Below are 57,671 nucleotides of genomic sequence, written 5' to 3'. Positions count from 1 at the left end.
CTTTGATCAGACGACGGGCACCGTCCTTCTGGAAAAGAATGCCGACGAGGCCCTGCCTCCGGCCTCCATGTCCAAGCTGATGACGCTTTACATGGCGTTCGAGGCTGTGGCCGATGGCCGGTTGAAGATCGACGAGACTTTGCCTGTGTCGCAACATGCGATGGATTATGGCGGTTCGTCGATGTTCCTGCGCGCGGGCGAACGGGTCAGCGTCGAGGATCTGATCCGTGGCGTGATCGTCCTGTCGGGCAATGACGCGACCACCGTTCTGGCCGAGGCATTGTCCCCGGATGGAACGGAGGCGGGTTTTGCCACGATGATGACGGACCGGGCCCGCGAACTGGGGATGTCCAGCACGGTCCTGACCAATTCGAACGGCTGGCCCGATCCCGATCATCGCATGTCGATGCGCGATCTTGGCATCCTGGCTGACCATCTGATCAATGATTTTCCGACGTTCTACCCGCTTTTTGCAGAGCAGGAATTTGCATTTGACGGTCGGGTGCCCGCCAATTCGCAGAACCGAAATCCGCTGCTGGGTATGGGGATCGGGGCAGATGGCCTCAAGACCGGGCACACGCAGGAGGCGGGCTATGGGCTTGTGGGGTCGGCCAAGCGCGGCGACCGGCGCATCGTCTTCGTGATCACCGGCCTCGATACCCCGGAGGATCGCCGCGACGAGGCCGAGCGCCTCGTGAACTGGGCCTTCCGGCAATTCGCGCAGCGCAGCCTGCCGGCCGCAGGAACCCGGGTCGCCGAGGCCGAGGTCTGGATGGGCGCCGCGCCGACGGTAGGGCTCAGCATCGCGGAGGATGTCTCGCTCCTGATGCCGCTCGAGCAGATCGACCAGATCGAGGCGGAGGCCGTTTTCCTCAGCCCGATCGACGCGCCGGTGACGGCGGGTCAGCGTCTGGGCGAGCTGATCGTGCGGCGCGAGGAAGGTCTGCCGGAAGTGCGTGTTCCGCTGGTGGCCGATGCCGATGTCGCGGCCGGCACCTTCGGGGTCAAGCTGCGCACGGCCGCGCTTGTCCTGCTCGAGAGATTCGCACCGCAGCAGGCCGATCTGATCGAGCCGCTTCTGACGGCGCCGGGCGGGGCATGACCGTTCCCGGACCGGGCGGTATGGCGTCGGGGCAATTCATCAGTTTCGAAGGCATAGACGGCTCGGGCAAGTCGACCCAGGCCCGCGCCTTGGCCCAAAGGCTGGGGGCCATGGGGGCCGAGGTGGTCCTGACGCGCGAACCCGGCGGCAGCCCCGGCGCCGAAGAGATTCGCAGCCTGCTTTTGACGGGGGATCCGGGGCGCTGGTCGGCCGAGACAGAGATCCTGCTGTTCACTGCCGCGCGGCGCGATCACCTCGAACGGGTGATCGAACCGGCGCTGGCCCGGGGGCAGACCGTCATCACCGACCGGTTCGCGGATTCAACCCGCGTCTATCAGGGGGCCACCCGCGGCGATCTGCGCGACGTGGTCGACCGGCTTCACGGGCTGATGATCGGCCGCGAACCGGAACTGACATTCATCATCGACATGGACCCGGCGGTGGCGCTGAACCGGGGTCTCGCGCGCAAGTCGGGCGAAGACCGGTTCGAGGACTTCGGCCTCGGGTTTCAGGAAACGCTTCGGCACGGCTTCCTTGCGCTGGCCCGGTCCCAGTCGGATCGCTGCATCATCATCGACGGCAACCGGCCGGAGGCCGAGGTCGCCGCCGAGATTGCAGCACAGGTCCAGGCCAGGATGAGCCAGGTGGTCTGAGCAATGGCCGAACCCGACAGCCTGCCGGAACCGGACCGGATCGAGGGCGCGCCCCATCCGCGCGAGGCCGTGCGCCTCATCGGGCAGGGGGCCGCCGAAGAGGCGTTCCTGACCGCCTATCGCTCGGGACGGCTGCATTCGGGGTGGCTTCTGACCGGGCCCAAGGGCGTGGGCAAGGCCACGCTGGCCTATCGCATCGCGGCCTTCCTTCTGGCCGAACAGCCAGACGACGGCGACGGGCTTTTCGGTGCGCCGCCACCACCCGAGAGCCTCGATATCCCGCCCGATCACCCCGACGCGGCCCTGATCCGGTCGGGTGCGCATCCGCGGCTGTTCATCGTGCGCCGGGGCGCGAACACCAAGGGCGACAAGCTGGCCGACGTGATCCGCGCCGACGAGGTGCGCAAGCTGAAGTCATTCTTTCACCTTTCGGCCACCGATGGCGGGCGCAGGGTGGTGATCATCGATGCCGCCGATGAGATGAACGTCTCTGCCGCCAATGCCGTCCTGAAGGAGTTGGAGGAACCCCCGGCGCGGTGCACCCTTCTTCTGGTCGCGCACCAGCCGTCGCGCCTGCTGCCCACGATCCGGTCGCGCTGCCGGGAGTTGCGCCTCTCCACGCTTGGCCCGACCGAGCTTGATGAGGTCCTGTCGGGGATCGGGCTCGACACCGATGCCCCAGACGCGCTGGCGGTTCTGGCCGGCGGATCGGCGGGCGCGGCCATCGCGCTTCTGGGTCATGACGGCTTGCCGCTCTATGCCGAACTGGTGGCGCTCTTTTCCGATCTGCCGCGGATGAAACGGCCCGAGGCCCTGCGCATCGCGGATGCCTGCGCCGGGCGCGGCTCGGAGGCGCGCTTTTCCCTGACGCTCGATCTGATCGACATCTTTCTGGCGCGCGCCGCCCGCGCGGGGCTGACCGGCGGGCCTCACCTTCAGGGTGCGCCCGGCGAAGCGCGGCTTCTGGTGCGGCTCTCGCCACACGATCACGCGGCCCGCGCCTGGGCCGACCTCCAGCAGGAGGTGTCGGCCCGCGCCCGCCGGGGACGGGCGGTCAACCTTGACCCTGCCGCACTGATCCTCGATATCCTGTTCCGGATCGAAGAGACGGCCCGCGCGGTCGCCGCATAACAAGGCCTGCCCATGTCCGCCCCGCCGACACTCGTCGACAGCCATTGCCATCTGGATTTTCCCGACTTCGAGGCCGAACGCCCCGAGGTGATCGCCCGCGCGCAGGCCGCCGGGGTCGAACGCATGGTCACGATCTGCACGCGGCTGAGGAACGAACCCGCGGTGCGCGCCATCGCCGAGGCCCATGATCCCGTCTTCTATGCCGCCGGAACCCATCCGATGAGCGCCGCCGAAGAGCCGCTGGCCTCGGTGGACGAGCTGGTCGCACTGGCCCGCCATCCCAAGATGGTCGGCATCGGGGAGACGGGGCTCGATTACCATTACACCGCCGAAAGCGCAGAGGTGCAGCAGACATCGCTGCGCATCCACATCGATGCGGCGCGCGAGACGGGTCTGCCCCTGATCATCCATGCCCGCGACGCCGACGAGGACATGGCCCGCATCCTGCGTGACGGTCTGAAGGACGGCCCCTACAGCTGCGTGATGCATTGCTTCTCATCCGGTGCCGAACTGGCGCGCGAGGCGCTGGACATGGGGTTCTACCTGTCGATGTCGGGCATCGCGGCCTTTCCCCGAAGCCAGGACTTGCGCGATATCTTTGCCACCGCACCCGTCGACCGGATCCTTGTCGAGACCGACAGCCCCTATCTCGCGCCGCCGCCCCATCGCGGCAAGCGCAACGAGCCCGCCTTCGTGGCCCACACCGCCGCCCGCGGCGCCGAGGTCTTCGGGATGAGCCCCGAGGATTTCGCGGCCCAGACGACGCGCAATTTCGACCGGCTCTTTGCCAAGGCCGCCGCATGGGAGGCGCCCGCCGCATGATACTGAGTGCCACGATCCTTGGCTGCGGGTCCTCCGGCGGCGTCCCGCGCCTGTCCGATGACGGGGGCAATTGGGGCGATTGCGACCCGACCGATCCGCGTAACCGGCGCAGACGGTGTTCGCTGTTGCTGCGCCGCACGGGCCCCGAAGGCGAGACGCGGGTCCTGATCGACACGAGCCCCGACCTGCGTGATCAGCTGCTCGATGCCAATGTCGGGCGGCTTGACGCGGTGGTCTTTACCCATGCCCATGCCGATCATGTCCACGGTCTCGATGACCTGCGTCAGATCGTCTTCAACATGAACGCGCGTCTGCCTGTCTGGGCTGATGGCGCGACCTCTGACGCGCTGCTTGGACGGTTCGGCTATGCCTTTGTCCAGCCAGAGGGATCGTCCTACCCGCCGATCCTCGATCTGCACACGATCCGGGGGCCCCTGACGGTGGAGGGCGCGGGCGGTGCGATCACCCTCGATCCGTTCGAGGTGGTCCACGGCGCGATCGACGCGCTTGGCTTCCGGATCGGGGGGCTGGCCTACCTGCCGGACGTGTCGGACATACCCGAGGCCGTCTGGCCGAAACTCGAAGGTCTGGACTGCTGGATTCTCGATGCGCTGCGCCGGACACCGCATCCGACACATGCGCATCTTGATCTGGCGCTGGAATGGATCGCCCGGGCCGCGCCCGCCCGTGCTGTCCTGACCAACATGCATATCGACCTTGATTACCAGACCGTCGCGGACGAAACGCCGCCTCATGTCACGCCGGCCTTCGACGGCATGGAGATCGAGATCACGGACGGGGCAGCGTGACCCTCATTTCCAACCGGAATATTCCATGTCCGAGCTTCTGACGGTCGTCCTTCCGGTCTTCATCATCGTGGCCTTCGGATATGCGGCCGCCTGGCGCGGTCTGTTCTCCGAGACAGCCGTCGACATGCTGATGAAGTTCGCGCAAGGCTTTGCGATCCCGTGCCTTCTGTTCAACGCGATCTCGACCCTCGAACTCAGCACCGGGTTCCGGATGGATTTGCTGGGCAGCTTCTATATCGGGGCCAGTTGCGGCTTTGCCGTGGGAACCTTCGGCGCGCGGTTTCTGTTCCGGCGCAGCTGGGAGGATTCTGTCGCGATCGGGTTTTGCGGCCTGTTCTCCAACTCCGTCATGCTGGGCTTGCCGATCACGGAGCGGGCCTATGGAGCCGATGCGCTGACGTCGAATTTCGCGATCGTCTCGTTTCACGCGCCATTCTGCTATGCCGTGGGCATCACCGCGATGGAATTCGTGCGCGCCCGTGGCGGTCCGCTGAGGGAACTGCCCGGCAAGGTGCTGCGCGCGATGTTCTCGAACGCTCTGATCATCGCGATTGCGCTGGGCTTTGCCGTGAACGTCACCGGCACGCCCGTTCCCGGCGTCCTGAGAGAGGCGCTGACGATGATGGCGGTGGGCGGTATCCCGGCGGCCCTGTTTGGGCTGGGCGGGGTTCTGTTCCGGTATCGGCCTGAGGGCGATCTGCGCGTCATCGCCTTCATCACCTCGGTGTCGCTCTTTCTGCATCCGGCGATCACCTACGGGTTGGCGCAGGTCTTCGATCTGTCGCGGGGTCCGCTGCGGTCCGCCGTGATCACATCGGCGATGGCGCCGGGCATCAACGCCTATCTCTTTGCCTCGATGTATGGCTCGGCCAAGCGGGTCGCGGCCTCCAGCGTGCTGCTCGGAACGGCGCTGACGGTTCTGACCGCGACATTCTGGCTCACCGTTCTGCCCTGAGCCGGGGTCCCGCTGCGCCGATGACGCGGTTCTGAGCGGGCTTTGGACGGCTGCGGGGCGCGCGCCCCCCGGTCACGACGGATCAGGCCCATAGGTTCGCTCGGCGATGCCGATGGTCGAAAGCTCCGCCTCGATGGCCGACAGGAAAGTGGCCTCGGCTTCGGAATACCTTCGGGCAGGGTTGCTGATCAGGTAGATGCTGACCTTGGGCAGGTTGGAATAGGGCGGCAGCTGACGGATATGGCCCGCCTCCACATCGCGCCGGGCCACATGAAGGGGCAGGGCGCCGATCCCGATATCGGCCATGATCAGGCGACGGATCTCGTTCAGGCTCGATGACACGCCGCGCCAGTTGCGCGACAGGTTCAGGCTGGATCGCAGGGTCGAGATCGATTCCAGAGGGCCACCCTCGGCCTCGGTCTGGAAGGCCACGAACGGCTCCCCCTCAAGGTCTTCGATCGCAATCGACTCGGCATTGAACAGCCGGTGCCGCGCACCACAGAACAACCCGAAGTATTCGTTGTAAAGCACCATGGTATCGAGGCTTTTCGGAATGCGCGACAACAGGCAGATCCCGAAACTCGACCGGTTCAGCGTGACCATCTTCTCGACTTCGTCGCTTTCATAGACGGTGAAGGAATAGGTCACCTTGGGATGCGCGATCGAGAACCGGTTCAGGAAATCGTCGAAATGTTCAGAGATCACCGAACTGGTGATCGCGATCGTCAGATGACCATGGAGATCGTCGGCATTGCCCTCATCGAGAATGGCGGGGATCTGCGAGACGGTGCCAAAGATCGTCGCGCATTGGGTGTAGAGGATCTGCCCCGCCCGCGTGATCGAGAATTCGTTCGGTTTGCGGATGATCAGCGTCTTGCCCACCGTCACTTCCAACCGCTTGAGCGCAGCCGATACGGTGGGTTGTTTCAGGCCCAGATGGGTCGCCGCCTTCGAGATGCCGCGCTGTTCGACCACCACCATGAAAGTGCGCAGAAGGTTCCAGTCCAGGTTCCAGGGAAAGCGGTTGCGAAGCGGCAGGCTCATAGTTTTCATCTATATTGATAATGTCTCATATTTATTTGCGCGATGTATCTCCCCATGCAAGTCTTTTGTCGGAGCGGAGGGAATCCGCCACAGCTTGCGGGTGACCGGCCCGGATCGAAAACCAACATGGAGACCAAAATGACTTCACGCCGAATGATCATGACATCTGCCCTTGTCGGAGCGGGCCTCGTCGTCGCCGGACTGAATGCGGCGGTTGCCGAAGAACTCGACACCATACGCGAAGAGGGTGTGATCCGCATCGCGATGTCGGGGGCCTATCCTCCGTTCAACTTCGTCAATGACCAGAACGAAGTCGTGGGCTTCGATCCCGCCATCGGCGCCGAGATCGCAAGCCGCATGGGCCTCGAGGTCGAGATCGTCACCACCGCGTGGGACGGGATCATCGGCGGCCTTCTGGCCAACAAGTACGACGCCATCGTTGGCTCCATGACAATCACCGAAGAGCGGGACGAAGTCGTCGATTTCGTCGGACCCTATTACTCGGACAAGCGCGCGATCTTCACCAATCCGGGCTCGGGCATCAGCAGCCTCGAGGACCTCGAGGATGTGAAGGTCGGCCTGACGCTGGGCGAGACGCATGAGGATTGGGCACGCGAGCGTGGCTATGACATCAGCACTTACAAGGGCCTGCCCGAGCTTCTGCTCGAGCTGGAAAACGGCCGGGTCGACGCCATCGTGAACGACTCGATCGCCGCCATCCTCGCGATGACCGCGAAAGGCCAGGAATTCGAGATGTTCGCCGATCCCACGACCGAACCCTTCGGCGCCGGCATCGCGATCCGCGAAGGCAGCCCCGAACTCGCCGCCGAAATGCAGGCGGCGCTGGAGTCCATGATGGAAGACGGCACCTACCTCGCGATTGCCGAGGAATGGATCGGCGCGGATATCCGCTAAGCCTTTCGGCCCCGCCGCGGTCGCGCGGCGGGGTTTCCCCTCACGCATGATGATCCCCGCAGGCCGTCAAGCCGGCGCCTGAATGGTGGGATCCTTCGTCACCTGACCTCGCGCTCGTCGCCTGGCGCCGCGCAACCCTTCCGGGAGGACAGACATGGATTTTGACCTGATGCTCAGGGTCTATCCGTTCTTCATCGAGGCGGCAGGCACCACGATCCTGTTGTCGGTGCTGACGGCGATTCTTGGTCTGACCTGCGGGGCTTTGGGGGCGGCTGCGCGATTGTCGCGGCTGGTCGTCTTCAGATTCCTCGGCGCGGCCTATGTCAGCGTCTTTCGCGGCACGCCCGCGCTGATCCAGCTGTTCATCCTCTATTTCGGCGGCCCGCAGATCGGCATCCAGCTCGATGCCTTCGAGGCCGGCGTCATCGGCCTTGGCATCAATGCGGGCGCCTATATGACCGAAACGATCCGCGGCGCCATCATCTCGATCGACAAGGGTCAGCGCGAGGCCGCGCGCACCCTTGGCTTGAGCCAGTTTCAGGGCTTCTACAAGGTGATCCTGCCGCAGGCCGCCCGGCTGATGGTGCGCCCGCTGGGCGTGAACCTGAATATGCTGATCAAGGCCACGGCGCTGGTGGCCGCGATTTCGGTGATCGAGCTGACCTATACCGCGCAGCGCTATATCGGCTCGACCTACAAACCCTTCGAGATGTTTCTTCTCGCGGGCATTCTTTACATGATCATCATCTATGCGACCGGCCGGGGCGTTGCCTGGCTGGACCGCAAGGTGCAGATCAACTGACCGGGAAGGGACGGACGGATGGGCCTCGATTTCACGGTCATACCCGGATACCTAGACATTGTCCTTCTGGGGTGCCTCTGGACGATCGGCATCACTGTGGCGGCGGCACTGCTGAGCTTTTTCGGCGGCATCGCATTCGCCGTGGTGGCGCTTTATGCGCCATGGATCATTCGCCAGCCGTTCCGGTTGGTCGAATGGGTGTTCATGGGAACGCCGCTTCTGTTGCAGCTGTTCCTGATCTATTTCGGGCTGGTGCAGATCGGCATCGATCTGCCCGCCTTTGTCGCGGGGATCATCGGGCTGGGCCTGCATTTCGCCGTTTACAATTCCGAACTGATCCAGACCGCGATCCTGTCGGTCGACAAGGGCCAGATGGAGGCCGCGCGCACGGTCGGGCTCAGCCGGGGGCAGGCGCTGCGCAAGGTCGTGATCCCGCAGGCCGTGCGCGATGTGATCCCGCCCATCGGCAACAACATGATCGCGCTTCTCAAGGACAGTGCGCTGGTCTCCGTCATCGGGGTGAGCGAACTGACCCTGTCGGCCCAGCGGGCCATCGGCGCCACCTACCGGCCGTTCGAGTTCTATCTGCTCGCCGCCGCATTTTATTATGTCATCAACCTGTGCATGGAATGGGTGCAGCGCCGGATCGAGCGCCGCATTGCCATTTCGCGCTGATACAGGAGGCCTGTCCATGACCGACCCCAATCACTTTGTTCAAATCCGCCACGCGCAGAAATCCTTCGGGTCTCTCGAGGTTCTCAAGGATATCAGCCTCAATGTCGCGCGGGGCCAGATCGTGGCGATCATCGGCCCGTCGGGCTCGGGGAAATCGACGCTCCTGCGTGCGATCAACGATCTCGATGCGCTGACCGGCGGGGAGGTCTGGCTGGATGGCGTGCAGGTCAACAAATCGCTGCCGCACCGGCAATATGAAAAGCATATCAACGAGATGCGCCAGCAGATCGGCATGGTGTTCCAGCACTTCAACCTGTTTCCGCACATGACCGCCCGCGACAACGTCACGATGGCGCCCAAGCTGCTGAAGGGGCTGACGAACGAGGAGGCGGATGCGCTGGCCAAGGAGCAGCTTGAAAAGGTCGGGATGCTCGACCGGATCGACTATTACCCCTCACAGCTGTCGGGCGGCCAGAAGCAGCGGGTCGCCATCGCCCGCGCGCTGGCAATGAAGCCCAAGCTGATGCTCTTCGACGAGGCGACCTCGGCGCTCGATCCCGAACTGGTCGACGAGGTGAACCTCGTGATGAAGAAGCTCGCCGAAGAACACATGACGATGATCATCGTCACCCACGAGATGGATTTCGCCGCCGCCGTCTGTGATCGGGTCCTGTTCATGGATCGCGGCGTCGTCGTCGAGGAAGGCCCGCCCGAGGTGATTTTCCGCAATCCCGAGAAGGACCGCACCAAGGAATTCCTTCGCAAGCATCTTGCAGGTGCCAAGTGACCGACACGCCATCCTACCTGTTCTACCAGTCCCGCAACCCGCGACCTTTTCTCGATCACGGGGAGGGCATCTACCTCTTCGACGAGGCGGGCAAACGCTACATCGACGGTTCGTCCGGCGCGATGGTGTCGAACATCGGCCATGCGAACCCCCGGGTTCTGGCCAAGATGAAGGCGCAGATGGACAAGGCGACCTTTGGCTACCGGCTCCATTTCCGCACCCATCCATCCGAGGATCTGGCCGCCAAGACGGTCGCCATGACGCCCGAGGGGCTCGATCGGGTGTTCTTCGTCTCGGGCGGATCGGAGGCTGTGGAAAGCGCGGTCAAGCTGGCCCGCCAATATGCGCTGACGCAGGGGCAGGGGACCCGCTACAAGGTGATCTCGCGGTTCCCGTCCTATCATGGCTGCACCTTCGGTGCGCTCGATCTGACGGGATATGATCCGCTGCGCGAACCCTTTGCCCCGATGATGGAAGGCATGCCCAAGGTCGCGGCACCGGCCACCTATCTCGACCGAGACAACCTGACCGAAGAGGCGCGCGGCCTGAAATATGCCGAACTCCTGCGCGACCGGATCGTCGAACAGGGGCCGGAGACCGTTCTTGCCTTCGTGATGGAGCCCGTGGGCGGCGCCTCGACCGGCGCGCTTGTCGCGCCCGACAGCTATTACGCAAGGGTGCGCGAGATCTGCGACGAATTCGGAGTCCTGCTGATCTATGACGAGGTCATGACGGGCGCCGGGCGCACCGGCAAGTTTCTCGCCGCAGAGCATTGGGGGATCACCCCTGATATCGTCGCTTTGTCCAAGGGCTTTGGCGCGGGTTACGCGCCGCTGGGCGCCATCGTGGCCGGCGCACGTCTGGTGGAGCCGGTGCTGGATGCGGGCGGTTTTCTGCATGGCTTCACCTATGCCGGAAATCCGCTGGCCTGCGCCGCCGGTCTGGCCGTGCTGGAAGAGCTGGAGGAACAGGATCTGATCGGGAATGCCGCCCGTATGGGCAAGGTTCTGATGGGCGAATTGCGCGCGCTGATGGATCGCTATCCCTTCATCGGGGATGTTCGGGGCAAGGGTCTGCTGACCGCGTTCGAATTTGTGGCCGACCGCAGGACGATGGAACCTCTGGACCCGCTGCTGAACGCGCATGAGCGGCTGGTCGAATTGGCCTATCAGCGTGGATTGATCATCTATTCCCGCCGCACGCGCGGCGGCAAGGCGGGCGATCATTTCCTTGTTGCGCCGCCCCTGATCATCACCCGCGACCAGATCGCCGAAATGATGCTGATCCTGCGCGACGCGCTCGATGCCTTTGCCGCCGAAATCGGCTGGCCGGTGGAGAGCGCGGCATGAAACTCCCCGACAAGACCTGCCGGATCGAGGAGGCGATTGCCCGCATCGGGGATGGTGCCACGGTGATGGTCGGCGGCTTTGGCGTGCCGGGCACACCAATGACGCTGATCCACGCCCTTGTCGAGCATGGCGCGCGGGGTCTGACGCTGATCAAGAACGATGCCAACGAGCCGGGGATGGGCATCGACCACCTTCTGCAAGCGGGTCAGGTGTCACGGCTGATCACCACCCATCTTGGCCTGAACGGCACCGCGATCGCCCTGATGAATTCCGGTGCGCTCGAGGTCGAGTTCAACGCGCAGGGCATCCTTGCCGAACGTATCCGCGCAGGCGGGGCAGGGCTTGGCGCGATCCTCAGCGATATCGGCATCGGCACCGAACTGGCCCTCGGCAAACAGGTCGTCGAGATGGAGGGCAAGCCCTACCTCGTCGAGCCTGCCCTGCGGGCCGATGTGGCGCTGATCCATGCCGACCGGGCCGATACCTTCGGCAATCTGGCCTATGTCGCCACGGCGCAGAATTTCAATCCGTTGATGGCCATGGCCGCCACCTGCGTTATCGCCGAGGCCGAACGCCTCGTGCCGCTGGGCGCACTTGACGCCAACGACGTGCACACGCCGGGTGTCTTTGTCGATCATGTCGCCGAACTTTCAACGATTTCAGGGGAATACGGCGTTGTCCAGCGCTAGGGATCGCATGGTGGCTCGCGCCGCGCGCGAGATCGCGCCGGGCATGGTCGTCAACCTCGGGATCGGCTTGCCGACCCGGGTCGTGGGCTGCCTGTCCTCCGATTTTCCGGTGTGCCTGCATACCGAGAACGGACTGACCGGCATCGGTCCGCCGCTTGCACCCGAACTGGCGGACCGCAACCTGATCGATGCCGGCGGGGCCTATGTCTCGCTGGTTCCGGGCTCGGCCGTCTTTGACAGCGCGGTCAGCTTTGCCATCGTCCGGTCGGGCAGGCTCGATCTGACGATGCTGGGCGCCTTCGAGGTCAGCGCCTCGGGGGATCTGGCGAACTGGAAAATCCCCGGCAAGTTCAGCCCCGGCGTGGGCGGCGGGATCGAGCTTGCGCAGAAGGCGCGCCGGGTCGTCGTGCTGACGACCCATACCGATCGGTCGGGCGCGCCCAAGCTGAAACAGGCCTGTTCCCTGCCGCTGACCGCGCGGGGCTGCGTGTCGCGCATCTTCACCGACATGGCCGTGATTGACGTGACGCCCGGTGGCTTTGCCCTTGTCGAGACGGCCGAGGGTATCAGCGCGGCCGAGGTCGCCGCGGCCACCGACGCGCCGCTTGCGATCCCCGACGCCGCCCTGCCGACATTCTGAGGCACCCATGAAAGAAGACCTGAACAAACGCCTTTGCGATGCCGTCGACGCGCATTTCGACCGTCAGGTCGAGTTCCTGTCGGCGCTGACGGCGCATCCGTCGACCCGTGGCGCAGAGCAATCGGCGCAGGCCTTCATGGTCGAAGAGCTCGCCGCGCGTGGCTACGAGATCGACCGCTGGCAGATCGACTTGGCCGAGATCAGCCACCTGCCGGGATTTTCCCCCTGTCAGGGCCCCTATGAGGATGCCGTCAACGTCGTGGGCACCCATCGCTCCAGGACGGGGCAGGGGCGGTCACTGATCCTGAACGGGCATATCGACGTGGTGCCGGCGGGCCCCCTCGACATGTGGGACAGCCCCCCCTTCGAGCCGCGCGTCGAGGGCGGCTGGCTCTATGGGCGGGGCGGTGGCGACATGAAGGCGGGGCTTGCCTCGAACCTGTTCGCGCTGGATGCGCTTGCTGCCTGCGGTCTGGCGCCTGCGGCGGATGTGCATGTCCAGTCCGTCGTGGAGGAGGAATGCACGGGCAACGGGGCGCTGGCCTGCCTTGCCCGTGGCTATACCGCCGACGCCGCCCTGATCCCCGAGCCGTTTTCCGAACATCTGGTCACGGCGCAGCTGGGCGTGATCTGGTTTCAGGTCCACCTCAAGGGAATGCCTACCCATGTCGCCTATGCCGGAACCGGATCGAACGCGATCGAGGCGGCCTTTCCGCTCATCGCGGCCCTGCACGATATGGAGCATCGCTGGAACGCGGCCGAGAACCGCCCCGACGATTACGCCCATTTCGATCATGCGCTGAACCTCAACATCGGCAAGATCGTGGGCGGCGACTGGACAAGCTCGGTTCCGGCCTGGTGCGTCTTTGACGTGCGGATGGGGATCTTTCCCGGCCAGTCGATCGACGCGGCCAAGGCCGAGATCGAACAGGTCATCCTCGACACCGCGCGCCAGAACGCGTTTCTGCGCAACTCGCTGCCCGAGATCGTCTATCACGGATTCCACGCCGAAGGGTACGCGCTGTCGCAGGACAGCTCTGCCAATGCGGCCTCGGCCATCGCGGCGCTGGATAGGGCGCATCAGGGCGCGACCGGCACTGCGCTCGAACGCGAGGCGATCACCGCCACCACGGATGCGCGGTTCTTCGGGCTTTATGCCGACATGCCGGCTCTGGTCTATGGCCCGCGCGCCGAGGCGATCCACGGCTTCAACGAGCGGGTCGATCTCGAAAGTATGCGCCGGGTGACCAAGGCCACGGCGCTGTTCATCGCCGCATGGTGCGGCACCGAGGAGGCCTGATCCCATGCGCGATGCCGTCATCGTCTCGACCGCCCGCACGCCCATCGGCAAGGCCTATCGCGGGGCTTTCAACGATCTCGACGTGCCGGGCCTTGCCGCGCCCGCCGTGCGCGCGGCGCTGGCCCGCGCCGGTCTGACCGGGGCAGAGGTCGAAGAAGCGATCTTCGGCGCCGCCCTCACGCAGGGATCGGCCGGGGTCAACGTCGCGCGCCATATCGCGCAGGGGGCGGGCCTGCCCGACAGCGTGGCGGGCGCCACGGTCGACAGGCAATGTGCCTCGGGCCTGAACGCGATCGCCATCGCGTCGCACATGATCCGTTGCGAGGGCGTTGATGTGGCGCTTGCCGGCGGGGTGGAAAGCATCTCGCTCGTCCAGAATTCTCACTGGAACGGCTATCGCTACCAATCGACCCGCGTTCCGGAGGGCTATTACCTCTCGATGCTGGAAACGGCGGAAGTCGTGGCCGGGCGCTATGGCGTCAGCCGCGCGGTGCAGGATGCCTATGCGCTCCAGAGCCAGCACCGCACGGCGCAGGCGCAGGAGGCCGGACACTTCGACGATGAAATCGTGCCGATGGAGGCTGTCCGGATCGTCACCGACAAGGCCACCGGCGAGACGCGCCCGGAACCGGTGCGGATTGATCGCGACGAATGCAACCGACCCGGGACCACGGCCGAGGGGCTCTCGGGCCTCGCGCCCGTCATGGGCGAGGGCAAATCCGTCACCGCAGGCAACGCCAGCCAATTGTCCGACGGCGCCGCGGCGCTGGTGGTGATGGCCGAGGCCGAGGCCTCCGCCCGGGGCCTTGCCCCGTTGGGCGCGCTGCGCGGCTTTGCCGTCGCGGGCGTTGCGCCCGACGAGATGGGGATCGGCCCCGCCGTCGCGATCCCGCGCCTGCTGAAGCGGGCGGGCCTTGCCATCGAGGACATCGACCTGTGGGAAATCAACGAGGCCTTCGCCGCGCAACTGGTTCCCTGCCGCGACCGGCTTGGCATTCCCGATGATCGGCTGAACGTGAACGGAGGGGCGATTTCCATCGGCCATCCCTATGGCATGTCAGGCGCGCGCATGGCGGGTCATATCCTGCTGGAAGGTCGCCGCCGGGGTGCGAAATGGGGCGTCGTGTCGATGTGCGTGGGCGGCGGACAGGGGGCTGCCGGGTTGTTCGAAATCTTCGCTGACCGGAGGGACCGGGATGACTGACCAAGCCCAGATCGCCCACCTGACGGACCTGCGCCACGCGTTGCACACCAGGCCAGAGATATCGGGCGAGGAACGCGAAACCGCGCAGCGGATCGTGGCCGAAATTCAGGCGCTTGGCGCGGATCGCATCTGGCGCGGCATCGGCGGCCATGGCGTCGCGGCAGAGTTTCGCGGGGCCGGGCCGGGGCCCACGGTCCTGTTGCGCTGCGAACTCGATGGTCTGCCGATCCGGGAGCTGTCGGATCTGCCCTACAAGTCGCTGATCGACGGCCGGGGGCATCTGTGCGGCCATGACGGGCACATGGTCACGCTTCTGGGCGTGGCGATGCGTCTGGCCATCCGGCCCCCGCGCGGCCGCGTCATCCTTCTGTTCCAGCCCGCCGAGGAAACCGGCGCGGGCGCCAAGGCCGTTGTCGAGGATGCCATCTGGCCCGAGATCCGGCCCGATTTCGCCTTTGCCTATCACAACGTGCCGGGCCGCCCGCTGGGCGAGATCGGTCTGCGACCGGGGCCGGGCAATTGCGCCTCGCGCGGGATGCAGATCCGCTTCGAAGGCAAGAGCGCCCATGCCGCCGCCCCGCAGGACGGGCTGTCGCCCGGCCCCGCGATGGCCGCCCTGATGACCGCGCTTCCCGCGCTGGGCGAGGGCACGCTGGCGGATCCCGATTTCGCCCTGTCGACGCTGACCCATGCCCATCTGGGCGAGCCCACCTTCGGCATCGCGCCCGCCGAGGGCGAATTGCGCGTGACCCTGCGCACCATGACGAATGCCCGGATGGAGGCGCTCATCGCCGCGGCCGAGGCCGAACTGGCCCGCGCCAAGGGCGACTTGCACACCGAGGTTCACTGGCACGACATCTTTCACGCCGTCACCAACGACGTCGAGGCCACCGCGATCGCCCGCGATGCCGCCCGCAGCCTCGGCCAGGTGATTTCCGAGATGGAGACGCCGATGAGCTGGTCCGAGGATTTCGGCCGCATCGGCGAGGACGGAGCGAAGGCCGCGATGCTTTATGTCGGGGCGGGCGAGACGCGTCCCAAACTCCATAACCCCGATTATGATTTTCCCGACGGCCTGCTGCCCATCATGATCGACCTTTTCTGCGCAATCGTGGACCATATCCTCGGGCCGCGCGTCCCATGATTGCCGACGGAACCCCCGGCTCGTGGTGCGAGATCCGGCTGGACAGGATCTCGCGGAACCTCGGGCTGGCGCTGGATCTGGTGCCCCGGGGCAGACGATTCTGTGCGGTCATGAAGGCCGATGCCTATGGCCACGGGATCGCGCAGGTCGTGCCGCTGATCCGCGAACACGGGGTGTCCTGCATCGGCATCACGTCCAACGACGAGGCCCGGGCGGTGCGCGCGGCGGGCTTTGACGGCACCATCATCCGGGTCCGCGCCGCCACCCCGACCGAGATCGAGGCCGCGCGCGACGCGCGGGTCGAGGAACAGGTGGCCTCGCGCCTTGTGGCCCGCAAACTGCGCGCGCTGCGCGACGCGGGGCATCCGGTGCGCGCGCATCTTGCGCTCAACGCGAAGGGGATGTCGCGCGACGGGCTCGAGATCGCAACCCGTGAAGGGCGCGAGACCGCCCGGGCGATCCTAGATCTTCTGGGCGACGATATCGTGGGCATCTGCACACATTTCCCCTGCAACACGCCCGAAAACCTGCCCCAGAGCGACGCGGAGTTCCGCGCCCATGTCGACTGGGTCTTTGCCAATTCCGACCTCCGGCGCGAGGCGGTTCTGGTTCACGCGGGCAGTTCTCTCACGCTGGTGTCGGGGCAGGAGGTGTCGACCGACATGTATCGCTGCGCCGCGATCCTTTACGGCATTCTCAAGCCGGACCTCGGGTTCCGGACGACAATGGCGCTCAAGACACGGGTCGTTAGTGTGGCGGAGTATCCGAAAGGGTCCACCGTGGGCTATGACCGCGCCGCCCGGCTCGAGAGCGATCGGAGGCTGGCCTGCCTCTCGGTCGGATATGCCAACGGCTTTCGCCGCGATATCGGCCCGGATGCGGGGGTCCTGATCAACGGACGGGAGGCCCCGGTCCGGGGGAAGGTCTCGATGAACACGATTGTCGTCGATGTCACCGGCCTGCCCGAAGTGCAGGTGGGCGACGTGGCCACCGTCTTTGGTGGGGCCGATGAGGGACAGACCCCGGTCGAGGCTGCCGAACGGCAGTTTCGCACCATCATGGCCGATCTCTATTCCGATTGGGGCCTGCGCAATCAACGCATCTATCGCTGACGGCTCCGCACAACCCGGACCCGCTTGCACTTGCACGCCTTCACGGGCAACGTCGAGGGCAGGGGTCGGTCAGGCTGCGGGGCCCCCCGGATTGCGGGGGTGTCGCGTTTCCGGTGGTCTGGTTTTTCTGATGAGAGCGTTCGGACCCGTCGCGCAAGTGTCGCAGGCCCGGGCGCGTTGTGGCGGAGCGATCGGGTATGTCAGTGGACGACACGGCAGAACTGGTGATCGAGACGGGCGCCGAAGGGCGTGCTGCCGTCCTGCGTGGGCCGTTCACAATCCACACGGTCACCGCCGCCGAACAGCGGTTCCGCGACCTCGATCCGGCCCAGGCGCTCGAGATCGATCTGCGGCCCGTCACCGGCTTTGACACCGCGGGCGCATGGGCGATCGCCGCGCTGACCCGGCGGGCAAAGGCCGCGGGCGGATCCTGCGCGATCATCGGGGCGACGCCGTCGATGGAGGCCCTGCTCGATACCGTCACGAAGGCTCTGCCCGAGGGAGAGGCACAGGCACCGCCGCCTGTGACCCTGACGGACCGGATCGAGCGGCTCGGCCGCGCCGTGGCCGCGGCCGGGGGCGCGCTGGCGGGGCTGTCGGGATTTCTGGGGCTTTTCCTGGCAAGGCTCGTCCGGGCGGTGGTGCACCCGCGTGAATTCCGGCTGACTTCGCTTGTCCATCAATGCGAAGAGGTCGGGGTCAAGGCAGTGCCCATCGTGGCGCTGATGGCGTTCCTCATCGGGATCGTGCTTGCGTTTCAGGGCTCGGCACAGCTGCGACAATTCGGGGCCGAGGTCTTCGTCGTCGACCTGATCGCCATCTCGATCCTGCGCGAGCTGGGCATTCTTCTGACGGCAATCATCGTGGCCGGCCGCACGGCCTCGGCCTTCACCGCCGCGATCGGGTCGATGAAGATGCGCGAAGAGATCGACGCGATGCGCACGCTTGGCCTTGATCCGGCGCTGGTGCTGTTCGTGCCGCGGATACTGGCGCTGATCCTGATGTTGCCGATTCTTGGATTGATCGCGAATGCGGCCGGGCTTCTGGGCGGCGCCTTGATGTGCTGGATCGAGTTGGGCATTTCGCCGGCCATGTTCCGCACCCGGCTGATCGAAGGGGCAAACACGTCGCACCTCATGGTTGGCCTTGTGAAGGCGCCGGTCTTTGCGCTGATCATCGGGGTTGTCGGCTGCCGCGCAGGCATGCTGGTCCAAAGCAACGCGGAATCGCTGGGTCGACAGACGTCGAACTCTGTCGTGATGGCGATCTTTGCCGTGATCCTTGCCGACGCGCTGTTCTCGATCTTCTTTGCCGAGATGGGCATCTGATGGCGCAGGACACCATCATCACGCTGCGCGGCGTGACCAACAGGTTCGGGGATCACGTCGTGCACGAGAACCTCGACCTCGATGTCCATCGCGGAGAGATCCTCGGCGTGGTCGGCGGTTCGGGGGCAGGAAAATCCGTGCTGCTGCGCACGATCACCGGGCTTCAGAGGCCGGCCTCGGGGCATGTCCGCGTCTTCGATAACGATGTTTACGAGGCCGGGGACGAAGATCGCGCCGCGATCGAGGCGCGCTGGGGTGTGATGTTTCAGGATGGGGCGCTCTTCTCATCGCTGACCGTGCGCGAAAACGTCGAGGTGCCGATGAAGGCCGTGGCCGGACTGGATCCGGAGATCGCGCATGCGCTGGCCGATCTCAAGATCGCGATGGTGGGCTTGCCGCGATCGGCGGGCGACAAGTTTCCGTCCGAGCTGTCGGGGGGTATGCGCAAACGGGCCGGGCTGGCCCGATCCCTCGCGCTGGATCCGGAAATCGTCTTTTTGGACGAGCCGACGGCGGGGCTCGATCCGATCGGGGCGGCCGATTTCGACGCGCTGATCCGTGGACTCAGCCAATCGCTTGGTCTTACGGTGTTTCTGGTGACCCACGACCTCGACACGCTCCATGCCGTGTGCGACAGGATCGCTGTACTTGCGGAGCGCCGGGTGTTGGTTTCCGGCACGATGGACGACATGCTTTGTGTCGATCACCCTTGGGTTCGGAGCTATTTTCATGGCCCCCGCGCCCGCGCCGCGCTTCATGCATCAGAGGAACCGCACTAGGTGGAAACCAAGGCAAACTATATCCTGATCGGGTTCTTCACCCTTGCCGGTTTCCTCGGGATTTTTGCGTTCTTCCTGTGGTTTGCGCGGGTCGAGCTGGATCAACAATTCGCCTATTACGATATCCGCTTTTCCTCGGTCTCGGGGCTGAGCAATGCCTCGGACGTGCGATTCAGTGGTCTGCCGGTGGGGCAGGTCGTCGATGTGCGCCTTGCCCCCGACCGCAACGGCACGATTCTCGTGCGGGCGGAAGTGGATGCCCAGACACCGGTTCGGGCCAATAGCGTGGCCACGATCGAATCTCTTGGCGTCACGGGCGTGTCCTTTCTCAGCATCAGCCCCGGCACGCCGGACACGCCGCTGCTGGCCGAGGTCTCCGATGACGATATCCCCGAGATAACCTCGGGCCGCTCGACCTTGCAGGCGCTGTCCGAAGATGCGCCGCAACTTGTCGAGGAGACGCTTCTCGTGATGCAGGAGCTTGGCACGCTGTTCAGCGACGAGAATGCCCGCCGGATCGACCGGATCATCCTGAATGTCGAGGCCGCCTCGGATGAATTCGTGGCCACTTTTCAGGCTTTTTCCGGGGTGGCCGACACCGTCGATGACTTCGCCGGCCAGATCAGCCGCTTCAATTCTACCCTCGATACCCTGACGTCCGAAATGAACGTGATGCTGACCTCGGCCAACGAAACGCTGAACTCTATCGACGCATTGGCGCGCGAGACGACACGCGTCATGCAGGGCGGTACGGAGGCGATTGACGATCTGCAAGGCGCCATCGGTCAGGTCGATCGGTATGTCGCCGAAGACCTCACGGCCGCAACGCGCGAGACCCGCGACATGATCGCGGAGCTGCGCGACGAACTGTCCCGTATCGGGGCCGAGACCAGCACCCTGATCGCGACGCTCGACCAGACCGGATCGACCGCGACCCGGCGGCTGAGCGAGGCCGAAGCAACCATGGCGGCCCTGAACGACCTGGTTGCCTCGCTCGACCAGACATCGCGCGCCATCGAGGGGGCGGCGGTCCGGATCGATGGGTTGATCGAGGAGGAAGGCGCCCCGCTTCTGGCCGAGACGCGGATCGCGGTGGCACAGGCGACAGAGGCCATCTCTGCGATCCGCGACACCGCCCGCGACGACCTGCCGATGGTGTTGAGCGACGTGTCCGAGGCAGTAGCGGAGGCGCGTGGCGTGATCGCGGGCCTCGATCTGGGCGAGGCCGGCGCGGATCTCTCGACCCTCGTGGCGGATGCGCGCACGACGCTGGACGAGGTGGGCCGCACCTTTGCCAATGCCAACGAGACGCTGGGCGCGATCAACACCGCGATGGAAACCGGCGACCGCGCCCTTGCCGCCGCCGAAAGTGCCTTTAGCGGCGCGGACCGGGCGATCAACGAAGACGTTCCGCTGATCGTGGCTGAACTGGAGGCCATGGTTCAGGGTCTGAACGCCGCCGTGGGCACGGTGGCGGATGATCTGCCCGCCATCTCGGCCGATCTTCGCGAGGCGAGTTCCGCCGCCTACGCCGCCTTCGGCAGGCTCGAACGGCTGGTCGATACCTCGGGTCCCGGCGTCGAGGCCTTTGCGGCAAACGCCTTGCCCGCCTATGAACGCCTGGCGCAGGAAACCCGGGACCTGATCGCCAATCTCGACCGTCTGACAGAGCAGATCGAGCAAAGCCCGACGCGGTTCTTCCTCGAACGCGATGTTCCCGAATTCAGGAGGTAACGCGATGCTGCCAGCTTTTCGCACGATCCGAACCGCGGCCATGGCAATGGGCCTGTCCCTGCTGACCGCGTGCAGTGCCTTGACGGGCCTTGGTGAGGTGTCGACGCCGCTTGATGTCTTCGTGCTTGAACTGCCGCAGGATCTGCCACGGCGTCAGGGTGCGCCGCAATCGCGCGCCATCATCATCGAAGAGCCGACAACGGACGGGGCGCTTGCCACGGAACGGATCATGATCCAGCCCAACGCGCTTCAGGCGCAGTATCTGCCCGGGGTCAGCTGGACCGATCCCGCGCCCATCATGCTCCAGACGCTGATGGTGCGCGCGCTCGATGTGACGGGGGCCTTCGAATATGTCGGGCGCCGGCCGCTTGGTCCGGGGGGCGACTATGCAATTGTCACGGAACTCGTCGATTTTCAGGCGGCTGTCCTCCCAGACGGGGAAAGCGCACGGATCGACATTGCGCTGATCTCGCGGCTCGTGCGTGAAGAGGGGGTCGATATCGTCGCGACCCGGACATTCACCGCCACGGCAACATCGGCGACGCTGTCGGACGCGGATCTCGTGACGGCCTTCAACATGGCGACAAGCGCCGTCATCGCCGAGTTCGCAGGTTGGACATTGTCGAGCCTCGGCGCGATCTGACTTATTTTGCCTTGCCCCACGGCTCGTGGGTGCCTGCCTCACCTTCGATCCCATCCTCGTATCGTCCAATTGGCGGAACGGGAGTCACTCGTGACATCCGAGATATCCGGCACATACATGGAAGCCAGCAACCGCGAGGCCGCCTGTCCTTGTGTTGTCTTCTCACCCCCGACCGAGGACAGCTGCACCGCGGTGCTGGGCTGGCATATCGGTCGCGGCAGCTTTGACGGGACCAAGCTTGACGGGCTGAACATGGCGATGCTGGTCCATGCGCCCGGCAACATGAAGGACGTTGGCTGGACTGTGTCGCCTTGACTTGATGACCGCGCCCACGATGCGCAGCATCAGGCGCTGGCGGGCGCCTTTTCCGGCCGGGCCGGCGGGCATCACCCCAATCTCGGGCTGCTGATCGGCGAGGTTCTGGGCGCGCGGCCGGCAAAGGTCACGATGGATCGGTCGGATCCGACCATGACGCCCGAGGTTGATGGCATTGGCCTCATGGCGCTCGGGATGGCGCCGCTGGTCCGACCCGGGGTCAGGCCTGAGCCAGCGCCCCGATCAGCGCGCCCAGCAGGGCGTGGGGCAGGGTCGGTCCGGCGCCGATCCCCACGTAGGGGTCGTTGTCGCGGATATCCGAACGTCTCAGACTGCAATGCCAGTGACCGTTCGGATGGGTCGCCGTGCCCTTGAGCTGGATCGTCCAGCCGGGAAGACCGCGCCGCACAAGACCCAGAACGGCATCGGTCGAATCGAAATCCGTCGCAGGATCAAAGTCTTCGAACTTTGCCTCTATGGCACTCGCGGCTTTCGCCCGCAGGTCGTCGGTCAGCTCGAGGGCCGCTTCGATCTCGTGGGCGAGTTGGGCAAGTGTCTTATCCATGTCGGTTCACCATTCCGGGAGTTTCGTTTCCCTTCCACCCTATCTGACGCCCGCTCTGGGTCCTTGATCGAAATCAACGAACGGGGGGCGGTCTTCGTCTCTGCTGTGGATGGCGTCACATCTCAGTCGGAGGAGCACGGCCATGGCCAGAACACCCGAAGTCATCTTTTTCGAGAACCTTCGCCGCGGAGACGTGGCCCTCGTCGGTGGCAAGAACTCGTCGCTTGGCGAGATGGTTCAGGAACTCGACAAGCTGGGGGTCTCGGTTCCGCCGGGCTTTGCCACCACGGCCGAGGCGTTTCGCAGGTTCATCAGCGAAAACGCCCTCGATGCGATGATCTCGGACACGATGGACAGGCTCGCCTCCGGCAAGATCACCCTGCATGAGGCCGGCCAGACTGTGCGCAGCGCGATTGCCGCGGGCGACTGGCCCGCCGAGACGGCCGCAGAGATCGGGGAGGCCTACAAGGAACTGTCCCGACGCGCCGAAAAGACGGACCTGTCCGTCGCCGTCCGGTCGAGCGCGACCGCGGAGGACTTGCCCGACGCGAGTTTCGCGGGCCAGCAGGAAACCTTCCTCAACATCGAGGGGGAAGAGGCGCTGCTGAAAGCGTGCCGTGATTGCTATGCATCCCTCTTTACCGACCGGGCGATTAGCTACCGCAACGCGAAGGGGTTCGATCACCTCGACGTGGCGCTGTCGGTGGGTGTGCAGCAGATGGTGCGCTCGGATATCGGCGGGTCGGGCGTCATGTTCTCGATCGACAGCGATTCCGGGTTCGACAAGGTCGTGGTCATCAATGCGGCCTGGGGTCTGGGCGAGAATGTCGTGCAGGGGGCCGTGACCCCCGACGAATTCCAGGTCTACAAACCCTTCCTCGAGGATCGGTCCCTGCGCCCGATCATCGAGCGCAAGCTGGGCGCCAAGGAGAAAAAGATGATCTATGCGGGCGCCGATGACGCGGGGCCCGTCAAGAACGTGCCCACCTCCAAGGCGGAAAAAGCGACGTTCGTCCTGTCAGATGACGAGGTCATCGAACTGGCCCGTCAGGCCGCGACGATCGAGACGCACTACGGCCTGCCGATGGACATGGAATGGGCCCGCGACGGCGAGACGGGCAAGCTCTACATCGTTCAGGCCCGGCCCGAGACCGTTCAATCCCACATGGATAGCGGCGCCCTCAAAAGTTTCACCATCGGCAAGCACGGGCGCAGGCTCATCACCGGTCTGAGCGTCGGTGAACAGATCGCCACGGGGCGGATCTGCCTGATCGAGGATGTGGCCGATATCGACAAATTCGTGGATGGTGCCGTGCTTGTCACCTCGACCACGGATCCCGACTGGGTCCCGATCATGAAGCGGGCGTCCGCGATCATCACCGATCACGGTGGCCGGACCAGCCATGCGGCCATCGTCAGCCGCGAACTCGGTGTGCCCGCGATCGTGGGTTGCGGCGACGCCACCCATGTTCTGCACGATGAACAGGACGTGACGGTCTGCTGCGCCGAGGGCGACGAGGGCTTCGTCTACGAGGGGATCGCGGAGTACGAGGTCGAGAAACTCGATCTCGATCATGTGCCCGAGACCCGGACAAAGGTCATGCTGAACCTTGCCAACCCGTCGACCGCCGCGCGCTGGTGGCGGCTTCCGGCGGATGGCGTGGGGCTTGCCCGGATGGAATTCGTGATCAACAATGCGATCCAGATCCACCCCGAGGCGCTGATCCATTTCGACAAGCTGCGCGACGAAAAGGTCCGCGATCAAATCGAAAGCATGACGGTGGGATACCCCGACAAGTCGGAATACTTCGTCGACAAGCTGTCGCGCGGCCTCTCTCGGATCGCGGCTGTCTGCTATCCCAACCCGATGATCCTGCGGCTCAGTGATTTCAAGACCAACGAATATGCCGACCTGATCGGCGGGACCGAATTCGAACCTGTCGAATCGAACCCGATGATCGGATGGCGCGGCGCATCGCGGTATTACGACCCGGCCTACAGGGATGGATTCGCCCTTGAATGCCGGGCGATCCACCGCCTGCGCGAAGAGATGGGATTCCGGAACGTCAAGGTCATGGTGCCCTTCTGCCGGACCCCGGAAGAGGCCGACCGCGTGCTGGCCGTCATGGCCGAAGAGGGGCTGGAACGCGGGCAGGACGGGCTGGAATTCTATGTCATGTGCGAAGTGCCCTCGAATGTCATCATGGCCGAGGAATTCTCGAAACGCTTTGACGGGTTTTCCATCGGATCGAACGACCTGACACAGCTGACGCTGGGCATCGACCGCGACAGCGACAAGCTGTCGGGCCTGTTCAACGAACGCGATCCCGCCGTCGTGTGGATGATCCGGACGGCGATCGAAAAGGTCCATGCGGCCGGGCGCAAGATCGGGCTCTGCGGTCAGGCGCCGTCGAACTATCCCGAATTCGCGCGGGTTCTGGTGGATGCAGGGATCGATTCGATCTCGGTCACGCCGGACAGCTTCCTCAACGTGAAGAACCACGTGGCGGCTGCCGAATCAGACTGAGGCGCGGGCCGGTCAGGTCACCAGCCCCAGATGGCGGGCGATGGTTGCGCTGTCGTAATAGTCGCGCCCCTCGACCACCAGCCCGTCGCGCACCCGCATGACCGAGCAATAGCGCACCTCTGCGCGTTTGCCGGTCGGCTGGAAATCGCCAAGGCTTGACCGCAGGATGCCGGTGTGGGTGCCGCTGTTGCGAAACTCGACCGTCGCCCATTCGCCGTCGAGGCTGACGATCACGTTTTCGACCTTGCAGGCACCGTCGGGGAACGCCTCGCGCCAACGGTGATAATCCTCGATATAGGCCGCCTTTCCGGTAAGCTTTTCTTCGCGCGCCACATCCTCGAAATCGCAGTCATCGGCGATGACGGCCGCGCCGCGTTCGGGATCGCGCAGATCCCACGATTCGTGAAACTGGCGGACAATCCGTTCTGTCGGGTGCATGATCTGGCTCTCCATGTCGGGGATCGCGCTCCGCGGATCTCCGCGCGGCAGGCACGGGCAGGGGAGACGGATCGCAGGCTTAGAGTATTTCCGCTTGCAGGCAGGATCACAAGCGGCAGGTCGGTCCGGAGCGCAAACGCGCAACCCGCGGATCGCACAGGATCATTCCCGGAAGAGAACGCCCCCGGACAGGTCGCCGAGGTGCCACGAAACCGGGTTTTCACGAAGGCTTTCGCATCAAAAACCTTTCTCTTTATTCATACCCGCAATGCTGATACACAATTTCGATAGGTTATCTCGATAGACAGAAAGAACTGGTTGCCACGTGTCCGAAAAATATCTGCTCGTCGATCCTGAAGAGCGGCTCGACCTCATCAAGGGGTTGGCGAGTGCCGTCAGGGTCTCCATCCTCAAGCTTCTCGGGACGACGGGCCCATTGAACGTGAACCAGATCGCGGAGGCACTGGGCCTGCCGCAATCGACGGTGTCGTCCAACCTCCAGATCCTGGAGGATGTGGGACTTGTGATCACTCGCACGACGAATGCGCGCAAGGGCAGCCAGAAGATCTGCGAATCCGTCTTTTCCGAGTTGCTAGTCGCGTTTCGCGACATGCCTGCGGAAAAGCGCAGCTCCGACATTGAAGTGGCGATGCCGATCGGTCTTTACACCCGGTGCGAAGTGACGGGCCCCTGCGGTCTGTGTTCGTCCGAAGGCGTGATCGGGCTTCTGGACGTGCCGGCGACATTTCTTGACCCGGAGCGCATGCGGGCAGGCCTTTTGTGGTTCACGCAGGGCTTCGTGGAATACCAGTTTCCCAACAACGCGCAGCTCAAACAATCGCGGCCAAACTCTGTCGAGTTCGCCCTTGAGCTAAGTTCCGAAGTCCCTGGGACGAGCGCCGACTGGCCGTCGGATATCTTTCTTCAGGTCAACGGGATCGACATCGGAACATGGACATCGCCGGGCGATTTCGGCGACAAGCGCGGCGTGTTCACACCCGATTGGTGGAAGCTGACTGGTTCGCAATACGGCAAGCTCAAGACATGGCGCATCAATGGCGATGGCAGCTATGTCGATGGCGTGAGGGTGTCGAACGTCACGCTGGACGATCTTGAACTCGACAAGCACCGGTCGATCCGGATGCGGATCGGCGTGCATGTCGATGCGACCCATCCCGGGGGCATCAATATCTTCGGTCGCGGCTTCGGGAATTATGATCAGGACATCGTCATGCGTCTGACGCACTGAAAGGTGTTGACGTAGGGGACATTTCTGCTCAAGAGTATCCGAAAAGTTGGTATATACCAGCTTCACTGGTATTTTGGAGGAGATGCCGATGAAAGCCCGGGTCACAGCGCATTCGCGCTATACGATTTCCGATATCGATAACCGCCTGTACGGCTCGTTTCTCGAGCATCTCGGACGTGCCGTCTACACGGGTGTCTACGAGCCTGGTCACCCTCAGGCCGATGAGAGCGGGATGCGCAAGGACGTGATCGATCTCGTCCGCGAGCTTGATACCCCGATCTGCCGCTACCCCGGTGGCAACTTCGTTTCCGCCTACAACTGGGAAGACGGCATCGGTCCGAAAGAAGATCGCCCGACCCGTCTCGATCTGGCATGGCGGACCTCGGAGTCGAACCAGTTCGGCATTCATGAATATGCCGACTGGGCCGAGAAGGCGAACACCGAGATGATGCTCGCACTCAACCTCGGGTCGCGTGATCTGGATGCGGCGCGTGCCTTCGTGGAATACGTCAATCACCCCGGCGGAACCTACTGGTCCGACCTGCGCAAGAAGAACGGCCGCGCCGATCCGTGGGGCGTGAAAGTCTGGTGCCTTGGCAACGAGATGGATGGCCCCTGGCAGATCGGTCACAAGTCGGCCGCGGAATATGGCCACCTTGCGAACGAAACCGCCAAGGCGTTGAAGGCATTCGACAAAAATCTCGAACTGATCGTCTGCGGATCGTCGCATTCGAACATGCCCTCCTACCCGCAATGGGAGGCGACAGTGCTTGAGCAGACCTATGATCAGGTCGACTACATCTCGCTCCACATGTATTTCGAGAACTACGAGAAGAACACGGCCGAGTATCTGGCCCTGCCTGAAAAGCTGGATCGCTACATCGGAACGGTCTCGGGCGTGATCGACTATATCAAGTCGAAATCCCGCTCCAGAAAGGATGTGAAGATCTCCTTTGACGAGTGGAACGTCTGGTATCACGAGCGCGAAAATGACGCCAAGCGGATGGCTGAATGGGATTGGCCCCATGCGCCTGCGCTGCTCGAGGATATCTACAATTTCGAGGATGTTCTTCAGGTCGGCTGTATCCTGAACACCTTTATCCGCCGCTCGGACGTGGTCCGGATTGCCTGTATCGCACAGCTTGTGAACGTGATCGCACCGATCATGACAGAGCCGGGCGGCGATGCCTGGAGGCAGACGATCTTCTATCCGTTCCAGTTCGCCTCGGCCTTCGGACGGGGCACGGCCCTTCAGCTCGATGTCGATTGCCCCACCTACAATGCCGATGTTGCATCCGGGGTAAGCTATCTTGACATATCGGGCGTCCATGATGGAGATTCCGGAACACTCACCTTCTTCGCGGTGAACCGGAATGGCGAGGAAACCCTTGAGGTCGACCTCGCGCTCGAGCGGTTCGGTACGGCCAAATCGGTCGAGCATACCCTGATCAAGCACGATGATCTGGAGGCTCGTAACACCAAGGAAAATCAGAATAATGTCGTTCCCGTCAAGGGAGACGGGGCGACGTTGGCAGATGGCGGCCTGTCACTATCCCTGCCGCCGTACAGCTACTCGATGATCCGCGTCCAACTTTGAATGTATCGGAATGTCGGGTTCATACCGATCTTTCCGTTGCGCGAATCCGCGAATGTAGTAACCTTTTTCCAGTCCGGCGGAGGAGCCGGAAACCAGGGAGGAAATAAATGAACAAGTTCGTAGCACTTGCAGCCGGTGCCATGATGGCAACTGCGGCACAGGCCCAGGAGACGGTCGTCTGGTGGGACTTCCTCGGAGGCGGTGACGGCGTGCGCATGAAGCAGCTGATCTCCGAATTCAATGAGGCCCACGAGGGCGAGATCGCCATCGACGCGACCACGCTGGAATGGGGCGTGCCGTTCTACACCAAGGTGCAGACCTCGGTTGCCGTCGGCGAAGCGCCCGACGTCATGACCTACCACGCCAGCCGTATCCCGCTGGCCGTGCAGCAGGGTGTTCTCGACGAGATCACGCCCGCTGACTGGGAAGCCATGGGCTTTGGCGAAGAAGATTTCGCACCCGCCATCTGGAACGCCGTGACCGGCCCCGATGGCAAGACCTATGGCGTGCCGCTCGATACGCACCCCATCGTCCTTTACTACAACAAGGACATTCTCGGCGCCGCGGGTCAGCTTGACGAAAACGGCCTGCCGATCGGTCTGGGCAGCGGCGAAGACTTCACTGCGATGCTGCAGGCGCTCGCCGACAGCGGCGAAGTGACCTTCCCGCTCGGCTCCGTGACGGCGGACGGTAACTTCATGTTCCGCACCATCTATTCTCTGATGGGCCAGCAGGGCGGCGAGCTGATGACGGATGGCGAGTTCCTTGCCGGGGACAACGCCGAAAAGCTCACCAACGCGCTGACGGTTCTGCAGGACTGGACGAATGCCGGCCTGCAATCGACCTACACCGACTATCCGGCGACTGTCGCGCTCTTCACCTCGGGTGAAGCGGCGATGATGATCAACGGTGTGTGGGAAGTGCCGACGATGACGGACCTTCACGCTGACGGCAAACTCTTTGAATGGGGCGCGGTCGAGCTGCCGATGATCTTCGACCAGCCGGCGACCTATTCCGACAGCCACGTCTTCGCGATCCCTGCGGGCAGCTCCCAGGATCCCGAAAAGCGTGCGGCCGTTCTGGAAGTGATGTCTTCGATCCTTCAGGAATCGCTCTTCTGGGCGACGGCGGGTCACATCCCGGCCTACAACGCCGTCACCAACTCGGACGAGTTCAAGATGATGGAACCCAACGCGACCTACTCGTCGCTGACGGCCAACATGATCTATGATCCCCAGTCGCCGCTTGCCGGTGTCGCAGGTCCGATGTTCGACGTGATGTCGACCTACTTCGTGCCTGTCCTGAACGGCGAGATGGACCCGGCCGAAGCGGTCGAGGAAATCGCTTACGAGCTCAACGACCTCTGAGCCAAGTGACAAGAGCGGGGCGGCGTTCGTCGCCCCGCCAACCGCCATTGATCGGGGAGGCCGGCGGTGATCCGCAATACCAAAAGAGAAACGCTGATCGCGTATATCCTGATTGCGCCCTTCGTGGCCATCTATGCGCTGATCTTCGTCTATCCCACCATCGACATGTTCCGGATGTCCTTCACGGACTCGCCGCTGATCGTGATGCCAAACGGCCAGCCGCCAGAATTCGTCGGGCTGGAGAACTACACACGACTTGCCAGTGACCGACGCTTCGACACGGCGTTCTGGAACACGGCCTACTTCGTGCTTCTGACGGTTATTCCCGGAACGATTGTCGCATTGGGCATCGCGCTGGGCATCAGCCGCCTGTCGGGCCGGCTTCAGGCGCTGGTTCTTGCGCTGTTCTTCCTGCCCTACATCCTGCCCGTTTCCGTGGTCTACAGGGTATGGGACTGGACACTGAATTTCCAGTTCGGCATCGCGATGCACGTCTTCGACATGATTGGGATCGACCGGGTGCCGGTCTTCAAGGTGACCGGATGGTTCATGCCCGCCGTGGCGCTGGTGACGATCTGGTGGACGGCCGGTTTCTCGATCCTGCTGTTCTTGGCCGGGATACGTGCCATCCCGCAGGAGATTTACGAGGCCGCCTCTCTGGATAATGCGACGCGATGGACGACTTTCCGTCGGGTGACGTGGCCGCTCCTGTGGCCCGTGACGGCGCTTGTCCTGACGATCCAGCTGATCCTTCAGCTCAAGATTTTTGACCAGGTCTATCTGTTCTCCACGGGCGGGCGACCGAACGACAACCTCGTGTTGGTCTACTACGTCTTCCAGCGCGCCTTCCAGAACGACCACGGCGGCCGGGCCGCGGCAATCGCGGTGGTGTTGTTCCTGATCGTGATCGTCGTATCGGTTCTCAACTTCCAGCTGATGCGCCTTGCGGAGAAGAAACAATGAACGCCGATACCGCCAAGCGCTTCAACGCCGCGGGCGCGGCGATCACCGTCTTTACCGTCTTCTGTGCGGTCGTCTGGGCCTTTCCGATCTATTGGGGGATCGTCAGTTCCCTCAAGCCCGAGGACGAGGTCGTCCGACCCTATATCGAGCTGTGGCCCGAGAACCTGACGTTCCAGCACTATTGGTTCGCCCTGACCGAGACGCAGATCGGCCGCTGGTACATCAACTCGATCGCCACCGCGGTGGGCACGACGATCCTGACCATCGTGACCTCGTTGTTCGCGGGCTACGCGATCAGCCAGCTGCGCTTTCCGGGGCGTCAGCCGCTCTACTGGCTCATCCTCGCCAGTTTCATGGTGCCGACCCAGACCCTGATCATCAATCACTTCGTGCTGATCGCGGATATGGGGCTTCTCAACACCTGGGCCGGGATCATCCTGCCCCAGCTGATCAGCCCCGTGGTGATCATCGTCTACAAGCAGTTCTTCGATCAGGTGCCCAAGGATTTCCGCGAAGCGGCGGTCATGGACAACGCGACCGAATTCGGGGTGCTGTTCAAGATTTACATTCCGATGAACTGGGGCGTGACGACGGCCCTCTCGATCGTGACCTTCATCTGGTCGTGGAACGCCTTCCTCTGGCCGTTCCTCGCGGTGACGAAAACCGAGATGATGACGATCACGGTGGGCATCACTCAGGTTACCGACGCGTTCGGGGTCTATTATGCGCGGCAGCTTGCGTCCGCCGTGCTGGCCGGGTTCCCGGTTGCGCTGGCCTACCTTCTGTTCCAGCGCCGCGTGACACAGGCAATCACCCTCAGTGCAGGGATCAAGGGATAATGGGAAACGAGGCAAAGCATGGCTGAGATCGCCCTTCAGAGCGTATCCAAAAGCTTCGGGAACGTGGATGTCATCAATGACATCTCACTAACCGTCGGATCGGGAGAACTGGTGGTTTTCCTCGGGCCGTCGGGCTCGGGAAAATCCACGCTGCTGCGGATGATCGCGGGGCTCGAGACCATCGACAAGGGCAAGCTGCTGATTGCCGGGGCGGAAAGCCAGAACCTGGCTCCCGGTCAGCGCAACGTCGCGATGGTGTTCCAGAACTACGCGCTTTATCCGCACATGACCGTGCGCGAAAACATGGCCTTCGGGCTCAAGAACGTGAAAATGGCCCCGAACGAGATCGAACGCCGGGTCAATGACGCCGCCCGCATACTCGAGATGGATGCGCTTCTGGACCGGCGTCCGTCACAATTGTCGGGCGGTCAGCGCCAGCGGGTCGCCATCGGTCGTGCCATCGTCAAGGAACCTGCCGCCTTCCTGTTCGACGAACCCTNCATCGTCAAGGAACCTGCCGCCTTCCTGTTCGACGAACCCTTGTCGAACCTCGATGCGGCGCTGCGGGTGCGCACCCGGGTCGAGCTGGCCGAACTGCACCAGCGCATCAACACGACGATGATCTATGTGACCCACGACCAGACGGAGGCGATGACGCTGGCCGACCGGATCGTTGTTCTGAACGATTGCAAGATCGAGCAGATCGGCTCTCCGATGGAGGTCTACACCTATCCGGCGTCGCGCTTCGTCGCAGGGTTCATCGGAAGCCCGGTGATGAACTTTCTCAAGGTCGAGATGACCGGCACCGGAGAGAACTCGGTCGCCACGTTGGGTGACGGATCGCGCGTTCCGCTGACGATCACCGTTCCCGAGGCGGGCCGGTATGAGCTGGGCATTCGCCCCGAATCCGTGCGCGTGCAGGCGGACGAACCCGACACGACAGGCCTGGCCAAGGTCGTCGAACATCTTGGCGACCGGACGCTGGTCTATGTGGAATTGAAGGACGGCTCGATGATCACCGCGCAGGACAGCGGGCGGTCGCAGGTTGCCCCGGGCGAGACCGTCTCGCTGAAGTTCGACATCAGTCAGCTTCATCTCTTTGATCAGAGCGGGAAAGCCTATCACTCTCACTGATATGCGCAGCTACCAGCCTGTCAATTTCAGCGAGGTCGAGATCACCGGCGCATTCTGGCGTGAACGTCTGGATTGCATCCTGACGCAGACGATCCCGAGCCAATTCAGGATGCTCGGCCAACACGGCATCCTGAACAGCCTGAAATTGCCAAGGCCGGTCCCGCCGCTGACGATCCCCGAGAACCGGCATGGGTTTTCCACGCAGATTTTCTGGGACAGTGACATCGGCAAATGGATCGAGGCGGCCTCCTATGCCCTGTCGTTTCGCCGTGACGCGGAAACCGAGGCCCGGATCGAGGCCATCACCGATGACCTCGAGGCCGCGCAGGACGCGGACGGCTATCTCAACTGCTGGTATCTCGGTCGCGAGCCGGAAAACCGCTGGACGAACCTGCGCGACAATCACGAGCTTTACTGTGCGGGCCACATGCTGGAAGGGGCGGTGGCCTATTTCCACGCCACGGGCCGGGACCGGCTCTTGCGGATCATGGAGCGTTATGTCGCCCATATCGCGACGGTGTTCGGCCCGGGCGAAGGCCAGCGGCGCGGCTATCCCGGCCATCAGGAGATCGAGATCGCGCTGATCCGGCTTTATCACGCGCGCGGCGGGACAGAGCATCTGGATCTCGCCCGCTACTTCATCGACGAACGCGGCCGGCAGCCCCATTACTTCGACGCCGAGGCCCGTGCCCGGGGCGAGGCTCCCTCCGATTTCTGGGCCGGGACCTACGAATACAACCAGTCCCACCTGCCGGTGCGCGACCAGACCAAGGTCGTTGGCCACGCGGTCCGGGCCATGTACATGTATGCCGCGATGGCCGATCTGGCCGCCGAGGACGGTGATGCCGCCCTTCTGTCGGCCTGCGAGACACTGTGGGAGGACATCACCACCAAGCGGATGTATGTCACCGGCGGCTTCGGGCCTTCGGCCTCGAACGAAGGTTTCACCACCGATTTCGATCTGCCGAACGATACCGCCTATGCCGAAACCTGCGCCTCGGTCGCGATGGTGTTCTGGGCCGCGCGGATGCTGAACATCGATCTCGACGGCCGCTATGGCGACATCCTTGAACAGGCGTTGTTCAACAATGTGTTGGCCGGCCTGTCGCTCGATGGCGAGCGGTATTTCTACGACAACAAGCTGGAAAGCGACGGCAGTCATGAGCGGTGGGAATGGCATCCGTGCCCCTGCTGCACGATGAATGTCTCGCGGTTGCTGGCCTCGATCGGGGGCTATGTCTTCTCGACCGGGGACAGGGAGCTTGCGGTTCACCTTTATGGCGGGACACGGGCGAATGTCACTCTGGGGGGCGTGCCGGTCGGCGTCGACGAGGTCTCGGGCTATCCGTTCGATGGCGCCGTGCGGATCACCATCTCGCCCGAAACGCCGGTCGATTTCACCCTGTATCTGCGGGTGCCGGGCTGGGCGAAGGGGGCGGCGCTTCGCATCAACGGCGTGTCGGTCCCGCTTGAGGTTGAAAAGGGCTATGCCCGTCTTGGCCGGACTTGGATCGCGGGGGATGTGGTCGAACTGACCCTGCCGATGCACCCCGAGCGCGTCTATGCCGATCCAAGGGTGCGGCAGGCGCTTGGCCGGGTGGCGCTCAGGCGGGGGCCGGTCGTCTATTGCATCGAGGATCACGATCATGACGTGTCTGTCGCGCAGATGCGCTTGCCGCGCGATGCGGACCTGCAGACAGAGCCGCACGATGCGCTGGTCCCCGGAATGACTGCGATCACCGCAGAGGCGGCCGTCTCTCGGCCGCCGCATTCCGGAATGCCGCTCTATTCGGTCGAACCGCCGGTCACGACGCCGGCCTTGATGACCGCGATCCCCTATTACCTCTGGGCCAACAGGGGCCCCAACCGGATGAGCGTCTGGATCCGGGAGTAGCGCTCAGGCCGCCGCGCGGCAGAGGCAACTGGCCCGGATCGGCACATCGGCGCGGGCCAGCGCCTGATCGAGTTGCGCCCGGATATGGCCGATCTCGACCGTTTCACCGCGCCGCGACAGGCATTCATGCAGCCCGTGCAGCGCCCAGACATTGCGCGGATGCTGGCTGGGCCGCGGCAATTTCGCGTCAAGCCCAAGGTCCGCACGATAGACGTCCTCGGCCTCCGCATAGGCCCCGGCTTCCATCAAGAGGGCACCAAGCGCATGGCGCGTGGGTTGCGGCCAGCCCCACGGCTCTTCGTACATCAGCCCGTCATCCAGCGCGACGGCGCGGCGCAGATGATCGAGCCCTTCGTCGCGCTTGCCCGACTTGAACGCCACCTCGCCCAGCATCATCTGCCGCGCCACCGCCAAGAGATCGAGGGCCGAATTGTTGAACAGCATCCGTTCCTCAGGCACCGCGGCATAGGCGGCGTCGAAGGCCAGAACGGCCTCCGCGGCCTCGTCATGGCGGCCAAGATTGGCCAGCGCCACCGCGCGGGCATAGAGGATCAGCGCGTTCGTGACGGTGTAGACTTCGGTATCCGCAGGAAGCTCGAGATCGAGGATCTCGGACCACATGCCAAAGCGGATATAGACATGGGGCAGGGCGGCCACGAAGGTTTCGAACAGGTCCGGGTAGACAAGGACAACCTCGTGCGGGACCTCGTCCCGGAGCCGCAGGGCCGCGTCGATTGCCGCGGCCTTCTGGCCAAGGAACATCGCGCCATACATCGCGAAATGCAGGTTGTGGATCCGGTAAAGCGCATAGAAATTCTCGTCGCCCACCTTGGCCTTGAACGTCTCGTCCACCTGCGCGGCGGCCAGGTTGCGTGACAGGACATTCTGGTAATCCCCGCACAGCACATCGATATGGGTTGCCATATGAACAAGGTGGCCCGCATCGGGCACAAGGCCCGTCAGCCTGTCGCCATGGCGCAGCGCGCGTTCGGGGTGAGGCGACATCTCCATCAGGTGGATATACATGTGCAACAGCCCCGGATGATCCCATGCGCCGGGCGTCTCGTCGAAGGCACGTTCAAGCACTGCCATCGCCTCGGTGGTAGAGGCATCGGGGTTGGGGATACCGACCCTGAAGTCCCACAATTGCCACGGCGTGCGGTTCATCAGCGCCTCAGCATAGACGAAGGCCACGTCCAGATCGTCGGGATGGGCCTCGTAGACCGGCTTCATCGCGGCGGCAAAGCCGTCATTGAAGGGTTGGTAATCCTCGATTTCCGGATCAGTGGGATAGCGGGAGGCCAGCGCCGTCAGCAATGCCCGTTCGGGCGCCGGCGCCGAACTCAGCGCGAGCCCGGCGGCAAGGGCCGCGTGCGCGCGGGCAAGCGCAGGGGCCTTTTCCTCGGGATCGAAGACCTCCCACGGCTTGTTGTAATTGGGGCCGATCGCATAGGCGATGCCCCAATGGGCAATCGCGCAATCCGGATCGAGGGCGAGCGCCTTTTCGAAACAGGCGATCGCCTCTTCGTGGTTATAGGCAAACAGCCAGACGAGGCCCCGATCGGACCATGTCTGCGCCTCGGGGATCAGGCTTGCCGGTCGGGAATGGGTGCCAAGGTCGAAATAATCGGTCATGCGCCAGCCTCCTGTAACTTGGGGGTCAGGCTAGCACATCCCGCGATCCTGACGCACGTTCAAGATTGGCGGGCAAGATTGGCGGGAGGGCTGCGGCCGGGCCGCGCCCTCTCCGCCGGGTCACCCCGACTGGGGACGAGGTGCCCGCCCTAGCGAAAGCGCGCAGAGGCGCTCTCGAAGGCACCCGAGATACTCTTCCACGCATTGTCGAAGCCGGACTTCATGTCGGCCCAGGCGTCGTCGCTGGCGTCGCGCAGTTTCCTGAGCTGATCTTCGGCCTCGTCGCGTTGTGTCTGCATCTCTTCGAGCTGTTTGCGGTATTCGATCTTGGCGTCAGCTTCGGCCTCGTCGACCTTGGCCTGCATCTTCTCGATATCGGCATTCCACTGATCGAGCCTCGCCTTCGCCTTTTCGATGTATTCGTCTCTCTCGGACATGGTGTCGGCTCCTTTCTGGTCTGCGGCGCAGGGTTTGCGCCGTTCGACAAAGACCTATGCACCCTCCGCCAAAGAAAAAGCCGACCCGGCGGATTCTTGCCGGGTCGGCGTGTGATCTGACGTGAAAGCTGGGGCTTAACTTACTGCTTCGAAACCCGTTTCCAGTGCCGACAGGATCTTGTCCACATGTGCCTCTGTGAGGATGAGCGGCGGCGAGAAGATGACGTTCGGCCCCGAGATACGCACCATGGCCCCCGCTTCGTAGGTCGCGCGATGCAGGGCTGCGATGGTGTCCTTGTCGACGCTGGTCTTGGTCTCGCGGTCGGAAACCAGTTCCAGCGCGCACATCAGGCCATGCCCGCCGCGCACGTCCCCGATCAGCGGGAACCTGTCCTTCATCGCCGACAAGCCGGCGAACAGCTGCTTGCCCCTTGCGGCGGCGTTGTCCTTGACGTTCAGGCGCTGCGTCTCTTGCAGGCAGGCGATGGCGGCGGCGGCGCCTACGGGATGGCCCGAATAGGTGTAGCCCGACCCGATGGCCGCGGCACCCGTGGTGTCATCCTCGAAGACAGAGACGACCTTGTCCGACACCATGACCGCGCCGAAGGGGAAATAGCCCGTGGTGATCGCCTTGGCGGTACACATCAGGTCGGGCTTCACGCCCCAGTGACGCGAGCCGGACCAGTCGCCCGTCCGGCCGAACCCGGTGATGACCTCGTCCGCAATCAGAAGGATCCCGTGCCGGTCGCAGATCTCGCGCACGCCGGGCATGAAGCTTTCATGCGGCGGGATCACTCCGCCCGCGCCCAGAACCGGCTCCATGATGAAGGCCGCGATGGTGGACGCGCTCTGGAACGCGATCTCGTCTTCCAGCGCCGACAGGCACAGCTGCGCCAGCTTCTCGGGATCGCTCTCGTTGAACGGGTTGCGGTAGGCATAGGGCGCGGGGATGTGATAGCAGCCCGGCATGAGCGGCTCGTACATCGTGCGGAAATTGGCGTTGCCGTTGACGCTTGCCGCCAGCGTATGCGTGCCGTGATAGCCCTTCTTGAGGCTGAGATACTTCACCCGGCCTGACTCGCCGCGCACCTTGTGGTATTGCCGCGCAAGCCGCAGCGCGATTTCCACGCTGTCCGATCCGCCCGAGGTGAAGAAGGCCCGAGACAGGCCGTCGGGTTCGAAGAATTCCTTGAGCATGTAGCCCAACTCGATCGCGGCATCGTTCGAACTGCCCCGAAAGATCGAATAATAGGGCAGCCGGTCCAGCTGTTCGGTGATGGCGCGTTTCACCGGGTCGCAGGAATAGCCGAGGTTGACGTTCCAAAGCCCGCCGACCGCATCGACGGTGGTGTGCCCGTCGACATCGGTGATCTCGACCCCGTCGCCGCCCACGATGATATCGGGCGGATTGGCGAGGCTGTCTGCGGGGTGCGCCATCGGATGCCATATCTGGCGGGCGTTGTTTTCCTTGAGAAAGTTTGCGTCTTTCATGATCGGGCCTTTTGTTTCTGGGGCATCTGGACTGGATTGGGCAACACGGCAAGATCGGCGGGCCGTGCGCCAAGGGAAAGGGAGGCGTCGCGCGCCACGGCATGCAGGTGGCGCGAGATGTCATCCATCCGTTCGGGCGTGGCCCGCAGCGCGGGCACCGCCACCGAAAGCGCGCCCACGACGCGCCCGCCTTCGCCGAACAGGGGAGTGCCCTGCGACGTGACCTCGCGGTCGAAACTCCCCTCCAGCCGGCTCAGGCCGGTGGCGCGGGTCTGTGCGATCATCTGGCGCAGGGTTTCGGGGTCGGTCACGGTGCGGGCGGTAAAGGGCGGCAGGGGCCGGCTGAGGACGCGCTGGCGCAGGTCGTCGCCGGCAAAGGCCAGAACGGCGAGCCCCGAGGACGTCGCGTGAAGCGGCAGGATTTCGGACGGGTCGAAATGGACCTGCGTGCCATGCAATTGCGGATCGGCATGAAACAGCGGCGACAACGCGTCGCCCTGCAGCAGGGACGCATGAGCCAACTCGCCCACGGCCTCGGACAATTCGGTCACGATCGGGCGCAGAAGCGCGCGCACCGGGAACGCCGCCTCCCGCACGGCGGCCAGCCGCAAGAGCGCGGGGCCCAGCCGGTAGGCGCGGGTCGTGGGATGCTGTTCGAGAAAGCCGTTCTGCTCCAACTCGGTCAGGTGTCGATGCACCGTCGCCTTGTCGCGCCCCGTCAGGCGGACGAATTCGGCCAGACCGATCTCGCCCCGGCTGGGCGAGAAATGGGTCAGCAATTCCAGTGCCTTGGTAATGGTGCCCATGCCGCTACCCCCTCGCTGCCCGGGCATGTTCAAAGAAACGCGCGATCTCTGCCGCGAAGGCTGCGCGGTCGGCCCTCTGCGCCAGCGAGGCGCGGGCGCGGGCGGTCACCTCGGGGCCGACGTAATCGGCATATTCCTCGACCAGATCGGTGATGAAGTCATGGGTCATCTCGGGATGGTGCTGGATCGTCGCGACGTGATCGTCAACCGCGAAACCTGCGATCGGCAGGCCGGGGCCTTCGAACAGATGAGTCGCGCCGTCGGGCAGACGGTCGACCTGTTCGATATGCGAGCCATAGAGCGCAAATTCCGTCTCCGGGCCGGACCAGGGCGCGCGGGCCGTGCGGCTGACATGCAAAAGCCCGTGGCCCCAGCCATCAGGGTTGCGCACGATGCCCGCGCCCATTGTTTTCGCGATCAGCTGATGCCCGAAACACGCCCCGAACAGCGGCAGGCGGGCGGCCATGATCTGGCCAATCAGGTCCGACAGCCGGGCGATCCATGGCGCATCGTCGTTGACCGACGCCGGGCTGCCGGTGATCAGGACACCGTCGTAATGCGTGATATCCTCTGGCCATTCGTCGCGGCAGACCCAGACGGGCGTCGTGGTCCAGTCGGGCCGGACCTCCGCGATGAGCGTGCCGAACTTCTCGCCATCATCGGGGCGCGCGCGCGAAAACGCGCTGTCATCGGTGTTGGTGATCAGGATCGCGATCCGCATCTCAGACAAACCAGACATAGAAATCGAGGAGCGCGTTGGGTTCCAGATCCCGGGTTTTGCGGAATTCCTGCTCCTTCATATAGGCCTGATGGGCGCATAGCTCGCTGCCCACGGCCGCGGTCAGGGCGCCGTCGGCCACCATGTCCTGCACCGCGCGGCGCAGGTTCGGGGCCACGCCTTCGCGTGCATCGGTGCGGTCGAACCCGTCGCCGGTTTCCATCGGGGGCAGGGCATAGCCGTTTTCGAACCCAAGCCGCGCGGCCTGAAGAACCGCGGCGCAGGCCGTATAGGGGTTGGCCGAAGCATCTGCCATCCGGTGTTCTAGCCGGGCCTTGGCGCCACCCTCGCTCGAGACCCGGGTCGTCACCGCCCGGTGGTCGCCGCCCCAGTTCCGCCAATAGCCCGACATGGCCGCGGGCTGAAGCCGCAGGTAGGACCCGGCGGTGGGCGAGACAAGCGCCGCGAGCCCCTTGTGGTGATGGACCAGCCCCGCAAGGCATCCGCGGGCCAGATCGCTCAGGTGATCGGGGCCGCCCCTGGGGCCGGAGGCCACGGCATTGTTGCCCTCGGCATCGGTGAAGGAGAAGTTGATATGCATCCCCGATCCGCCCAGTTCGGGGATCGGCTTGGGCAGGAAGGTCAGGATCACACCGTGATCCAGCGCGATTTCCCGCGCCATCAGGCGGAACAGGACGATATCGTCCACTGCCTTCAGCGCGTCGTCGAAGGTCAGGGTGTATTCGTATTGCGGGCTGTCATATTCGGCGGTGATCATCTCGAGCCGAAAGCCCATCTCATCGGCCTTTTGCCAGATCAGGTCGTTGATCCGCATCGGATCGGCAAAGGGGCCGGTGCCATAGACGACGCCGCCCGGCGCATCATAGGGGCGCAACTGGCCGCTTTCATCGCCCTGCATGGCATAGGCCTCAAGTTCGATACCCAGTTTCGGCGTCAGGCCCAGTTTCGCCCAGTCTGCCACCGCGCGCTTCAGCGTGCCGCGCGGGCAGAGTGGCAGCGGGGCGCCGTCCACATCGTAGAGATCGCCCAGAACGACCTTGGTGCCGGGATCCCAGCTGTCGCGGATCTCGGCCCCCTGCCAGCGCAATTCCATGTCGGGCATGCCCTGCCTCACCATGGCATGGGGCGCATCCAGCATCAGGTCGCGGTCGTAATGCACGCCGAATGTCGCGCGGGCAAAACGCGACGATCCGTCCCCGATCTTCGAGGCGGGCAGATGCTTGCCCCTCGGGATCGAGAGGTGATCAATGAACAGCGTGCGCAGGCGGTCAGGCATCGGCGGGCCTCAGTTCAGGGTGACGCGCACGGGCAGGCGCTTGATACCGTTGACGAAATTCGATCTGACAAAGGCTTCTTCGCCGTCCGGTTTGATCGAGGCGATGCGCGGGACGAGTTCTTCGAACAGAACCCGGATCTCAAGCCGCGCAAGATGCATGCCCAGACAGACATGCGGGCCGCCCTGTCCCCAGCCCAACTGGCGGTTGGGCTTGCGCGACAATGTCAGGCGGTAGGGGTCTTCGAACATGTCCTCGTCGCGATTGGCCGAAAGGAACCAGTAAAGCACCTTGTCGCCCTCGCGGATCTGTTTCCCGTGCACTTCGACGTCGCGCATGGCTGTGCGGCGGAAATAGCTTGCGGGTGACGCCCAGCGGACGATCTCGTCGGCGGCCGTGCCCCAGACCTCGCCCGACCGCATTTGTTCCAGCAGACCGGGCTGCCGCGCGAGCGCCTGAATGCCGGCTGCGATGGAATAGCGCGTGGTGTCGTTGCCAGCAGCGACCAGAAGGCAGAAGAAGTTGCGGAATTCGCTTTCCGATATGGTCTCGCCGTTTTCGTCTGGCTGCAGGATCAGGTGCAGGATGCCGTCGGTGTCGCCCGACGCGTTCTTTTGCGCCATCAGATCATGGGCATATTCATAAAGCTCGGCCCCGGCGGGCGAATTGAACGGCATCAGCCGGTAGGCGTCCGTGTCCAGCTTGTCGGCCACGTGATCGGTGAAATCGGGGTCGGTGTTCGCCATCAGTGCGTCGCCCTTTTCCACCAGCCAGGGCAGGTCCTCTTCGGGCGTGCCGAGGATCTGGCCCAGCATCCGCATCGGCAATTCACGCGCAATCTCGCGGGTGGCGTCAAAGCTTTGGTGTTCCAGCGCACGGTCGAGGATCGGGCCGCAGAGGTCGCGGATCTGATCCTCGAAGCCCGCCACCACACCCGGAGAGAACGCCTTGGCCACCTTCATCCGGACCTTGCGATGCTCTTCGCCGTCGGTCTCCTGAAAGGTGCGGCGGGCGAGGTATTCCTCCTCCGTCTGATCCTCCATCCGGATGCCGCGCGAAGACGAAAACGTCTCCGTGTCGCGGATCATCGCCACGATGTCCTCGTGCCGTGTGATCGACCAGTATCCCTTGCCCTGCGCGAAATCCGACCAGTGGCAGGGATCCTCGCGCCTCAGCCGGGCGAAGGTGTTGTAGGGCGCACCATTCGCAAAGGCATCGTGCGAGCCCAGATCGGCGAAGCCGTCATCCTCAGGAGCCCATATGGTCATAGCGACGCTTCCTCCGTTGTATCTTGAGCCGGTCGTCGAAATGGCGGCCATATCGCCCCGCGAGCCTGCGGGAGAAACGGGCCGAGGCCTTCTTGGCCGGGGTCCGCCTGTCGACGGCGCGCCATTCACGGCGCACGCGCCATGCCGTCGAGATCAGGATGATCAAGATGATCGCGAACAGGATGAAGGCGATGGGCCGGTCGATGAAATCCCATGGCGTGTTCACACGGGTCATCGCCGCGCGCAGCTTCACCTCCATGATGCCGCCCAGAACCATGCCCAGAACGATGGGCACGATCGGCATGTTCAGCCGTTTGAGGATGTAGCCCAGGAACCCGAACGCGGCGGCCACGGTGCAATCCACCGCCGAATTGCGGATCGAATAGACGCCCACAAAGCTCAGCAGCAGGATGCACATCCCCAGAAACCGGTTGGGGATCTTCGTGAGATAGACCAGCCACCCGGTCGAGATCAGCAGGAAGACCACAACCAGCACGTTCAGGATCAGAAGCGCGAGGTAAAGCGCGACGACGAAATCCATCTGGAACGCGAAGAGGCCCGGCCCCGGCACCACGTTGTGCACGTAGAAGACCGACAGCATCATTGCCGTCAGCGCCTCGCCGGGGATGCCAAGGGCCAGAAGCGGGATCATCGCGGCCCCCGGCACGGCGTTGTTCGCGGTCTCTGACGCGATCAGACCCTCGGACGAGCCGTGGCCAAAGGCGTCTGGCGTCTTCGACAGCTTGCGCGCCGAGGTATAGGACATGAATTGTGCGGTGAATTCGCCCACGCCGGGGATCATCCCCATGATCACGCCAAAGCTTGCGGATACGGTGACGACACGCGGATGGCGGAACAATTCGCGGAAGCCCTGAAACAGCGATCCGCGCGATTTGGCGATGCGGACCTTTTCGTCGTCCATCGTCAGCAGAAGAAACGCCTGACTGATCGCGAAAAGGCCCAGGACGACGACGATCAGGTCGAACCCGCTGGCGAGCCATGTCTGCTCGAACGTGTAACGGCGGGTGTATTTCACGGGCTCAAGCCCGACGGTCGACAGGAAGATCCCGAAGGCGGCCAGCGCACCCGCGACCAGCATCTGCCCGCGATGGGCCACGACGACGAGAAGGATGCCCAGCAGCGCCGCGAGGAATATCTCGCGCGAGCCGAACATGGGCGCCACCTTGGCCAGAAGGGGCGACAGCGCGATCAGGCAGATCACCGAAAAGACCCCGCCGAAGAAGCTGGCCGAATAGGCCAGCGACAGCGCGCGCCGGCCCTCGCCCCGCAGCGTCATCGGGAAGCCGTCATAGGTCGTGAGCGCATTGACGGCGGTGCCGGGCGTGTTGATCAGAATGGCCGGGATCGCGCCGCCATACATCGACGACCCATAGATCCCCAGAAGCACGGTCAGCCCGACGATCGGATCCATCGAGAACGTGGCAGGCAGCAGGATGGCGATGGCGACGGCGGGTCCGACGCCTGGGATCGCGCCGATGGCCACGCCACCGATCGAGCCGACCAGAAGGGCCAGAAGAACATCCCACCGGGCCAGGACATCGACGGCTTGGAACAGGATATCCATCACAGGTACTGCAGGAAGAAGCTGCGCGGCCCGGCGGGCAGCAGCTCGTAGAGGGCCGCGCCCGGAATGCGCACGCCTAGAAACCCCTTGAACAGGATCACGACAGCCACGGCAAAGACGGCAGCCAGGACAAGCATCGAACGGCGGCGATAGCCCAGCCGCCATGTCAGCGCGATCGCGAAGGCGATGCTCATCGGCAGGAAGCCCACGATCGGCACGGCAAAGACGAAGACCATGAACCAGATCATGAATTCCAGCGGTTCGACCCAGCGCATCATCTCTTCGCGGTCGAGCCGGTTCGGCCTGCGCCGCTTCATTCGCCACAGGTGCAGCCCGAAGCCCGCCAGCATGATCGCAAGCGACACGCCCGGCCAGAACCGGGGCTGCGCGGCAAAGCTTTCGCCTTCGGCCCAGATCGTCTGCCGGCCGATCTGGGTCAGCAGAAATGCCGAAAGCGCAAGTGCGGCGCCGACAAAGATCACCTGACCGGCGATCCGGGTTGTCGGCTGAATGTCGGTGTCGTCGCTCATGGCGCGGTCCGGATGATGGGGGGACGAGGGGAGAGGAGGGACCCGCCGGGCCCCTCCTCGTCAGGCGTTATTCGAGGATCGCGGAGATGCCGGCGAGCGTCGCCTTGTCGGTCTCGATCAGCTCGGCGCTGGCCGCGGCATCCATCCAGTAGACCAGCGCGCCGGTCTCGGCGCTCAGGGCCTGCGCGCGTTCGCTCATCACGGTTTCGCTTGCGACGGCCGCGATCTTGTCGCGCACGTCCTGCGGCGTGTCCTCGTGCACGAACAGGCCGTTCCACAGCGCGATATCAAGCGTGGGATCGACTTCGCCGATGGCGGGCGTGTCGGGGACACGCGAAATGCGCTCGCCCGTGATCGACACCAGAACGTTGAGCTGATCGAGGCAGGGCAGGATCAGCTGAAGCGTGGTGTTGATCACATCCGCGTCGCCCGAAGCCAGCGTGTTGCAATCGAGCGCGTCATAGGCCGCATCCGCCGCCCATTCAAAGCCCATGTTGGTGGATAGTGCCTTGGTCACCTGCGTCGGGGTCAAAACGTCGCCGAAATGGCCAAGGACCACGTCGTTGTCCTGTGCATAGGCGGCCAGTTCCTCCATCGTCGAATAGGGCGCGTTGCCCATCGAGGCGATGACGAACGGATAGGTGAGGAATATGCCGATCGGGTCGAACACCTCGCCTTCCAGCTCGGGGATGCCGATCTCGTGGCCGATCACCGGAACGGCGGGCACGAACGAGCCGATCATGTAGCCATCTGCCGGGGCTGTCGCCACGTCGATCGCACCGGGGAACGGGCCACCGCCGCCGCCGGGCTTGTTCACGACGGCTGCGGCCACGCCATAGGCTTCCTGGAAATCCTCGGCGATCATCCGGGTCAGGATGTCTTCGAGGTCACCGGGCGGCCACGGCACGATGAAGGTGACCGGCTTTTCCGGGTATTCGGCGAACGCCGGGCCGGCAATGCCGATGGCGGCCGCGGTGAGGGCCGTGAGAATGGGTTTCATGGGTCGCTCCCTGCTGTGGATCATTATTTGAACCGTTGGTATCGAAATATTCTGCCCAGGAAGCTCCACCTGTCAACAATTCTCTTCGAGCGCGCACCATCGGCTTGAGATTGACAGGAATGAAAACAGAAAGCAGAATTATTGACACCAAAGGTTCACTAAATGAACCGATCAGGGAGGTGCCTCATGGATGTTTCGCGAATCGGCGATCTGCGCAGCGCAGCTGTGCCGCCGGCCCATCACCTGATCGACGGGGCGATGAGAGAGGCTTCCGACGGCGGCCGCATGGCCACGTTGTCGCCGCTTGACGGTGCGGAGCTGACGACGCTGGCACGTGGCACCCGTGCCGACGCCGACGCGGCCGTGGCGGCGGCCCGTGCGGCGTTTGATGACGGGCGCTGGCAGGGCATGGCGCCGGCGGCGCGCAAGGCGGTGATGCTGAAATGGGCCGCGCTGATCGAGGCCGAGGCGCTGGATCTCGCGGTGCTGGGCGTGCGTGAAAACGGGACCGAAATCGGCATGGCCTTCAAGGCGGAGCCCCTCTCTGCGGCGGGCACGATCCGCTATTACGCCGAGGCCATCGACAAGCTTTACGGCGAGATCGCGCCAACCGCTCCGGGCACCCTGGGCCTTGTTCACCGAGAGCCGGCGGGTGTGGTCGGCGCCATCGTGCCGTGGAACTTCCCGCTGATGATCGGTGCATGGAAGCTGGGCCCCGCGCTGGCCGCAGGCTGCAGCGTCGTTCTCAAGCCCCCGGAAACCGCGTCGCTGACGCTCCTGCGTATCGCGGAACTTGCGCTCGAGGCCGGTCTGCCGCCGGGTGTTCTGAATGTCGTGACGGGCGAGGGCGCCGTGGTGGGCGACGCCATCGCAAGGTCGATGGATGTCGACGTTCTCGTGTTCACCGGCTCGGGGGCGACGGGACGGCGCCTGATGGAGGCCTCTGCGCAATCGAACCTCAAGCGCGTCTACCTCGAACTGGGCGGCAAATCGCCCAACATCGTCTTTGCCGACGCGCCCGATATCGGGGCCGCGGTCAAGGCGTCGGCCAATGGCATCTTCCGCAATGCAGGGCAGGTCTGCGTGGCGGGGTCCCGGCTTCTGGTGGAGCGCTCGATCTGCGACGCCTTCGTGAAGGCGCTGGCCGAGGTGACCGGCACCATGAACGTGGGCGATCCGCTCGATCCCGCCACGGCGATCGGCGCGGTCCATTCGCTCGATCAGCTGGACCGGAGCCTTGGTTTCGTCGAGGAGGCCCGCGCGCAAGGGCGCCCGATCCTGTCGGGCGGCGGGCGCATCCTTGAGGAAACGGGCGGCTACTTCATGGCCCCGACCATTGTCGCGGATGTGGCCCCCTGCGACCGCGTCGCTCAGGAAGAGGTCTTCGGCCCCGTCCTTGCCGTGATCCCCTTCGACAGCGAGGAGGAGGCCGTCGCGATCGCCAACGGCACCGATTACGGGCTGGCCGCCGGGGTCTGGACCGCCGATCTGGGCCGCGCGCATCGCATGATCCGGGCGCTGAGGGCCGGTGTGGTCCATGTCAATACCTATGGCGGCAGCGACCTGACCGTGCCCCTGGGCGGGGTCAAGCAATCGGGCAACGGCCATGACAAGTCGCTCCATGCCTTCGACAAGTATCTTGACCTCAAGACCGCATGGATCAGCCTCTAGCCAAACAGCGGAGCTTCGACATGACCAAGACGATCCTGGTGATCGGCACCTACGACACGAAGGATGACGAGTTGGCGTATCTCTGCGGTCGCATCCGCGACCGGGGTGGCGACGTCATCTCGATGGATGTGAGCGTTCTGGGCGACCCGACGCAACCGACCGACATCTCGAAACACGAGGTGGCCCGGGCAGCAGGCAAGACCATTCAGGACGCAATCGATGCGGGCGACGAGAACCTTGCCATGCAGCTCATGGCAAAGGGGGCCGCGACGCTGACCGCGCGGCTTCACGCGGAGGGTCGGATCGACGGCATGGTGGGCCTTGGCGGCACCATGGGGACGGATCTGGTGCTGGATTGTTGTCAGGCGCTGCCACTGGGCGTGCCGAAATACGTGGTCTCGACCGTGTCTTTCTCGCCGCTGATCCCGGCCGACCGGCTGTCGCCGGACGTGCAGATGATCCTCTGGGCGGGGGGGCTCTACGGCCTGAACTCGGTCTGCAAATCCTCGCTCAGTCAGGCCGCGGGCGCGGTTCTGGGTGCTGCCGAGGCGGTCGAACCGCCCAAGAGGGATCGCCCGGTCATCGGGATGACGAGCCTCGGGTCCTCCTGCCTGCGCTACATGAAACTCCTCAAGGAGCCGCTGGAGGCCCGGGGCTTCGAAGTGGCCGTGTTCCACGCGACCGGCATGGGTGGCATGGCCTTCGAGGCGCTGGCCCGCGAAGGCTATTTCGCCGCCGTTCTCGATCTTGCGCTGCCGGAACTGGGCAACCTGATGGTGGGCTCTGTCGTCAACGCGGGACCGGAGCGGCTGTTGAACGCGGGCCGTCAGGCGGTGCCACAGATCGTGAGCCCGGGTTGCGCGGACCTGATCGATTTCGCGGGCTGGCAGGACATTCCGCCCGCCTTTGCCGACCGCCCCTTTCATGCCCACAACCGGTTGATCAAATCTTCGGGCCTTGCCCCCGACGAACGCCGCGCACTGATCCGCGACATCTCGGCCCGGCTCGATCAGGCGATGGGCCCGGTGCATTTCGTCATGCCGCTGAACGGGGTCGAGGAATGGGATCAGCCGGGCGAGCCTGCCTACGATCCTGAGGGCCTCGCCGCGATGATCGAGGCTGTCCGCGCCGAGATCAATGTGCCCGTCACCGAAGTGGCCGCCCATATCAACGACCCCGCCTTTGCCGAGGCTGTTCTGGCGATCCTCGATGGCTGGATCGCCGATGGCACGGTCAAGGTCGCGCCGTGACGCGCACGCCCGAGGCACTTCTGGCCGATCGCGCGCGCCTTCTGGGCCCCAATGTCGCGACCTTCTATGACGACCCGGTTCATATCGTGCGGGGCGAGGGCGTGTGGCTCTGGGACGCCGAGGGCCGGCGCTATCTCGATTGCTACAACAACGTGCCCCATGTGGGGCATTGCAACCCGCGCGTGACCGAGGCGATCTGCCGTCAGGCGGGGACGTTGAACACCCATACCCGCTATCTCCACGAGGGAATCCTCGACTATATCGAGCGGTTGACGGCCACGATGGATGACAGCCTCTCGACCGCGATCCTGACCTGCACCGGGTCCGAGGCCAATGACATCGCCCTGCGCATGGCCGAGGCGGTGACCGGCGGGCGCGGCGTGATCGCGACGGATGCGACCTATCATGGCAATACGGCGCTGGTCAGTCAGCTCAGCCGGTCGAACGTGCCCGAGGTCGGGTTCGGGCTCGACCGGTATTTCCGCTTTGTGGCGGCCCCCGACAGCTTTCGCAGGCCCGACCCGGATGGCCGCCTTTTCGCGGCCGAGGTGGCCGCCCGGATCGAGGAACACAAAGCGGCTGGCCACGGATTTGCCGCGCTTGTCGTCTGCCCTTTCTTCCTGAACGAAGGCTTTCCCGATCTGCCGCCCGGCTGGCTCGCGCCCTTGGCCGATCTCGTCCGGCGCGAAGGCGGGCTTCTGATCTGTGACGAGGTGCAATCGGGCTTCGGCCGCACGGGCGGCCATTTCTGGGCGCACGAGAGGATGGGTGTGATCCCGGACATCGTCACCATGGGCAAACCCATGGCAAACGGGCACCCGGTCGGCGGCGTCGTCACCCGGGCCGAGGTCATGGCCGAATTCCGCGAAGGATTTCGCTATTTCAATACCTTCGGTGGCAATCCCGTCTCCTGTGCGGCGGCGATGGCCGTGCTCGACGAAATCGAGGACAAGGCCCTGATGGAGAATGCCCGAAATGTCGGCGCCGATGCAAAGGCGCGCCTTGCCGATCTGGCCACACGGCACGAGGCGATCGGCGACATCCGCGGAGAGGGGCTGGTCTTCGGGGCAGAGTTCGTCCTTGACCGGGAGAACAAGACACCTGCCACCGCCTTCGCCGACAGGGTGGTCAATGCGCTGCGCCATCGCGGGATCCTCCTGTCGAAACTGGGCCGGCACCGCAACACGCTCAAGATCCGCCCGCCGATGCCCTTTGGCACCGACCATGTCGATCTGTTGATCGACACGCTTGACGCGGTGCTGGAGGAAACGCCGCTCGCGCCATGAAGGTGGTCGATCAGGCGCTGGCCCTTTGGGGGATGGACGGGGCTCGCGCCACGCTCGTCGCCGAGCGGGAAAACAAGGTCTACCGCGTCGATCACGATGGTCGCCGATATGCCCTGCGGCTTCATCGTCCGGGCTACCGGACGGCGGAAGAGCTGCGATCCGAGCTTGACTGGACGCAGGCGCTCGCCCGGCGCGGGATCGCGGTCGCGGCCCCCGTGGCCGCCGCAGATGGCGGCCTGCTGCATGCGGTCTGCGGAACGCACTGCGATATGCTCGACTGGTTGTCGGGATCGCCCCTGTCCGATCATGCGCTGGACGGCGCGTCACGGGCGGCGCTCTTTTCCCGCATCGGGGCCGAGATGGCCCGCCTGCACGCAGCCTGTGACGACTGGCAGCCGGGGCCGGGGTTCACCCGCTGGTCATGGGATACGGCGGGGCTGGTGGGGGAGGCGCCGCTTTGGGGGCGGTTCTGGGAAAATCCGACCCTCGCGCCGGGGGACCGCGCCCTGTTAGAACAGTTTCGCGACAGGGCCGCCGTGGCGCTGTCCCGTCTTGAGGGGCGGCTCGATCATGGGCTGATCCATGCCGATCTGGTGGGCGAGAACATTCTTGTCGCGGGCGACACGCTCTTCCTCATCGATTTCGATGATGGCGGCTTCGGGTTCCGGCTTTTCGATCTGGCCACGGCCCTGATCAAATCGGTCGAGGCGCCGGAGTTTCCCGAACTGCGGCAGGCGCTTCTGACCGGCTACCTGTCCCGGCGAAAGATCGATGCGGCTCCGCTTGATCTGTTCCTCGCCCTGCGGGCGGTGACCTATCTGGGCTGGATCGTGCCGCGCATGGGCGAGCCGGGGGCCGAGGCGCGCAATGCGCGGTTCCTGCGGACCTCGCGGGCGCTTGTCGCGGCTTGGATGGACGGTTGAGCCGTCACGCCATCGCATGGCGCCAGCCCATCGCATCGAAGATCGCCCGATACTCCTGCGCCAGTGCGGAAAGAACGCCCGGATCGGGCGTCCCGCGCGCCTGCCAGCCCATCATCGCGGGCCCGAGGATGCGGGGCGCGAGCATCGGCTCCATTTCGGCGTCACGGGTGGTGAATTCCGACCAGAACGTCGCCTGAACGCCGATGATCCGGTCTTCAAGCTCGGGTTCGTCGTCGGGCACCGGCTCCCATGCGATCGTGTCCTCCAGCCCGATGATCGCGGCCCAGCTGGCCCCCCAGTCTTCGGGATCGTCGGTATGGGCCATGTCGAGGTAGAGGTGCTGCCCCGGGGTCATCACCACCGGATGGCCCGCGCGCGCGGCATCGAGGCCCGGGCCCTGACCCGTCCAGCTGAAGAGGATGGCCTGGTGGCCGATGCCCTGCGCGCCGCGTGCGGCCTCCTCCCATGCGGCGGGAACGCGGCCCATCCCGGCGACACGGCCTGCCAGGCGGTGCATGATCCAGCCCTGAAGATCGTCGGTGGTGTCCAGCCCCTCGCGCGTCTTGAGCGCCTCGGCGGCGGGCGAGCCGGCCCACGCGCCCGGCGGCAGCTCGTCGCAGCCCAGATGGATGACGCCAAAGGGAAAGATCGCCGCCACGTCGGCGACCATCGCCTCCCAGATGCGCCAGCTTTCCTCCATCGCCGGGTTCATGACGTTCTCGGGGTATCCCTGAACCGAAACCTCGGTGCCCGCGTCGTTCGGGTCGCGGGTGCCGGGATAGACCCGCGCGAGCGCCAGCGCATGGGCCGGCACCTCGATTTCGGGCATCACCTCGATCCCCAGATCCTGCGCATGGGCGATGATCCGTTCGGCATCTGCGCGCGAATAGCCGCCGCCCGACCGGATGCCGCCGCCGAACAGCCCCGGCAACAGCTCCCCTTCGCCGCGAATATGTGTCCGGCGCAGTTCGGGCAGCCGGGGCAGGTCAAGCCGGACCGCCTCGTCATCGGCAAAATGCCAGTGAAAGCGGTTCAGCTTCATCAGGGCCATCAGGTCCAGAAGCCTGAGGATCGTGTCGACTTCGTAGAAATGGCGCGCGCAATCAAGGTGTTGTCCGCGCCATTCGAAACGCGGTGCATCCTCGATCTCGCCGCAGGGCAGGCGGCCGCCGTGGGTCGTGCGCAGCGTCAGAAGCGTGATCGCGCCATGCCGGGCGCCTGCCTCGTCCCGGTGATGAAGCGTGACCCCCTCGGGCGTGATCTCGAGCCGGTAGCCTTCGGGCGCGCAGCCCGCGTTCGGCCTGAGATCCAGTGGCACGCCTGCGTCATCAAGGAATGCGCCCAGCCCCGTCCGCCGCGCCAGCGCGTCGACCCCGACCAGAAGGTCGGGGGCCGCGCGAAAGCTGTCGGCCTTCAGCGTGCCCCCGGTCGGCGCAAAGCCGCGGGGTTGGGGGCACAGGCGCAGGGCGGGGGCAGGGCCGTCGGCACGAAAGGGCCGGGGCCGGACGCCCGCGGGCAGGGGCGGCAGCGCAATCGGGCCGTCGTCGCTGCGAAGATAGGCCCCCAGCGGCAGCCATGCCCTGTTGGTCGGGGCGTAGTCGGGGTTGTCGTGCCGCAGGGTCAGGTGGTGCGGCGTGCCGGGCGACAGGTCCGGGAGCCGGACCTCGGCATAGCCGCCAAGCGCCGCGATCCGTTCGCCGCCATCGACCACCCGTATCGGCGCCATGCAGGAAAAACACAGGACAGGGGCGGCCAGCGACCTGTCGCTTGTCACGGTGCACCGGATCAGGGGGGCATCGATGCGGGCGTCGAATTCCATGGTCAACCTCTTGGAAATGAAGTGAAAACGCACCCCTCAATGTTCGGGGCGCAGCTCGTTGACGAAGTCGTAGATGTCGGAACGGTAGAGCCCCCGGGTAAACTCGATCGGCCGACCCGTGGCGTGAAAGGCGGTGCGATCGATGCTGAGGATCGCGGTGCCTTCGGGCACGCCCAGCAATTGCGCATCCTGCACGCCGGCATTGACCGCCTTGACCCGCTGGATCGCGCGGCTGGGCGCCTGATTGTTCTGCCTCAGAACCGCATAGAGCGATGCGCCGACCGCACTGGGATCGGGCAACACATCGGCGGGCAGGGACGAGCGTTCGACCGCCATAGGCGTGCCGTCGGCGCTGCGCAGTCGGTCGATCCGGGCGACCTGCTGTCTCGACGACAGGCCCAGTGTCATCATCTCGTCGGGGCTGGGGGGGAAAAGGCCACGGCCCAGAACCTCGCTGCTCGATGTCCGGCCTTGAGCCTGCATGTTCTCGGAGAACGACACGAGGCTGAGGAGCGAATGTTCCGTCTTGGGGGCCGTTCCCAGAACAAAGGTCCCGGCGCCCCGGCGCTGTGCCACAAGACCCGAGGTCACCAGTTCCGCGATCGCCTTTCGAACCGTCACCCGGCTGACCTCCGCGATCTCGGCAAGGTCGCGTTCAGGCGGCAATTGCTGCTGCGGCTCAAGCCGGCCGGCCTTGATCGCCGCGGCCAGATGGCGCGCGAGTTGCAGGTATCTGGAGCCGCCACCGGGCCGGAACCAGGCGTCCGGATGGAAGAGTGAGTCGAGAGATTCGGGCACGGGAGTATCCTGTATTGGTATCTTCATAATAATACCAAATTGAGAGAAAGGAAAAGGAGAAACTGAGGGTCTAAATGTAATAATCTGAAAAGTATAGAAATTTTTGGCTTCTGATATTTTGGTATTATTTGGGTAGCATGGTGAACCGTTCTTGGTATCATTTCGTCAAGCAAGCGATTCGAGCGCCCCAAGGCGCCATCAGCAGCCGGAGGGTCATGTGGCGGAGATATCGGCGGACAATGCTCCGAAACAGCGCGTCAAGGCCGCGCGTCGCGCCTTGCCCGAGGCGTGGTTCGCATGGCTTCTGGTTGCGCCAGCCGTCATCTTCATCGCCGTCATCGTGGCCTGGCCGCTGGCCGAAACGGTGCGTCTGTCCTTTCTCGAGGCCGATCTGGGCGGTGAGGAATGGGTCGGGCTGGCCAATTACACCGATCTTGCCGAAAGCCGGCGGTTTCACGACACTGTCTTGCGCACGTTCTACTGGATGTTCCTGTCGGTGGGGCTCAAGCTGATCCTCGGGCTGATCGGCGCCACGCTTCTGAATGCGGCAATCCCGGGCCGGGCCCTGTTCCGCGTTCTGGTCATGCCGCCCTGGGTCATCCCGATCGCGATCGGATGTTTCGGCTGGCTGTGGCTCTACAACGGGCATTTCGGGCTGATTTCCGGCATGCTCCAGCGGTTCGGCATCATCGACGGCCCGTTCGAGTTTCTCGCTTACAAAAGCTCCGCCTTCTATTCGGCGATCGTCACCGATGTCTGGATCGGCACGCCGATGGTGACGCTGTTCTTCCTTGCGGCGATGCAGGGTGTCAGCCGCGATCTCTACGAGGCCGCATGGGTCGACGGGGCAGGGCGCTGGTACCGCTTCCGCCGGATCACGATCCCTCAGATCATGCCGGTGATCGTGTCGATGGCGCTGCTTTCCGCGATCTGGACGTTCAACAGCTTCGAGATCATCTGGATCCTGACGCAGGGCGGGCCGCGCGGCGCCACGACGACGCTGATCGTCGACACCTACAAGACCGCGATCGGCAACTACAAGTTCGGCGAGGGCGCAGCGCGCGCGGTGATCATCGTGATCCTGCTGGCGATCTTCTCACTCATCTACCTGTTCTTCCTGAACAAGGTGAACCGCAGATACGGGGCGAAGTAATCCGATGATGGACCGTTACACCCTGCTTCAGAAGATCGGCCTCTATATCGGCGTCGCGATCTTTCTGGCCTTCATCCTGCTGCCCTTCGTCGAAATGTTCGTCGTCTCGCTCCGCCCGCTGGAGCATCTGTTCTCGACACCCTACCGGTTCTGGGGGGACGACTTCTCGTTCGATGCCTATTCCCGGATGTGGGAAACGGTTCCGCTTCTGGGGCGCTACATCCTCAACTCGATCTACATCTCCACCATGGTGACGCTGATCACGCTGATCTTCGTGGTGCCTGCGGCCTATGCCTTTGCGCGGCTGCAATTCCCCATGAAGAACGCGACGCTGGGCATCTTTCTGGCCGTCAACATGTTCACGGGCGCGGTGCTCCTGATCCCGCTTTACCGGGTCCTGAGGACGCTGGGGCTGTTGAATACCTATTGGGCAATGATCGTGCCGGGCGTGGCCTTCCTGATCCCGACGGGCATCTGGCTTCTGAGATCCTATCTCGAGAAAATCCCGCGCGAACTGGAAGAGGCGGCCTATGTCGACGGCGCCAGCCGCCTCTACACGCTGCGCCGCGTCGTGCTGCCGCTGGCGGTTCCGGGCCTGATCGTTGTGTCGACCGCCGTCTTCATCACCGCTTATGCGCAGCAGTTCCTCTTTGCGATCACCTTCAATCAGGTGCGCGAATACCAGCCGCTTCCGGCCGGTCTTTACGAATTCATCGGATACCAGGATGTCACCTGGAACGAGATGATGGCGGCATCGCTGACCGGAGTTCTGCCGGTGATGCTGATCTTCCTCTTCTTGCAGAAATACCTCGTGGCCGGGCTGACCGCCGGCGCGGTCAAGGAATGAAGAACCAAGGTCCAACTAGGGAGAACCAAATGAAAACCTTGAAAACACTGTCACTCGGAGCCGTCCTTCTGACGGGTTCGGCTTTGTCCGCGGTCGCGGATGCGCATGGCACTGAACTGCACTTCATCATGTGCGGCGGCGAAGTGCGCGAGGCCGATCAGGCCGTGATCGACGCGTTCGTGGCCGAACGTGACGGCGTGACCGTCAACATGGAAGCCGTTCCGTGGGGCACCTGCCAGGACAAGTCGCTGACGCTGGCCGCAGCCGGTGATCCGCCCTCGATCGCCTATATGGGCAGCCGGACCCTGCGCCAGCTGGCCAACAACGACCTGATCGTGCCGGCCGAGATCCCCGCCGAATGGGAAGACGCCTACCAGCCGGGCATCCTGAACACCGTCACGATCGAAGGCACCCGCTGGGGCTATCCGCATGCCTTCTCGACCAAGGCGCTCTACATCAACTGCGATCTGGCCGAAGCGGCGGGCGTGGCCTGCGAAGCACCCGCCACATGGGACGAGATGTATGCGATGGCCGAGGCCATCCACAACAATACCGATGCGGCAGGGATCGGCCTTGCCGGCAAGGATTTCGACAACACGATGCACCAGTTCCTCAACTACCTGTATTCCAACGGGGGTGTGGTGATCGACACGGAAACCGGCGAGAACATGCTCGACAGCCAGCAGACCCGCGAGACGCTGGAATTCTATGGCCGTCTGGCCAGTGTCGCGCAGGAAGGCCCGACCGCATGGGAACGTGACCAGCTGCGCGATCTGTTCAACGACCAGCAGATCGGCATGTATGTTCAGGGGCCCTGGGGCCGTGGACAGCACAACGAAGACATCAACGCGATCACAGTTCCCGTTCCGGCCGGCCCCTCGGGCAGCAGCGGCACCATCCTGATCACCGACAGCCTTGTCGTGTTCAAGGGGTCGGGCCACGAGGACCTTGCGCAGGAACTGGCACAGGCGCTCGCGTCGGGCGATGCCCAGTACGAGCTGGACCAGTCGTGGGGCCTGACCCCGATCTTCCAGTACGAGAACCTGGGCTATGAGGATCCCTATTACGTGGGCGACGCCTTCTGGGAGGTCTTCACCGCGGGGATCGCAGCCGGTGGTCCGGAGCCGCTCGTGGAGGATTTCAAATCGCTCCAGTCGGTCTTCACCAACATGGTGCAGGGCATCCTTCTCGAGGATGACACCGTCGACAACCTCGTCACCATCGCCGGTGAAGAGCTCGACGACGCGCTCTGATCGCGCATCTCCCCGGGCGGCGGATCGCCGTCGCCCGGGGGCCTTCCGAACAACGCCGTTCAGCGACAGGACAGACCCTTGGCCACTCTCAATCTCGATCATATCAGCAAGTCGTTCGGACCCGCACAGGTGCTGCACGACATCGACCTCGCGATCCGGGACAAGGAATTCGTGGTCTTCGTCGGCCCCTCGGGCTGTGGCAAGTCCACGCTTCTGCGGATCATCGCGGGGCTGGAAGAGGCGACATCGGGCCGGATCGTCATCGACGGCGCCGACGTGAGCACCGCGCATCCCGTCGAGAGAGGCATCTCGATGGTGTTCCAGTCCTACGCGCTCTACCCGCATCTGTCGGTCTTCGAGAACATTGCCTTTCCGCTGCATGTGCAGAAAATGCCGAAGGCCGAGATGAAGACCCGGGTTCAGCGCGCCGCCGAGATCCTGCAGCTGACGGACAAGTTGCACCTCAAGCCCGGCCAGCTTTCGGGCGGGCAGCGTCAGCGGGTGGCCATCGGCCGGTCGATCGTGCGCGAGCCCAAGGTCTTTCTCTTCGACGAACCTCTGTCGAACCTCGATGCCGCGCTGCGCGGCGACATGCGGGTCGAGCTGTCGCAGCTTCACCGCCAGCTGAGTGCGACGATGGTCTATGTCACCCATGACCAGATCGAAGCCATGACGATGGCGGATCGGATTGTCGTGCTCAACAACGGGCGAGTCGAGCAATTCGGCACGCCGATGGAACTGTATCACCACCCGGCGACGAAATTCGTCGCGGGGTTCATCGGGCAACCCAACATGAACCTCGTTCCCGGTGTCATCGCCGATCTGGATGGCAGCGGCGCGGCTGTCGATCTCGATGGCGGCGGACGGCTTGTCCTGCCGGTCGACACGAACGGTGCTGCCAAGGGCGACAGGGTCGAGGTGGGCATCCGGCCCGAGGATCTGGACCTTGGCACGGGGCTCGATCTGTCGGTGCGCGTCATCGAACGGCTGGGCGGCGTGACGCTGGCCTATGGCACGGTGGGGCGCGATGTGCGGTTCTGCGCCTCGCTCGACGGGGTTGCCCCGGCGCGCGAAGGCGAAAACCTTGGCCTTGCGGTCGATCCGGCGGCCTGCCACCTGTTCGACGCGTCAGGCCGTGTCATGCGGCGCAAGTCCGCCCCCGCCTTCAGCGCCTGAGGAGACAAAGATGAAAGTCGCAACCGCAGGGATCGGCCTTCGCGCCGGTCATGTTCTCACGATCCTCAAGGAGGCGATGCCGGAGGTCGAATTCGTCGGTTATTTCGATCCGCAGCCCACCCATCTGGAGATGATCGGCGAGGATGTGCCCCGCTTTGACAGCGTCGAGGAGATGCTCAGGGCCACGAAGCCCGACCTCTACTTCGTGGGTTCGCCCAACCGGTT

At 64.2% G+C, this 57,671-nt stretch carries 53 protein-coding genes and 1 pseudogene (2 of these 54 cut by a window edge); 39 read left to right on the top strand and 15 right to left on the bottom strand.

The annotated features are described in order from the left end of the window. The 6 genes in view from EP376_RS15175 to EP376_RS15150 are tightly spaced (at most 25 nt apart) and all read left to right on the top strand, a layout consistent with a single transcriptional unit that may run on beyond the window. Positions 1 to 1,102 carry the 3' portion of a D-alanyl-D-alanine carboxypeptidase family protein gene (locus EP376_RS15175; RefSeq protein ID WP_127656456.1) on the top strand. Its footprint begins 101 nt before the window's first position, so 1,102 of the gene's 1,203 nt are visible here — the last part of the coding sequence; the start codon falls outside the window, past its left edge; it ends in the stop codon at positions 1,100 to 1,102. A 20-nt stretch (positions 1,103 to 1,122) separates the two neighbouring features. Continuing rightward, entirely contained in the window at positions 1,123 to 1,755 is a 633-nt protein-coding gene (tmk, locus tag EP376_RS15170) for a dTMP kinase (RefSeq protein WP_127656472.1), read from the top strand. Positions 1,756 to 1,758: 3 nt separating this feature from the next. Beyond that, positions 1,759 to 2,886: a DNA polymerase III subunit delta' gene (locus EP376_RS15165; RefSeq protein WP_127656455.1), complete on the top strand. Its 1,128-nt coding sequence runs from the start codon at positions 1,759 to 1,761 to the stop codon at positions 2,884 to 2,886. Between the two features lie 12 nt (positions 2,887 to 2,898). Next, complete coding sequence (locus EP376_RS15160; RefSeq protein WP_127656454.1) at positions 2,899 to 3,708, top strand: TatD family hydrolase; 810 nt, start codon at positions 2,899 to 2,901, stop codon at positions 3,706 to 3,708. After that, a complete protein-coding gene (locus EP376_RS15155; RefSeq protein WP_127656453.1) occupies positions 3,705 to 4,517 on the top strand; it encodes an MBL fold metallo-hydrolase in 813 nt (270 codons plus the stop codon). Before EP376_RS15160 ends, EP376_RS15155 begins: the two co-directional genes overlap by 4 nt. A 25-nt stretch (positions 4,518 to 4,542) precedes the next feature. Further along, entirely contained in the window at positions 4,543 to 5,472 is a 930-nt protein-coding gene (locus tag EP376_RS15150) for an AEC family transporter (protein ID WP_127656452.1), read from the top strand. A gap of 72 nt (positions 5,473 to 5,544) precedes the next feature. Here EP376_RS15150 and EP376_RS15145 read toward each other — a convergent pair whose 3' ends face one another. Then, a complete protein-coding gene (locus EP376_RS15145; RefSeq protein ID WP_127656451.1) occupies positions 5,545 to 6,516 on the bottom strand; it encodes a LysR family transcriptional regulator in 972 nt (323 codons plus the stop codon). Positions 6,517 to 6,654: 138 nt separating this feature from the next. Between EP376_RS15145 and EP376_RS15140 the strand changes: the two genes are divergently transcribed. From EP376_RS15140 to EP376_RS23330, 16 genes and pseudogenes are all read left to right on the top strand, one after another. After that, on the top strand, positions 6,655 to 7,431 hold the full coding sequence (locus tag EP376_RS15140; protein ID WP_127656450.1) for a transporter substrate-binding domain-containing protein: 777 nt from the start codon (positions 6,655 to 6,657) through the stop codon (positions 7,429 to 7,431). A 154-nt stretch (positions 7,432 to 7,585) separates the two neighbouring features. Continuing rightward, positions 7,586 to 8,233, top strand: a complete 648-nt coding sequence (locus tag EP376_RS15135) for an amino acid ABC transporter permease (RefSeq protein ID WP_127656449.1) — start codon at positions 7,586 to 7,588, stop codon at positions 8,231 to 8,233. Positions 8,234 to 8,251: 18 nt separating this feature from the next. Next, a complete protein-coding gene (locus tag EP376_RS15130; RefSeq protein ID WP_127656448.1) occupies positions 8,252 to 8,908 on the top strand; it encodes an amino acid ABC transporter permease in 657 nt (218 codons plus the stop codon). Between the two features lie 16 nt (positions 8,909 to 8,924). Beyond that, positions 8,925 to 9,695, top strand: a complete 771-nt coding sequence (locus tag EP376_RS15125) for an amino acid ABC transporter ATP-binding protein (protein ID WP_127656447.1) — start codon at positions 8,925 to 8,927, stop codon at positions 9,693 to 9,695. Further along, a complete protein-coding gene (locus EP376_RS15120) occupies positions 9,692 to 11,044 on the top strand; it encodes an aminotransferase family protein (RefSeq protein WP_127656446.1) in 1,353 nt (450 codons plus the stop codon). The genes EP376_RS15125 and EP376_RS15120 overlap by 4 nt, the downstream gene beginning before the upstream one ends. Next, positions 11,041 to 11,733, top strand: coding sequence for a CoA transferase subunit A (locus tag EP376_RS15115; protein ID WP_127656445.1), 693 nt, complete (start codon positions 11,041 to 11,043; stop codon positions 11,731 to 11,733). The genes EP376_RS15120 and EP376_RS15115 overlap by 4 nt, the downstream gene beginning before the upstream one ends. Before the next feature lie 7 nt (positions 11,734 to 11,740). Next, positions 11,741 to 12,373, top strand: a complete 633-nt coding sequence (locus EP376_RS15110; RefSeq protein WP_127656444.1) for a 3-oxoacid CoA-transferase subunit B — start codon at positions 11,741 to 11,743, stop codon at positions 12,371 to 12,373. A gap of 7 nt (positions 12,374 to 12,380) precedes the next feature. Next, complete coding sequence (locus EP376_RS15105) at positions 12,381 to 13,673, top strand: ArgE/DapE family deacylase (RefSeq protein ID WP_203330949.1); 1,293 nt, start codon at positions 12,381 to 12,383, stop codon at positions 13,671 to 13,673. Positions 13,674 to 13,677: 4 nt separating this feature from the next. Continuing rightward, positions 13,678 to 14,877, top strand: coding sequence for an acetyl-CoA C-acyltransferase (locus EP376_RS15100; RefSeq protein WP_127656443.1), 1,200 nt, complete (start codon positions 13,678 to 13,680; stop codon positions 14,875 to 14,877). Continuing rightward, positions 14,870 to 16,021 (top strand): amidohydrolase, encoded by a 1,152-nt coding sequence (locus tag EP376_RS15095; protein WP_127656442.1) that lies wholly within the window; start codon positions 14,870 to 14,872, stop codon positions 16,019 to 16,021. The genes EP376_RS15100 and EP376_RS15095 overlap by 8 nt, the downstream gene beginning before the upstream one ends. Next, positions 16,018 to 17,133, top strand: coding sequence for an alanine racemase (alr, locus tag EP376_RS15090; protein WP_127656441.1), 1,116 nt, complete (start codon positions 16,018 to 16,020; stop codon positions 17,131 to 17,133). Before EP376_RS15095 ends, alr begins: the two co-directional genes overlap by 4 nt. Positions 17,134 to 17,330: 197 nt before the next feature. After that, positions 17,331 to 18,461, top strand: a complete 1,131-nt coding sequence (locus tag EP376_RS15085; RefSeq protein ID WP_127656440.1) for an ABC transporter permease — start codon at positions 17,331 to 17,333, stop codon at positions 18,459 to 18,461. After that, entirely contained in the window at positions 18,461 to 19,240 is a 780-nt protein-coding gene (locus tag EP376_RS15080) for an ABC transporter ATP-binding protein (RefSeq protein ID WP_127656439.1), read from the top strand. Before EP376_RS15085 ends, EP376_RS15080 begins: the two co-directional genes overlap by 1 nt. Further along, on the top strand, positions 19,241 to 20,974 hold the full coding sequence (locus tag EP376_RS15075; protein WP_127656438.1) for an MlaD family protein: 1,734 nt from the start codon (positions 19,241 to 19,243) through the stop codon (positions 20,972 to 20,974). It abuts the gene before it with no gap. Between the two features lie 4 nt (positions 20,975 to 20,978). Continuing rightward, on the top strand, positions 20,979 to 21,617 hold the full coding sequence (locus tag EP376_RS15070; RefSeq protein WP_238928778.1) for an ABC-type transport auxiliary lipoprotein family protein: 639 nt from the start codon (positions 20,979 to 20,981) through the stop codon (positions 21,615 to 21,617). 117 nt (positions 21,618 to 21,734) lie between these two features. Continuing rightward, a pseudogene (locus EP376_RS23330) lies at positions 21,735 to 22,133 on the top strand (DUF1326 domain-containing protein); the annotation flags it as partial. Between the two features lie 19 nt (positions 22,134 to 22,152). Here EP376_RS23330 and EP376_RS23325 read toward each other — a convergent pair. Further along, positions 22,153 to 22,497 carry a hypothetical protein gene (locus EP376_RS23325; protein WP_238928833.1) on the bottom strand — a complete coding sequence of 115 codons (345 nt, stop codon included), beginning with the start codon at positions 22,495 to 22,497 and terminating at the stop codon, positions 22,153 to 22,155. Positions 22,498 to 22,639: 142 nt separating this feature from the next. Between EP376_RS23325 and ppsA the strand changes: the two genes are divergently transcribed. After that, positions 22,640 to 25,024: a phosphoenolpyruvate synthase gene (gene ppsA, locus EP376_RS15055; protein WP_127656436.1), complete on the top strand. Its 2,385-nt coding sequence runs from the start codon at positions 22,640 to 22,642 to the stop codon at positions 25,022 to 25,024. Between the two features lie 12 nt (positions 25,025 to 25,036). Here the strand turns inward: ppsA and EP376_RS15050 are convergent, their stop codons facing one another. Continuing rightward, the gene (locus tag EP376_RS15050) at positions 25,037 to 25,462 is read right to left on the bottom strand and encodes an ester cyclase (protein WP_164744945.1); all 426 of its coding nucleotides are present in this window, start codon (positions 25,460 to 25,462) and stop codon (positions 25,037 to 25,039) included. A 325-nt stretch (positions 25,463 to 25,787) separates the two neighbouring features. On the opposite strand from EP376_RS15050, the gene EP376_RS15045 reads away from it, so the two are divergent. The 7 genes from EP376_RS15045 to EP376_RS15015 all read left to right on the top strand — a co-directional run bounded on the left by EP376_RS15045 (position 25,788) and on the right by EP376_RS15015 (position 34,505). Next, complete coding sequence (locus EP376_RS15045) at positions 25,788 to 26,711, top strand: ArsR/SmtB family transcription factor (protein WP_127656434.1); 924 nt, start codon at positions 25,788 to 25,790, stop codon at positions 26,709 to 26,711. 88 nt (positions 26,712 to 26,799) lie between these two features. Continuing rightward, complete coding sequence (gene arfA, locus EP376_RS15040) at positions 26,800 to 28,308, top strand: arabinosylfuranosidase ArfA (RefSeq protein ID WP_127656433.1); 1,509 nt, start codon at positions 26,800 to 26,802, stop codon at positions 28,306 to 28,308. A gap of 107 nt (positions 28,309 to 28,415) precedes the next feature. Further along, on the top strand, positions 28,416 to 29,675 hold the full coding sequence (locus EP376_RS15035; protein WP_127656432.1) for an extracellular solute-binding protein: 1,260 nt from the start codon (positions 28,416 to 28,418) through the stop codon (positions 29,673 to 29,675). A 66-nt stretch (positions 29,676 to 29,741) separates the two neighbouring features. Then, the gene (locus EP376_RS15030; RefSeq protein WP_127656431.1) at positions 29,742 to 30,638 is read left to right on the top strand and encodes a carbohydrate ABC transporter permease; all 897 of its coding nucleotides are present in this window, start codon (positions 29,742 to 29,744) and stop codon (positions 30,636 to 30,638) included. Next, complete coding sequence (locus EP376_RS15025; protein ID WP_127656430.1) at positions 30,635 to 31,477, top strand: carbohydrate ABC transporter permease; 843 nt, start codon at positions 30,635 to 30,637, stop codon at positions 31,475 to 31,477. Before EP376_RS15030 ends, EP376_RS15025 begins: the two co-directional genes overlap by 4 nt. An 18-nt stretch (positions 31,478 to 31,495) precedes the next feature. After that, a complete protein-coding gene (locus EP376_RS15020; protein WP_127656429.1) occupies positions 31,496 to 32,611 on the top strand; it encodes an ABC transporter ATP-binding protein in 1,116 nt (371 codons plus the stop codon). Position 32,612: 1 nt separating this feature from the next. Beyond that, a complete protein-coding gene (locus tag EP376_RS15015) occupies positions 32,613 to 34,505 on the top strand; it encodes a glycoside hydrolase family 127 protein (RefSeq protein WP_127656428.1) in 1,893 nt (630 codons plus the stop codon). A 3-nt stretch (positions 34,506 to 34,508) separates the two neighbouring features. Here EP376_RS15015 and EP376_RS15010 read toward each other — a convergent pair whose 3' ends face one another. The 10 genes from EP376_RS15010 to EP376_RS14965 form a co-directional block, all read right to left on the bottom strand. Beyond that, positions 34,509 to 36,140 (bottom strand): tetratricopeptide repeat protein, encoded by a 1,632-nt coding sequence (locus EP376_RS15010; protein WP_127656427.1) that lies wholly within the window; start codon positions 36,138 to 36,140, stop codon positions 34,509 to 34,511. 149 nt (positions 36,141 to 36,289) lie between these two features. Then, positions 36,290 to 36,577 (bottom strand): sll1863 family stress response protein, encoded by a 288-nt coding sequence (locus EP376_RS15005; RefSeq protein ID WP_127656426.1) that lies wholly within the window; start codon positions 36,575 to 36,577, stop codon positions 36,290 to 36,292. 135 nt (positions 36,578 to 36,712) lie between these two features. Then, positions 36,713 to 38,068: an aspartate aminotransferase family protein gene (locus EP376_RS15000; RefSeq protein ID WP_127656425.1), complete on the bottom strand. Its 1,356-nt coding sequence runs from the start codon at positions 38,066 to 38,068 to the stop codon at positions 36,713 to 36,715. After that, positions 38,065 to 38,874: an IclR family transcriptional regulator gene (locus tag EP376_RS14995; protein ID WP_127656424.1), complete on the bottom strand. Its 810-nt coding sequence runs from the start codon at positions 38,872 to 38,874 to the stop codon at positions 38,065 to 38,067. The genes EP376_RS15000 and EP376_RS14995 overlap by 4 nt, the downstream gene beginning before the upstream one ends. 4 nt (positions 38,875 to 38,878) lie before the next feature. After that, entirely contained in the window at positions 38,879 to 39,595 is a 717-nt protein-coding gene (locus EP376_RS14990) for a type 1 glutamine amidotransferase (RefSeq protein ID WP_127656423.1), read from the bottom strand. 1 nt (position 39,596) lies between these two features. Continuing rightward, positions 39,597 to 40,889 (bottom strand): type I glutamate--ammonia ligase, encoded by a 1,293-nt coding sequence (locus EP376_RS14985; protein WP_127656422.1) that lies wholly within the window; start codon positions 40,887 to 40,889, stop codon positions 39,597 to 39,599. A 9-nt stretch (positions 40,890 to 40,898) separates the two neighbouring features. After that, positions 40,899 to 42,155 carry a cytochrome P450 gene (locus EP376_RS14980; RefSeq protein ID WP_127656421.1) on the bottom strand — a complete coding sequence of 419 codons (1,257 nt, stop codon included), beginning with the start codon at positions 42,153 to 42,155 and terminating at the stop codon, positions 40,899 to 40,901. Beyond that, complete coding sequence (locus EP376_RS14975; protein WP_127656420.1) at positions 42,136 to 43,740, bottom strand: tripartite tricarboxylate transporter permease; 1,605 nt, start codon at positions 43,738 to 43,740, stop codon at positions 42,136 to 42,138. Before EP376_RS14975 ends, EP376_RS14980 begins: the two co-directional genes overlap by 20 nt. Further along, positions 43,740 to 44,270, bottom strand: a complete 531-nt coding sequence (locus EP376_RS14970) for a tripartite tricarboxylate transporter TctB family protein (protein ID WP_127656419.1) — start codon at positions 44,268 to 44,270, stop codon at positions 43,740 to 43,742. Before EP376_RS14970 ends, EP376_RS14975 begins: the two co-directional genes overlap by 1 nt. A 67-nt stretch (positions 44,271 to 44,337) precedes the next feature. Continuing rightward, positions 44,338 to 45,270, bottom strand: a complete 933-nt coding sequence (locus tag EP376_RS14965) for a tripartite tricarboxylate transporter substrate-binding protein (RefSeq protein WP_127656418.1) — start codon at positions 45,268 to 45,270, stop codon at positions 44,338 to 44,340. Positions 45,271 to 45,456: 186 nt separating this feature from the next. On the opposite strand from EP376_RS14965, the gene EP376_RS14960 reads away from it, so the two are divergent. From EP376_RS14960 to EP376_RS14945, 4 genes are read left to right on the top strand one after another with little or no spacing between them, the layout of a single operon-like run. After that, positions 45,457 to 46,941, top strand: coding sequence for an aldehyde dehydrogenase family protein (locus EP376_RS14960; RefSeq protein ID WP_127656417.1), 1,485 nt, complete (start codon positions 45,457 to 45,459; stop codon positions 46,939 to 46,941). Positions 46,942 to 46,961: 20 nt separating this feature from the next. Then, positions 46,962 to 48,191: a Tm-1-like ATP-binding domain-containing protein gene (locus tag EP376_RS14955; protein ID WP_127656416.1), complete on the top strand. Its 1,230-nt coding sequence runs from the start codon at positions 46,962 to 46,964 to the stop codon at positions 48,189 to 48,191. After that, the gene (locus EP376_RS14950; RefSeq protein ID WP_127656415.1) at positions 48,188 to 49,477 is read left to right on the top strand and encodes an aspartate aminotransferase family protein; all 1,290 of its coding nucleotides are present in this window, start codon (positions 48,188 to 48,190) and stop codon (positions 49,475 to 49,477) included. Before EP376_RS14955 ends, EP376_RS14950 begins: the two co-directional genes overlap by 4 nt. Then, complete coding sequence (locus EP376_RS14945) at positions 49,474 to 50,400, top strand: phosphotransferase enzyme family protein (protein ID WP_127656414.1); 927 nt, start codon at positions 49,474 to 49,476, stop codon at positions 50,398 to 50,400. The genes EP376_RS14950 and EP376_RS14945 overlap by 4 nt, the downstream gene beginning before the upstream one ends. 4 nt (positions 50,401 to 50,404) lie before the next feature. On the opposite strand, the gene EP376_RS14940 is transcribed toward EP376_RS14945, so the two are convergent. Next, positions 50,405 to 52,219: a beta-N-acetylhexosaminidase gene (locus EP376_RS14940; protein ID WP_127656413.1), complete on the bottom strand. Its 1,815-nt coding sequence runs from the start codon at positions 52,217 to 52,219 to the stop codon at positions 50,405 to 50,407. A 36-nt stretch (positions 52,220 to 52,255) separates the two neighbouring features. Continuing rightward, on the bottom strand, positions 52,256 to 53,017 hold the full coding sequence (locus EP376_RS14935) for a GntR family transcriptional regulator (RefSeq protein ID WP_240652469.1): 762 nt from the start codon (positions 53,015 to 53,017) through the stop codon (positions 52,256 to 52,258). Positions 53,018 to 53,234: 217 nt separating this feature from the next. On the opposite strand from EP376_RS14935, the gene EP376_RS14930 reads away from it, so the two are divergent. From EP376_RS14930 to EP376_RS14910, 5 genes are all read left to right on the top strand, one after another. Then, positions 53,235 to 54,170, top strand: coding sequence for a carbohydrate ABC transporter permease (locus EP376_RS14930; protein WP_127656411.1), 936 nt, complete (start codon positions 53,235 to 53,237; stop codon positions 54,168 to 54,170). 7 nt (positions 54,171 to 54,177) lie between these two features. Then, complete coding sequence (locus EP376_RS14925) at positions 54,178 to 55,017, top strand: carbohydrate ABC transporter permease (RefSeq protein WP_255537536.1); 840 nt, start codon at positions 54,178 to 54,180, stop codon at positions 55,015 to 55,017. A gap of 29 nt (positions 55,018 to 55,046) precedes the next feature. Next, on the top strand, positions 55,047 to 56,270 hold the full coding sequence (locus tag EP376_RS14920) for an ABC transporter substrate-binding protein (RefSeq protein WP_127656409.1): 1,224 nt from the start codon (positions 55,047 to 55,049) through the stop codon (positions 56,268 to 56,270). 78 nt (positions 56,271 to 56,348) lie between these two features. After that, on the top strand, positions 56,349 to 57,446 hold the full coding sequence (locus EP376_RS14915; RefSeq protein WP_127656408.1) for an ABC transporter ATP-binding protein: 1,098 nt from the start codon (positions 56,349 to 56,351) through the stop codon (positions 57,444 to 57,446). A gap of 10 nt (positions 57,447 to 57,456) precedes the next feature. Then, positions 57,457 to 57,671 carry the 5' end (the start) of a Gfo/Idh/MocA family protein gene (locus EP376_RS14910; protein ID WP_127656407.1) on the top strand. It continues 934 nt past the right edge of the window, so 215 of the gene's 1,149 nt are visible here — the first part of the coding sequence; its start codon is at positions 57,457 to 57,459; its stop codon lies beyond the right edge, outside the window.

The organism is Alexandriicola marinus, from assembly GCF_004000435.1.
Taxonomy (GTDB): Bacteria; Pseudomonadota; Alphaproteobacteria; order Rhodobacterales; family Rhodobacteraceae; genus Alexandriicola; species Alexandriicola marinus.
Note: the sequence above shows the minus strand (reverse complement) of the source record. Positions and strands in the feature narration are given on the sequence as shown.

Coding starts and splice junctions, on each gene's coding strand:
- EP376_RS15010 (WP_127656427.1), bottom strand. CDS start 36,140: ATGACCGATTATTTCGACCTTGGCACCCATTCCCGACCGGCAAGCCTG.
- EP376_RS14985 (WP_127656422.1), bottom strand. CDS start 40,889: ATGCCTGACCGCCTGCGCACGCTGTTCATTGATCACCTCTCGATCCCG.
- EP376_RS14965 (WP_127656418.1), bottom strand. CDS start 45,270: ATGAAACCCATTCTCACGGCCCTCACCGCGGCCGCCATCGGCATTGCC.
- arfA (WP_127656433.1), top strand. CDS start 26,800: ATGAAAGCCCGGGTCACAGCGCATTCGCGCTATACGATTTCCGATATC.
- EP376_RS15145 (WP_127656451.1), bottom strand. CDS start 6,516: ATGAGCCTGCCGCTTCGCAACCGCTTTCCCTGGAACCTGGACTGGAAC.
- EP376_RS15100 (WP_127656443.1), top strand. CDS start 13,678: ATGCGCGATGCCGTCATCGTCTCGACCGCCCGCACGCCCATCGGCAAG.
- EP376_RS14980 (WP_127656421.1), bottom strand. CDS start 42,155: ATGACCATATGGGCTCCTGAGGATGACGGCTTCGCCGATCTGGGCTCG.
- EP376_RS15050 (WP_164744945.1), bottom strand. CDS start 25,462: ATGCACCCGACAGAACGGATTGTCCGCCAGTTTCACGAATCGTGGGAT.
- EP376_RS23325 (WP_238928833.1), bottom strand. CDS start 22,497: ATGGATAAGACACTTGCCCAACTCGCCCACGAGATCGAAGCGGCCCTC.
- EP376_RS15135 (WP_127656449.1), top strand. CDS start 7,586: ATGGATTTTGACCTGATGCTCAGGGTCTATCCGTTCTTCATCGAGGCG.
- EP376_RS14975 (WP_127656420.1), bottom strand. CDS start 43,740: ATGGATATCCTGTTCCAAGCCGTCGATGTCCTGGCCCGGTGGGATGTT.
- EP376_RS14995 (WP_127656424.1), bottom strand. CDS start 38,874: ATGGGCACCATTACCAAGGCACTGGAATTGCTGACCCATTTCTCGCCC.
- EP376_RS15125 (WP_127656447.1), top strand. CDS start 8,925: ATGACCGACCCCAATCACTTTGTTCAAATCCGCCACGCGCAGAAATCC.
- alr (WP_127656441.1), top strand. CDS start 16,018: ATGATTGCCGACGGAACCCCCGGCTCGTGGTGCGAGATCCGGCTGGAC.
- EP376_RS14970 (WP_127656419.1), bottom strand. CDS start 44,270: ATGAGCGACGACACCGACATTCAGCCGACAACCCGGATCGCCGGTCAG.
- EP376_RS15070 (WP_238928778.1), top strand. CDS start 20,979: ATGCTGCCAGCTTTTCGCACGATCCGAACCGCGGCCATGGCAATGGGC.
- EP376_RS15150 (WP_127656452.1), top strand. CDS start 4,543: ATGTCCGAGCTTCTGACGGTCGTCCTTCCGGTCTTCATCATCGTGGCC.
- ppsA (WP_127656436.1), top strand. CDS start 22,640: ATGGCCAGAACACCCGAAGTCATCTTTTTCGAGAACCTTCGCCGCGGA.
- EP376_RS15025 (WP_127656430.1), top strand. CDS start 30,635: ATGAACGCCGATACCGCCAAGCGCTTCAACGCCGCGGGCGCGGCGATC.
- EP376_RS15080 (WP_127656439.1), top strand. CDS start 18,461: ATGGCGCAGGACACCATCATCACGCTGCGCGGCGTGACCAACAGGTTC.
- EP376_RS15160 (WP_127656454.1), top strand. CDS start 2,899: ATGTCCGCCCCGCCGACACTCGTCGACAGCCATTGCCATCTGGATTTT.
- EP376_RS14925 (WP_255537536.1), top strand. CDS start 54,178: ATGGACCGTTACACCCTGCTTCAGAAGATCGGCCTCTATATCGGCGTC.
- EP376_RS14940 (WP_127656413.1), bottom strand. CDS start 52,219: ATGGAATTCGACGCCCGCATCGATGCCCCCCTGATCCGGTGCACCGTG.
- EP376_RS15105 (WP_203330949.1), top strand. CDS start 12,381: ATGAAAGAAGACCTGAACAAACGCCTTTGCGATGCCGTCGACGCGCAT.
- EP376_RS14990 (WP_127656423.1), bottom strand. CDS start 39,595: ATGCGGATCGCGATCCTGATCACCAACACCGATGACAGCGCGTTTTCG.
- EP376_RS15095 (WP_127656442.1), top strand. CDS start 14,870: ATGACTGACCAAGCCCAGATCGCCCACCTGACGGACCTGCGCCACGCG.
- EP376_RS15110 (WP_127656444.1), top strand. CDS start 11,741: ATGGTGGCTCGCGCCGCGCGCGAGATCGCGCCGGGCATGGTCGTCAAC.
- EP376_RS14945 (WP_127656414.1), top strand. CDS start 49,474: ATGAAGGTGGTCGATCAGGCGCTGGCCCTTTGGGGGATGGACGGGGCT.
- EP376_RS15005 (WP_127656426.1), bottom strand. CDS start 36,577: ATGTCCGAGAGAGACGAATACATCGAAAAGGCGAAGGCGAGGCTCGAT.
- EP376_RS14920 (WP_127656409.1), top strand. CDS start 55,047: ATGAAAACCTTGAAAACACTGTCACTCGGAGCCGTCCTTCTGACGGGT.
- EP376_RS14960 (WP_127656417.1), top strand. CDS start 45,457: ATGGATGTTTCGCGAATCGGCGATCTGCGCAGCGCAGCTGTGCCGCCG.
- EP376_RS15085 (WP_127656440.1), top strand. CDS start 17,331: ATGTCAGTGGACGACACGGCAGAACTGGTGATCGAGACGGGCGCCGAA.
- EP376_RS15130 (WP_127656448.1), top strand. CDS start 8,252: ATGGGCCTCGATTTCACGGTCATACCCGGATACCTAGACATTGTCCTT.
- EP376_RS15140 (WP_127656450.1), top strand. CDS start 6,655: ATGACTTCACGCCGAATGATCATGACATCTGCCCTTGTCGGAGCGGGC.
- EP376_RS15000 (WP_127656425.1), bottom strand. CDS start 38,068: ATGAAAGACGCAAACTTTCTCAAGGAAAACAACGCCCGCCAGATATGG.
- EP376_RS14955 (WP_127656416.1), top strand. CDS start 46,962: ATGACCAAGACGATCCTGGTGATCGGCACCTACGACACGAAGGATGAC.
- tmk (WP_127656472.1), top strand. CDS start 1,123: ATGGCGTCGGGGCAATTCATCAGTTTCGAAGGCATAGACGGCTCGGGC.
- EP376_RS15035 (WP_127656432.1), top strand. CDS start 28,416: ATGAACAAGTTCGTAGCACTTGCAGCCGGTGCCATGATGGCAACTGCG.
- EP376_RS15155 (WP_127656453.1), top strand. CDS start 3,705: ATGATACTGAGTGCCACGATCCTTGGCTGCGGGTCCTCCGGCGGCGTC.
- EP376_RS15115 (WP_127656445.1), top strand. CDS start 11,041: ATGAAACTCCCCGACAAGACCTGCCGGATCGAGGAGGCGATTGCCCGC.
- EP376_RS15015 (WP_127656428.1), top strand. CDS start 32,613: ATGCGCAGCTACCAGCCTGTCAATTTCAGCGAGGTCGAGATCACCGGC.
- EP376_RS15165 (WP_127656455.1), top strand. CDS start 1,759: ATGGCCGAACCCGACAGCCTGCCGGAACCGGACCGGATCGAGGGCGCG.